Annotated in this window: 54 protein-coding genes and 2 tRNA genes (1 of these 56 running past the window's edge); 37 read left to right on the forward strand and 19 right to left on the reverse strand. The window is 61.9% G+C overall.

Features of this window, described 5'->3' with window-relative positions:
* Positions 1–121: 121 nt before the first annotated feature.
* A complete protein-coding gene (pssA, locus tag ACE3QM_RS15075; protein ID WP_374422991.1) occupies positions 122–1,462 on the reverse strand; it encodes a CDP-diacylglycerol--serine O-phosphatidyltransferase in 1,341 nt (446 codons plus the stop codon).
* 199 nt (positions 1,463–1,661) lie between these two features.
* Here pssA and ACE3QM_RS15080 point away from each other — a divergent pair, with 199 nt between their 5' ends.
* Together ACE3QM_RS15080 and parE are read left to right on the forward strand one after the other, a co-directional pair.
* Positions 1,662–2,189 (forward strand): RNA pyrophosphohydrolase, encoded by a 528-nt coding sequence (locus tag ACE3QM_RS15080; RefSeq protein WP_048409938.1) that lies wholly within the window; start codon positions 1,662–1,664, stop codon positions 2,187–2,189.
* A gap of 128 nt (positions 2,190–2,317) precedes the next feature.
* Positions 2,318–4,282, forward strand: a complete 1,965-nt coding sequence (gene parE / locus ACE3QM_RS15085; RefSeq protein ID WP_231461186.1) for a DNA topoisomerase IV subunit B — start codon at positions 2,318–2,320, stop codon at positions 4,280–4,282.
* Positions 4,283–4,378: 96 nt separating this feature from the next.
* Here the strand turns inward: parE and ACE3QM_RS15090 are convergent, their stop codons facing one another.
* Positions 4,379–4,978 carry a short chain dehydrogenase gene (locus tag ACE3QM_RS15090; protein ID WP_374422994.1) on the reverse strand — a complete coding sequence of 200 codons (600 nt, stop codon included), beginning with the start codon at positions 4,976–4,978 and terminating at the stop codon, positions 4,379–4,381.
* Between the two features lie 106 nt (positions 4,979–5,084).
* Between ACE3QM_RS15090 and ACE3QM_RS15095 the strand changes: the two genes are divergently transcribed.
* The 4 genes from ACE3QM_RS15095 (at position 5,085) to ACE3QM_RS15110 (ending at position 8,017) form a co-directional block, all read left to right on the forward strand.
* Positions 5,085–5,963: a LysR family transcriptional regulator gene (locus ACE3QM_RS15095; protein ID WP_374422996.1), complete on the forward strand. Its 879-nt coding sequence runs from the start codon at positions 5,085–5,087 to the stop codon at positions 5,961–5,963.
* 97 nt (positions 5,964–6,060) lie between these two features.
* Positions 6,061–6,618 (forward strand): chromate transporter, encoded by a 558-nt coding sequence (locus ACE3QM_RS15100; protein WP_231461189.1) that lies wholly within the window; start codon positions 6,061–6,063, stop codon positions 6,616–6,618.
* A complete protein-coding gene (locus tag ACE3QM_RS15105) occupies positions 6,615–7,130 on the forward strand; it encodes a chromate transporter (RefSeq protein ID WP_374422998.1) in 516 nt (171 codons plus the stop codon). Before ACE3QM_RS15100 ends, ACE3QM_RS15105 begins: the two co-directional genes overlap by 4 nt.
* Before the next feature lie 41 nt (positions 7,131–7,171).
* Positions 7,172–8,017 carry a substrate-binding periplasmic protein gene (locus ACE3QM_RS15110; RefSeq protein WP_374423000.1) on the forward strand — a complete coding sequence of 282 codons (846 nt, stop codon included), beginning with the start codon at positions 7,172–7,174 and terminating at the stop codon, positions 8,015–8,017.
* Here the strand turns inward: ACE3QM_RS15110 and ACE3QM_RS15115 are convergent.
* The gene (locus ACE3QM_RS15115; RefSeq protein WP_374423002.1) at positions 8,005–8,685 is read right to left on the reverse strand and encodes an ATP-binding protein; all 681 of its coding nucleotides are present in this window, start codon (positions 8,683–8,685) and stop codon (positions 8,005–8,007) included. The genes ACE3QM_RS15110 and ACE3QM_RS15115 overlap by 13 nt on opposite strands.
* Before the next feature lie 108 nt (positions 8,686–8,793).
* Here ACE3QM_RS15115 and hemE point away from each other — a divergent pair, with 108 nt between their 5' ends.
* The 7 genes from hemE to ACE3QM_RS15150 all read left to right on the forward strand — a co-directional run bounded on the left by hemE (position 8,794) and on the right by ACE3QM_RS15150 (position 16,404).
* Positions 8,794–9,861, forward strand: a complete 1,068-nt coding sequence (gene hemE / locus ACE3QM_RS15120; RefSeq protein ID WP_374423004.1) for a uroporphyrinogen decarboxylase — start codon at positions 8,794–8,796, stop codon at positions 9,859–9,861.
* 562 nt (positions 9,862–10,423) lie between these two features.
* Complete coding sequence (locus ACE3QM_RS15125) at positions 10,424–12,598, forward strand: primosomal protein N' (RefSeq protein WP_374423007.1); 2,175 nt, start codon at positions 10,424–10,426, stop codon at positions 12,596–12,598.
* Positions 12,599–12,605: 7 nt separating this feature from the next.
* Complete coding sequence (gene dacB / locus ACE3QM_RS15130; RefSeq protein ID WP_374423009.1) at positions 12,606–13,997, forward strand: D-alanyl-D-alanine carboxypeptidase/D-alanyl-D-alanine-endopeptidase; 1,392 nt, start codon at positions 12,606–12,608, stop codon at positions 13,995–13,997.
* Positions 13,998–14,092: 95 nt separating this feature from the next.
* On the forward strand, positions 14,093–14,350 hold the full coding sequence (gene grxC, locus ACE3QM_RS15135) for a glutaredoxin 3 (protein WP_048409928.1): 258 nt from the start codon (positions 14,093–14,095) through the stop codon (positions 14,348–14,350).
* A gap of 130 nt (positions 14,351–14,480) precedes the next feature.
* On the forward strand, positions 14,481–14,933 hold the full coding sequence (gene secB / locus ACE3QM_RS15140) for a protein-export chaperone SecB (RefSeq protein WP_374423012.1): 453 nt from the start codon (positions 14,481–14,483) through the stop codon (positions 14,931–14,933).
* Positions 14,934–14,946: 13 nt separating this feature from the next.
* A complete protein-coding gene (locus ACE3QM_RS15145; protein WP_374423014.1) occupies positions 14,947–15,390 on the forward strand; it encodes an SH3 domain-containing protein in 444 nt (147 codons plus the stop codon).
* A 9-nt stretch (positions 15,391–15,399) separates the two neighbouring features.
* Positions 15,400–16,404 (forward strand): NAD(P)H-dependent glycerol-3-phosphate dehydrogenase, encoded by a 1,005-nt coding sequence (locus tag ACE3QM_RS15150; protein WP_374423016.1) that lies wholly within the window; start codon positions 15,400–15,402, stop codon positions 16,402–16,404.
* 576 nt (positions 16,405–16,980) lie between these two features.
* On the opposite strand, the gene ACE3QM_RS15155 is transcribed toward ACE3QM_RS15150, so the two are convergent.
* The 11 genes from ACE3QM_RS15155 to ACE3QM_RS15205 all read right to left on the reverse strand — a co-directional run bounded on the left by ACE3QM_RS15155 (position 16,981) and on the right by ACE3QM_RS15205 (position 27,487).
* On the reverse strand, positions 16,981–17,889 hold the full coding sequence (locus ACE3QM_RS15155; protein ID WP_374423018.1) for a DMT family transporter: 909 nt from the start codon (positions 17,887–17,889) through the stop codon (positions 16,981–16,983).
* 97 nt (positions 17,890–17,986) lie between these two features.
* Positions 17,987–19,087, reverse strand: a complete 1,101-nt coding sequence (locus ACE3QM_RS15160; protein ID WP_053074373.1) for an NAD/NADP-dependent octopine/nopaline dehydrogenase family protein — start codon at positions 19,085–19,087, stop codon at positions 17,987–17,989.
* Positions 19,088–19,578: 491 nt separating this feature from the next.
* Positions 19,579–19,902, reverse strand: coding sequence for a hypothetical protein (locus ACE3QM_RS15165; RefSeq protein ID WP_156183848.1), 324 nt, complete (start codon positions 19,900–19,902; stop codon positions 19,579–19,581).
* A 115-nt stretch (positions 19,903–20,017) separates the two neighbouring features.
* A tRNA-Ser gene (locus ACE3QM_RS15170) sits at positions 20,018–20,107 on the reverse strand.
* A gap of 113 nt (positions 20,108–20,220) precedes the next feature.
* Positions 20,221–21,453, reverse strand: a complete 1,233-nt coding sequence (locus tag ACE3QM_RS15175; protein ID WP_048409920.1) for a dicarboxylate/amino acid:cation symporter — start codon at positions 21,451–21,453, stop codon at positions 20,221–20,223.
* A gap of 353 nt (positions 21,454–21,806) precedes the next feature.
* Complete coding sequence (locus ACE3QM_RS15180; RefSeq protein WP_048409919.1) at positions 21,807–22,085, reverse strand: barstar family protein; 279 nt, start codon at positions 22,083–22,085, stop codon at positions 21,807–21,809.
* Positions 22,076–22,528 (reverse strand): ribonuclease domain-containing protein, encoded by a 453-nt coding sequence (locus ACE3QM_RS15185; RefSeq protein ID WP_374423022.1) that lies wholly within the window; start codon positions 22,526–22,528, stop codon positions 22,076–22,078. The genes ACE3QM_RS15180 and ACE3QM_RS15185 overlap by 10 nt, the downstream gene beginning before the upstream one ends.
* Positions 22,529–22,534: 6 nt before the next feature.
* Positions 22,535–23,308, reverse strand: coding sequence for a glutamate racemase (gene murI, locus ACE3QM_RS15190; RefSeq protein WP_374423024.1), 774 nt, complete (start codon positions 23,306–23,308; stop codon positions 22,535–22,537).
* 10 nt (positions 23,309–23,318) lie between these two features.
* Positions 23,319–24,410 carry an iron-sulfur cluster carrier protein ApbC gene (apbC, locus tag ACE3QM_RS15195; protein WP_374423027.1) on the reverse strand — a complete coding sequence of 364 codons (1,092 nt, stop codon included), beginning with the start codon at positions 24,408–24,410 and terminating at the stop codon, positions 23,319–23,321.
* Between the two features lie 201 nt (positions 24,411–24,611).
* A complete protein-coding gene (locus tag ACE3QM_RS15200) occupies positions 24,612–25,949 on the reverse strand; it encodes a CoA-disulfide reductase (RefSeq protein WP_374423029.1) in 1,338 nt (445 codons plus the stop codon).
* A 143-nt stretch (positions 25,950–26,092) separates the two neighbouring features.
* Complete coding sequence (locus tag ACE3QM_RS15205; RefSeq protein ID WP_048409914.1) at positions 26,093–27,487, reverse strand: L-cystine transporter; 1,395 nt, start codon at positions 27,485–27,487, stop codon at positions 26,093–26,095.
* Between the two features lie 585 nt (positions 27,488–28,072).
* On the opposite strand from ACE3QM_RS15205, the gene ACE3QM_RS15210 reads away from it, so the two are divergent.
* The 5 genes from ACE3QM_RS15210 to ACE3QM_RS15230 all read left to right on the forward strand — a co-directional run bounded on the left by ACE3QM_RS15210 (position 28,073) and on the right by ACE3QM_RS15230 (position 33,291).
* Positions 28,073–29,335: an MFS transporter gene (locus tag ACE3QM_RS15210; protein WP_048409913.1), complete on the forward strand. Its 1,263-nt coding sequence runs from the start codon at positions 28,073–28,075 to the stop codon at positions 29,333–29,335.
* Between the two features lie 151 nt (positions 29,336–29,486).
* Positions 29,487–31,547: a methionine--tRNA ligase gene (gene metG / locus ACE3QM_RS15215; RefSeq protein WP_374423032.1), complete on the forward strand. Its 2,061-nt coding sequence runs from the start codon at positions 29,487–29,489 to the stop codon at positions 31,545–31,547.
* A gap of 254 nt (positions 31,548–31,801) precedes the next feature.
* Positions 31,802–31,987 (forward strand): hypothetical protein, encoded by a 186-nt coding sequence (locus ACE3QM_RS15220; RefSeq protein ID WP_019103612.1) that lies wholly within the window; start codon positions 31,802–31,804, stop codon positions 31,985–31,987.
* Positions 31,988–32,164: 177 nt separating this feature from the next.
* Positions 32,165–32,791, forward strand: a complete 627-nt coding sequence (locus tag ACE3QM_RS15225) for a VC0807 family protein (RefSeq protein WP_374423036.1) — start codon at positions 32,165–32,167, stop codon at positions 32,789–32,791.
* Between the two features lie 423 nt (positions 32,792–33,214).
* A tRNA-Met gene (locus tag ACE3QM_RS15230) sits at positions 33,215–33,291 on the forward strand.
* A 633-nt stretch (positions 33,292–33,924) separates the two neighbouring features.
* Here the strand turns inward: ACE3QM_RS15230 and ACE3QM_RS15235 are convergent.
* Together ACE3QM_RS15235 and ACE3QM_RS15240 are read right to left on the reverse strand one after the other, a co-directional pair.
* The gene (locus ACE3QM_RS15235) at positions 33,925–34,311 is read right to left on the reverse strand and encodes a hypothetical protein (protein WP_374423038.1); all 387 of its coding nucleotides are present in this window, start codon (positions 34,309–34,311) and stop codon (positions 33,925–33,927) included.
* A gap of 918 nt (positions 34,312–35,229) precedes the next feature.
* Positions 35,230–35,535 carry a hypothetical protein gene (locus tag ACE3QM_RS15240; protein WP_374423040.1) on the reverse strand — a complete coding sequence of 102 codons (306 nt, stop codon included), beginning with the start codon at positions 35,533–35,535 and terminating at the stop codon, positions 35,230–35,232.
* On the opposite strand from ACE3QM_RS15240, the gene ACE3QM_RS15245 reads away from it, so the two are divergent.
* Positions 35,534–36,529 (forward strand): 2-hydroxyacid dehydrogenase, encoded by a 996-nt coding sequence (locus ACE3QM_RS15245; RefSeq protein ID WP_231461207.1) that lies wholly within the window; start codon positions 35,534–35,536, stop codon positions 36,527–36,529. The two genes, ACE3QM_RS15240 and ACE3QM_RS15245, sit on opposite strands and share 2 nt — an antisense overlap.
* 7 nt (positions 36,530–36,536) lie before the next feature.
* On the opposite strand, the gene yaaA is transcribed toward ACE3QM_RS15245, so the two are convergent.
* Positions 36,537–37,310 carry a peroxide stress protein YaaA gene (yaaA, locus tag ACE3QM_RS15250; RefSeq protein WP_374423042.1) on the reverse strand — a complete coding sequence of 258 codons (774 nt, stop codon included), beginning with the start codon at positions 37,308–37,310 and terminating at the stop codon, positions 36,537–36,539.
* Positions 37,311–37,442: 132 nt separating this feature from the next.
* On the opposite strand from yaaA, the gene dtd reads away from it, so the two are divergent.
* Both dtd and ACE3QM_RS15260 read left to right on the forward strand, forming a co-directional pair.
* Positions 37,443–37,895, forward strand: coding sequence for a D-aminoacyl-tRNA deacylase (gene dtd / locus ACE3QM_RS15255; RefSeq protein ID WP_374423044.1), 453 nt, complete (start codon positions 37,443–37,445; stop codon positions 37,893–37,895).
* Between the two features lie 6 nt (positions 37,896–37,901).
* A complete protein-coding gene (locus tag ACE3QM_RS15260; protein WP_374423046.1) occupies positions 37,902–38,981 on the forward strand; it encodes an FUSC family protein in 1,080 nt (359 codons plus the stop codon).
* A 56-nt stretch (positions 38,982–39,037) separates the two neighbouring features.
* Here the strand turns inward: ACE3QM_RS15260 and ACE3QM_RS15265 are convergent, their stop codons facing one another.
* Complete coding sequence (locus ACE3QM_RS15265) at positions 39,038–40,786, reverse strand: LysM peptidoglycan-binding domain-containing protein (RefSeq protein ID WP_374423048.1); 1,749 nt, start codon at positions 40,784–40,786, stop codon at positions 39,038–39,040.
* A 199-nt stretch (positions 40,787–40,985) separates the two neighbouring features.
* The gene (gene gloB, locus ACE3QM_RS15270) at positions 40,986–41,750 is read right to left on the reverse strand and encodes a hydroxyacylglutathione hydrolase (protein ID WP_374423050.1); all 765 of its coding nucleotides are present in this window, start codon (positions 41,748–41,750) and stop codon (positions 40,986–40,988) included.
* 13 nt (positions 41,751–41,763) lie between these two features.
* On the opposite strand from gloB, the gene ACE3QM_RS15275 reads away from it, so the two are divergent.
* The 16 genes from ACE3QM_RS15275 to ACE3QM_RS15350 form a co-directional block, all read left to right on the forward strand.
* Entirely contained in the window at positions 41,764–42,525 is a 762-nt protein-coding gene (locus ACE3QM_RS15275) for a class I SAM-dependent methyltransferase (protein WP_231461212.1), read from the forward strand.
* A gap of 9 nt (positions 42,526–42,534) precedes the next feature.
* A complete protein-coding gene (gene rnhA / locus ACE3QM_RS15280; RefSeq protein WP_231461213.1) occupies positions 42,535–42,978 on the forward strand; it encodes a ribonuclease HI in 444 nt (147 codons plus the stop codon).
* 189 nt (positions 42,979–43,167) lie between these two features.
* Entirely contained in the window at positions 43,168–43,650 is a 483-nt protein-coding gene (locus tag ACE3QM_RS15285; RefSeq protein WP_231461214.1) for a hypothetical protein, read from the forward strand.
* A gap of 213 nt (positions 43,651–43,863) precedes the next feature.
* Positions 43,864–44,520, forward strand: a complete 657-nt coding sequence (locus tag ACE3QM_RS15290) for a response regulator transcription factor (RefSeq protein WP_048409901.1) — start codon at positions 43,864–43,866, stop codon at positions 44,518–44,520.
* On the forward strand, positions 44,517–47,543 hold the full coding sequence (locus ACE3QM_RS15295; RefSeq protein WP_374423054.1) for an ATP-binding protein: 3,027 nt from the start codon (positions 44,517–44,519) through the stop codon (positions 47,541–47,543). Before ACE3QM_RS15290 ends, ACE3QM_RS15295 begins: the two co-directional genes overlap by 4 nt.
* A gap of 58 nt (positions 47,544–47,601) precedes the next feature.
* On the forward strand, positions 47,602–48,375 hold the full coding sequence (gene dnaQ, locus ACE3QM_RS15300; protein ID WP_369799206.1) for a DNA polymerase III subunit epsilon: 774 nt from the start codon (positions 47,602–47,604) through the stop codon (positions 48,373–48,375).
* Positions 48,372–49,055, forward strand: coding sequence for a 2-C-methyl-D-erythritol 4-phosphate cytidylyltransferase (ispD, locus tag ACE3QM_RS15305; RefSeq protein ID WP_048409899.1), 684 nt, complete (start codon positions 48,372–48,374; stop codon positions 49,053–49,055). The genes dnaQ and ispD overlap by 4 nt, the downstream gene beginning before the upstream one ends.
* Positions 49,051–49,533 (forward strand): 2-C-methyl-D-erythritol 2,4-cyclodiphosphate synthase, encoded by a 483-nt coding sequence (gene ispF / locus ACE3QM_RS15310; protein WP_304413459.1) that lies wholly within the window; start codon positions 49,051–49,053, stop codon positions 49,531–49,533. Before ispD ends, ispF begins: the two co-directional genes overlap by 5 nt.
* Positions 49,534–49,799: 266 nt before the next feature.
* Positions 49,800–50,459 carry a ribose-5-phosphate isomerase RpiA gene (gene rpiA / locus ACE3QM_RS15315; RefSeq protein WP_048409897.1) on the forward strand — a complete coding sequence of 220 codons (660 nt, stop codon included), beginning with the start codon at positions 49,800–49,802 and terminating at the stop codon, positions 50,457–50,459.
* 113 nt (positions 50,460–50,572) lie between these two features.
* Positions 50,573–51,274: a phosphate signaling complex protein PhoU gene (gene phoU / locus ACE3QM_RS15320; RefSeq protein ID WP_048409896.1), complete on the forward strand. Its 702-nt coding sequence runs from the start codon at positions 50,573–50,575 to the stop codon at positions 51,272–51,274.
* Positions 51,275–51,596: 322 nt separating this feature from the next.
* Complete coding sequence (gene ppx, locus ACE3QM_RS15325) at positions 51,597–53,084, forward strand: exopolyphosphatase (protein WP_374423082.1); 1,488 nt, start codon at positions 51,597–51,599, stop codon at positions 53,082–53,084.
* A 7-nt stretch (positions 53,085–53,091) separates the two neighbouring features.
* Positions 53,092–54,171 (forward strand): magnesium/cobalt transporter CorA, encoded by a 1,080-nt coding sequence (corA, locus tag ACE3QM_RS15330; RefSeq protein ID WP_374423058.1) that lies wholly within the window; start codon positions 53,092–53,094, stop codon positions 54,169–54,171.
* A 175-nt stretch (positions 54,172–54,346) separates the two neighbouring features.
* Positions 54,347–54,670 carry a hypothetical protein gene (locus tag ACE3QM_RS15335; protein ID WP_374423060.1) on the forward strand — a complete coding sequence of 108 codons (324 nt, stop codon included), beginning with the start codon at positions 54,347–54,349 and terminating at the stop codon, positions 54,668–54,670.
* A gap of 12 nt (positions 54,671–54,682) precedes the next feature.
* Entirely contained in the window at positions 54,683–54,994 is a 312-nt protein-coding gene (locus tag ACE3QM_RS15340) for a DUF1484 family protein (RefSeq protein ID WP_374423062.1), read from the forward strand.
* Positions 54,995–55,335: 341 nt separating this feature from the next.
* Positions 55,336–55,929 carry a fimbrial protein gene (locus tag ACE3QM_RS15345; RefSeq protein ID WP_374423064.1) on the forward strand — a complete coding sequence of 198 codons (594 nt, stop codon included), beginning with the start codon at positions 55,336–55,338 and terminating at the stop codon, positions 55,927–55,929.
* A gap of 83 nt (positions 55,930–56,012) precedes the next feature.
* Positions 56,013–56,504 carry the 5' portion of a molecular chaperone gene (locus tag ACE3QM_RS15350; RefSeq protein WP_374423066.1) on the forward strand. Its footprint extends 234 nt past the window's final position, so only the first 492 of its 726 coding nucleotides appear in the window; it begins with the start codon at positions 56,013–56,015; its stop codon lies beyond the right edge, outside the window.

Genomic DNA, 56,504 nt, shown 5'->3' on the forward strand with positions numbered 1-56,504 from the left:
TGGCGCGGTGGAAACGCGACACGGAAGCCTCCCCTCGGGGAGGCTTTGTTGCGTTTGGGCATTGGACATGCCGGCAATAAAAAAGCGCCGCGAGCGGCACTTGGTCTTGGAACGCTGGAACTTACAACATCAGGTTCAACATGCGATCGATGCGCACGCGGCTCAAGCGCGTCAGCAGCTTCTTGATCTGATCCGGATAGGTGCGCACGTCTTCCAGCTCACGGTAATGCAGCAGTTGCCGGCTGTGGCGCAGGATATTGTCCTGTTCCTGTTGGTTCTGGTGCTTGAGTTCGGCGTGAGGGTCGTTGATCAGCAGCGCGTTTTCCATGTCCAGCCGGAAAGCTCGCGGGTTGAGGTTATTGCCGGTCAAGAGCATGTGGCGCTGGTCGCTGAACATGCCTTTCAGGTGGTAAGTGTTATCGCCGTCTTTCCACAAATGAACGCGCAGCTGATTGGTGCCGATGTAATGGCGTTGGCGCTTGGCGAAGCGGCGCAGATTCATTTCGTAGAGATAGGGCAAGGCGCCGATGACCCGAAAGGGCTCGCTGGGCGGGATGTAGAAGTCGTTGGCGGTTTTGTCGCCGACGACGATGTCGATCTGCACGCCGCGTCGCAAGGCCTTGTTGATGGCGAGCACCACCGAACGCGGGAAATTGAAATAGGGGGTGCAGATGAACAGCGTGCTCTGGGTGTTGGCGATCAGATCCAGGATCACCGGGTTGAGCGCGTTGCCTTTGCCGATGCCGACAATGGGACTGATGGACAGGCCATCATGCGCGTCGGCATCATGCGGGAAGCGGTATTGGCTATGACTCAGCTTGTCGCGGAAGACGCGGATTTCCTTGCGGATGCTGCGGGTGGCCGGCGCCGGCTTGTCGAGCCGGAACACCGCGGGGTCATTGAAGAACTGCTCGTGCATATAGCCGGCCATCGTATCCGCCAGTGCCTGGCTGCGGATCAGGTGGTAACGGTCGAAGCGGTATTTGTCCAGCTTGTGCAGGTAGACATTGTTGATGCTGGCGCCGCTGTACAGCACCTGCTCGTCAATAATCAGGCCTTTCAGGTGCAGCACGCCGAATAACTCGCGGGTTTGCACCGGGATGCCGTAGATCGGAACATCGACGCTGTGCAACAAGGCTTGGGCGCGGTACCAGGCGGCATTGCAGCTGTCCTGACTTTCGCCGATGCGCCCGCGCTGGGCGCGATGCCAATCCACCATGACTCGGATATCCAGCTGCGGTTGCCGCTGCTTGGCGGCAAACAGCGCATCCAGCACTTCCTGCCCCGCCTCGTCGTGCTCCAGATAGAGCGCGGCGATGTAGATGCGGTGCTGGGCCTGAGCGATGGCGGCCAGCAGGCTAAGGCGGAAGTCTGCGGTCTGATGCAGGGTGGTGATGGCGTCGGCTTGCAGACGCAGCTTGGGCAGCTGAGCGAGCAACGATCTTTTTAGCAGAAATGCCATGTAAGCGTTGGAGTTTGACGTTTAATCGTGGAATCGTAGCATCGTTTTCGCTTCTTGGGGGAGTTGGCGCCCTGGCAATCCTTGCGCCAGCGCAGTTCCGCGCCAAATCGGGTTGGAAAGCGGGATACGACAGAGTCCATGGCAAGGCGGGGAGAAATGTGCAAAAATTCGTTCAACTAGATGAATTGCAGGTTTTCCAATGCTGGACCGGGACGGATACCGCCCCAATGTCGGAATCATCCTCATCAATGGCAAGAATGAGGTGTTCTGGGGCAAGCGAGTGCGTGAGCATTCCTGGCAGTTTCCGCAAGGCGGAATCAAGCCAGGCGAAAGTCCGGAAGCCGCGATGTATCGCGAGCTGCTGGAGGAGGTGGGTTTGCTGCCGCAACATGTGAAAATACTGGGCCGCACCCGCGACTGGATGCGTTATGAAGTGCCGACCAACTGGGTGCGCCGCGAGTGGCGCGGCAGCTATAAGGGGCAGAAGCAGATCTGGTTCCTGCTGAAGCTGGTGGGCCGCGAGTGCGATGTCTGTCTGCGCGCCAGCAGCCACCCTGAGTTCGATGGTTGGCGCTGGAATGAATACTGGGCGCCAGTGGACGCTGTGATCGAGTTCAAGCGCGATGTCTATGAGCGCGCGCTGGCCGAGTTAGCGCGTTTTCTGCGCGGGGTGGAGAGCCGAGAAGCGTATTTAACGCGCATTGGCCGCCCTCAGGAGCAGCACTGAGATGTTGGCGGGCGCGTCGTCGGCGCAGCCTGGATGCGATACGGCGGGCCTGGCCCGCTGTCTTTTTTTTCGCCGTGGCAGACTGCCGCGGCGTTTGGCGTAATTTGCTGGGCAACAAGATTTAAGACATGACGCAACAATACGATGAATCGTCGGTACGGGTGCTCAAGGGCTTGGAGCCGGTCAAGGAGCGGCCGGGGATGTATACCCGCACCACCGACCCCACCCATATTTGCCAGGAAGTGATAGACAACGCCGCCGACGAGGCGCTTGGCGGCTATGCGCGCAAGATCGCGGTGACGGTGCATCAGGATGGTTCGCTGTCGGTGGATGACGATGGCCGCGGGATACCGGTGGGCCTGCATCCGCAGGAGGGCGTGCCGGTGGTGGAACTGGTGTTCACCCGGCTGCACGCTGGCGGCAAGTTCAATAAGAAGGATGGCGGCGCCTATGCGTTTTCCGGCGGTCTGCACGGCGTCGGCGTCTCGGTGACCAATGCGCTGTCCACGCGGCTGGAAGTGGAGGTCAAGCGCGAGGGCGGCGTGCACCGCCTGGTGTTCTCCGGCGGCGACGTCATCGAGCCGCTGGCCCGGGTTGGCGATTGCGGCCCGCGCACCAGCGGCACCCGGGTGCGGGTATGGCCGGACGGCAAGTATTTTGAAAGCCCGCGTTATTCGCTGCCGGAACTGGAGCGTCTGCTGCGCGCCAAGGCGGTGTTGCTGCCCGGCGTGGCGGTGACGCTGATAGTGGAGCGTCCCAGCGGCGACGAGGTCAAGGTCTGGCAATATCCGGAAGGGTTGAAGAGCTATCTGGCCGAGCTGTGCAATGGCGATGAGCCGGTGGCGCCTCTGTTCGCCGGTGAGGCTTATATCGGCGATGATCACGAGCAATTCGCCAAGGGCGAGGGCGCGCAGTGGGCAATGGCCTGGTTCGAGGATGGCGCCAGCGGCGAGAGCTACGTCAACCTGATCCCGACCCCGGTGGGTGGCACCCACGAAGCGGGCTTGCGCGCCGGTGTGTTCGACGCGGTGAAGAGCTTCATCGACCACCACAATCTGCTGCCGCGCGGCGTCAAGCTGATGGCCGAGGACGTGTGGAGCCGTGTGCGCTTCGTGCTGTCCGCCCGGGTGCTGGATCCGCAGTTCCAGGGCCAGACCAAGGACAAGCTGACCAGCCGCGACGCCTTGAAACTGATTTCCGGCCTGGCGCGCGATCCGGTGGAGCTGTGGCTGAACCAGAACGTGGAGTCCGGCAAGAAAATCGCCGAACTGGCGATACGTCAGGCGCAATCGCGTCTGAAGTCGGTGAAGAAGGTGGAGAAGAAGAAGGGCTCCGGCGTGGCGGTGCTGCCCGGTAAACTGACTGATTGCGAGAGCGAGGATATCGAGCGCAACGAGCTGTTCCTGGTGGAGGGCGACTCCGCTGGCGGCTCGGCCAAGCTGGCGCGCGACAAAGAGTACCAGGCCATCCTGCCTCTGCGCGGCAAGGTGCTCAATAGTTGGGAAACCGACAAGGACCAGCTGTTCTCCAATGCTGAGATCCACGACATCTCGGTGGCCATCGGCGTGGACCCGCATGGGCCCAGCGATCACCCGGACCTGTCCGGCCAGCGCTACGGCAAAATCGCCATCCTGTCCGATGCCGACGTTGACGGCTCCCACATCCAGGTGCTGCTGCTGACGCTGTTCTTCCGCCATTTCCCGCGCCTGATCGAAAACGGCAATATCTATGTGGCCCAGCCTCCGCTGTTCCGCGTGGATGTGCCGGGCCAGGGCAAGCACCGTCCGCCGCGCAAGCTGTACGCGCTGGACGAAGGCGAGATGACCGCCATTCTGGACCGGTTGCGCAGCGAAGGCGTGCGTGAGAACGCCTGGGGCATTTCCCGCTTCAAAGGCCTGGGCGAGATGAACCCGGAGCAGTTGAAGGACACCACGATGAATCCGGACACCCGTCGCTTGTCGCAGGTGCGCGTGCGCGCCGGCGAGCTGGAGCAGACGCTGTCCACCTTCGTCATGCTGATGGGCAAGGGCGAGGCATCCAGCCGCCGCAGCTGGATGGAGGCCAACGGCAACGCGGTCGAAGCCGATATCTGAGCGACGACACGCGTTCAACGCCCCCGCAAGCCTGGCTTGCGGGGGCGTTGTCATGTCTGCGGTATCGCCGCAGCGCAGCGGATTCCAAACAGGTTCTTACCAGACGCGCAGTGTCTGTCCTGTCTGCACGCCTTCCACGCTGCGCACATAGGCCAGCGCGGCGCGCGCCGCCGGCACCGCCTCGAAGCCTGGGAAGAAGTCCTGGTACTGGCCCCAGGATTCCCGCAGCACATTGGGACTGACCACATTGATGCGGCGGCCGCGGTCCAATTCCACCGCCGCGCCGCGCACAAAGCCCTCCAGCGCCGAATTCACCGCGCTGGCATTGCTGCCGAAGCGGATGGGCTGCTCGCTGACGATGCCGCTGGTCAGCGTGATGGAGCCGCCTTCGTTCAGATAATGCTGACCGATCAGCGCCAGTTCCACCTGGCCCATCAGCTTATCGTTGAGGCCGATGCGGAACTGCTCGGCGCTCATTTCCGCCAATGGACCGAAATGCAGCTTGCCGGTGGCGCTGATGATGGCGTCCACCTTGCCGATGTGCTCGAACATCGCGTGGATGCTGGCGCCGTCGGTCAGATCCACCAGCACCTCGCCGCGGCGGCTGCCGGCCTTGATCAGTTGATGGTGGGACAGCGCCTGGCTGATGGCCTGGCCCAAGGTGCCGTGGGCACCGACGATGAGGATCTTTTTCATGGGGAATCTCCCGGACAAGTACAAGACCCGATCATTTTGCGCCCGCGCGGCGCACGGATTAATCCGCTAAGATGAACAAGATTGAAAACCATGGGTTATGAATGGCATGGATCGCCTATTGAGCATGGAACTGTTCGTGACCGTGGTGGAGCGCGGCAGCTTCACCGCGGCCGCGGAGGCGCACGGCCTGTCCCAACCCATGGTGGGCAAGCATATCGCCAGCCTGGAGCAGCGGCTGGGCGGCCGCCTGCTGGCGCGCACCACGCGCCGGCAACAACTGACCGAACTGGGTCGGCACTATTTCCAGCGTTGCCAATCCATTCTGGCGGAAATTCGCGCGGCGGAAAGCGGCGCCGAGTTGATGAGCGGCGCGCCGCGCGGCGTGCTGCGGATCAACGCCTCGGTGACCTTCGGTTCGCTGCGCCTGGCCGGCCTGCTGGCCGAGTTCATGCAAGCGTATCCGGACATCACCGTGGACCTGAGCTTGTCCGACGAACTGGTCGACCTGGTGGCCGATGGCTACGATGCCGCTTTCCGCATCGGTCAACTACCGGACTCCGGTCTGGTGGCCCGGCCATTGCAGCCCTACCGGATGATGGTGGCGGCGGCGCCGGCCTATCTGGCGCGCAAAGGGGTGCCACGAGTGTCGGCGGATCTGGCCGCGCATGATTGTCTGGGCTTCTCGCTATGGCGCAAGGATGATGGCTGGGAGTTGCTGGGCGCGGGCGAGTGGGGGCGCGCCAGCCGCTTCCAGTCCAACCACGGGCAGGCGCTACGCATGGTGGCGCTGGCCGGCGGCGGCATCGTGCTGCAGGCCGAGGCGCTGCTCGGCGACGATGTGGCGGCTGGACGGCTGGTGGAGCTGCTGCCAGGCTGCCTGCCGCCGCCCAAGCCCATGCACCTGATCTATCTGCCGGACCGCCAGCCTTTGCCCAAGTTGAGGGTGTTCATAGACTTCATTCTGCAACGCCTGGGCGGGTTGTGAGTTTTATTGACAGGGCTTGTCAACGATTTTCGTTTGAGCGCGAGTGCGCATCGGCGTAGCTTGCATACATTAAAGCAATGGCGAGGGGGAAACGGGGATGGAGCCGGATTTGCGGACGCCCAGCCGGCGTGAATTGTTCGCGGGCTTTTTCTCTATCGGCCTGACCGGCTTCGGCGGCGTGCTGCCGCAGGCGCACCGGATGATGGTGTTGCGCCGCCGCTGGCTGAGCGAAGCGGACTTCGCCGTGATGCTGGGCTTGGGGCAAGTGTTGCCGGGGCCGAATATCGTCAATGTCGCGGTGGCGGTGGGCAGTCGTTTTCACGGCGTCGGCGGAGCCGCCGCCGCCATCGCCGGGCTATTGCTGGCGCCCATGGTCATTGTGCTGCTGCTGGCGTCCTTTTATGGCCATTACCGTCAGCTGCCGTTGGTGCAGAACGTGCTGCATGGCCTGGCTTCCGCCGCCGCTGGCCTGATAGCGGCGATGGGGCTGCGCTTGCTGGCGCGCATCGAGCGCAAGCTGTGGTGCGGGCTGGTGGCCGCCTTGACCTTCTGTGCGCTGGGAATATGGCAATTGCCCTTGCTGTGGGCGTTGCTCTTGTTGGCGCCGGTCGCCATAGGCTTGGCCTGGCGCGACCGGCCGAAGGAGGGCGCATGATATTGCTGACGCTGCTGTGGCAGTTTTCCATGCTGTCGCTGGTGGCGGTGGGCGGCGCCAATGTGCTGATACCCGAGCTGCAGCGTCTGGTGGTGGAGCAAGGCTGGATGAACGCGCGCGAATTCGCCGCGTTGTTCGCCATCGCCCAGGCCGCGCCCGGCCCCAATGTGCTGGTGGTTTGTCTGATTGGTTGGCATGTGGCCGGGGTATCCGGCGCCGTGGTCAGCATGCTGGGCATTTGCGGGCCATCGTCCATCTTGAGTTTCTACGTGGCGCGCTGGTGGCAGCGCTATCAGCGGGCGCCGCTGACGCTGGCGATACAGCGTGGTCTGGCGCCGCTGACCATAGGGCTGGTGGCGGCTAGCGCCCTGTTGTTGAGCCAGGCGGCCAACGCCAGCGTCGGCGCCTGGTTGTTGTGCGGCGCGGTGGCATTGGCGGCTTGGCGCACCGCGCTCAACCCTTTGTGGCTGTTGCTGGCCGGCGCCGTGCTGGGCGGGCTGGGGCTATTATGAAACGTGGCCGGAGGCGGCCCTTGTTCTGGGAACGGAGTGCGATGCGAGTCTTGATCTGGCTGCTATTGTGCTGCTTGGCGCCATGGGCGCAGGGGCAAGGGCTATCAATCCGCTACGCCTTGGTGTCCGGGGAGCAGGACCCGCATCTGCCCTATATGCAGGCCTTGTTGCAACTGGCCTGCGGCGAGGCCAAACTTAGTTGCGAGCTGAGCAGCGCGCTGGACATGAACCAGGGGCGGGCGCTGGAACAGATGGCGCACGGCGATGCCGGCGTGGATTTGTTCTGGGGCATGAGTAGCCGCGAGCGCGAACAGAAGGCCTTGCCGGTGCGCATCCCGCTCTATAAGGGCTTGATTGGCTGGCGGGTGCCGCTGGTGTCGCAAAAGCGCGCCCGGCTGTTTGAAAAGGTGTTCACGCTGGCGGATCTGAAGGCGCTGAGCGCAGGCCAGGGGCAGGATTGGCCGGATCCCCAGATTCTGCGCGGCGCAGGCTTGCCGGTGGTGGCCAGCCCCCTGTACTTGCCGCTGTTCGCCATGCTGCGCCAGGGACGTTTTGACTATTTCCCGCGCAGCGTGATCGAGGTGGGGCAGGAGCTGGAGTCCGACGCCGCCAAAGGCCTGGCGTTGGATTCTTACGTGGTGCTGCATTACCCGGCGGCGTTTTACTTCTTCGTGTCGCCGCGCCGGCCGGAGCTGGCGCGGGCCTTGACCCAGGGCCTGGAGGCCGCCATCAAGGACGGCAGCTTCGACAAGCTGTTCCTGCGTTTCAACGGTCCGCGCTTGCGCGCCTTGAACCTGGCGCAACGGCGCATCATCGAATTGTCCAACCCTCTGCTGCCCAAGGAAACCCCGTTGCAGCGCAAGGAACTGTGGTTTTATCCGCGCTGAGACTCCTGCGGCAGCAAGTCCGTGAACACAAATCCATCCCGTTCCACTGTTTCGCCCACGGTGTGCGCCACCGGGCGCTGGAACATCGGTCCATCCCAGGCGAAGGAGTGGAATTCCCCGTATTCGCCGCATGGGTCGGCGTCCGGCGGCAAGGCATCCAGCAAAGCCTGGCCAAAGTCGCGGCCAGCCAACTCGCGCGGCAGCTTGCGCGGGTCCAGGCAGGTCAGCCTGGCTTTCAGGCCGCCGCGCAACATGGTCTGCGCCAGCTCGGCGGTGGGCAGGCCCCACAGCGGAAAGAGCGGCTCAATGCCGCTGCCGGCCAGATTGCGCTCGCGGTAGGCGCGCACATCCTTCAGGAACAGGTCGCCAAACGCCATATGACTGACGCCGTCGGCGCGGCAGGCGCTGACGAATTCCGCCATCCGGCTGGCGTAATCCTCGTTGCTGCAAGGGTAGGGGATGGTCAGCTGGCGCAGCGGCAAGCCCAGCGCCGCCGCCTGTTCGCACAGCAGTTCGACGCGGACCGCGTGCATGGCCACGCGCTGGAAGGCCTGGTTGACGGTGGTGAACAGCCCGACCACTTCGACATCGGGGTCCTGGCGCAGCACATGCAGCGCCCAGGCGCTGTCCTTGCCGCTGCTCCAGGACAAGAGTACGGTTTTCTTCATGGCGCATAGCTTAGCCGTGCTGAGGCGCGCCGCCAAGCGGGGGGACTGGGCCGGGGGAGTCGGGTATAATGACGCTCTATTTTTTCGTCATTCAGGACTGATTGCCGCATGACCCAGCTCAAGAACGATACCTTCCTGCGCGCGCTGCTTGGCCAGCCCGTCGAATACACCCCGATCTGGATGATGCGCCAGGCGGGCCGCTATTTGCCGGAGTACCGCGCCACTCGCAGCCGGGCCGGCAGCTTCATGGGCCTGTGCACCAGTCCTGACTACGCCACTGAAGTCACCTTGCAGCCGCTGGAGCGCTTCCCGCTGGACGCAGCCATTCTGTTCTCCGACATCCTGACCGTGCCGGACGCCATGGGCCTGGGCTTGTATTTCGCCGAAGGCGAGGGCCCCAAGTTCGAGCGTCCGTTGCGCGACGAAGCCGCGGTTCACGCGCTGGCGGTGCCGGCGCTGGACAAGCTGAGCTATGTCTTCGACGCCGTGTCCAGCATCCGCAAGGCGCTGGATGGCCGCGTGCCGCTGATCGGCTTCTCCGGCAGCCCGTTCACCCTGGCCTGCTACATGATTGAAGGCGGCGGCTCCGATGACTTCCGCCACGTCAAGGCCATGCTTTACAGCCGTCCGGAACTGCTGCATCACATCTTGGATGTGAACGCCCGCACCGTGATCGACTACCTGAACGCCCAAATCGACGCCGGCGCGCAAGCGGTGCAGATCTTCGACACTTGGGGCGGCGCGCTGACCCAGGCGGCCTACCGTGAGTTCTCGCTGGCCTATATGCGCCAGATCGTCGCCGGCTTGAAACGCGAGGCCGACGGCCGCCGCGTGCCGGTGATCGTGTTCACCAAGGGCGGCGGGCAGTGGCTGGAAGAGATCGCGGCCATCGGCGCCGACTGCGTGGGCCTGGACTGGACCACGGACCTGGGCGCCGCGCGCGCGCGGGTGGGCGGCAAAGTGGCGCTGCAAGGCAATTTCGATCCCAATGCGCTGTTCGCCGAGCCCGCCGCCATCGAGCGCGAAGTGGCGCGCATCCTGGCCAGCTACGGCACCGGCAGCGGTCATGTCTTCAATCTAGGCCACGGTATCTCCCAGCACGTCAAGCCGGAGCACGCCGGCGCGTTGGTTGAAGCGGTGCATCGCTTGTCGCGGCCATATCACGCCGCCGGCTGAAACCGGCGCCAGTTCATTTGCATTTTTTTGCCGACCGGCGCGTTTCCCATGCGCCGCTGCACCAGGCTGGAGCATGGCGGCGGGCATTAAAGCCCGCCTTATCAGACTGTGAAGCCATCGCCAGCTGCTATTAGCGCCGCAAGTGGAAAAGGATTTGTTTTTTCAACAGAAAATTTAACTTTTCCCTCGCCGCCGCTTGGCGCGCGCCGGGGTATCGATGCTTGTCCGGCCGATGGTTCGCCTGCGGCCGGATTGCATTTTTGCACTTGGGTTAATAAGGATATTGACAAGAAGAACGGTAGTTGTTCTCGGAGTTATGCACATCTCCTAGTCAGAGTTCCAGTCCTTGTCAAGCCGATTGCTCATGTTTTTTTCTGCAATTTAAGTCTTTGAAAATAAAAGAAAAAATTATTGATTAATTTTTGTGCAATCTAATGGAAACGCTGTTCTAGCGCCATTTCGGCGGTAGACCGGCATCTTGTTCACAAAGTTATCCACAGCATCTGTGCACAGTGGCCGCAAAGCCTTGTCACAACAGCATTTGTCTTCGGGAGCGCTCCGGATGGGGCAACACAGCATTGTGCAAGTGGCCGTGGATGTGCCGCTGCCAGGTACGTTCAGCTACCTGACCCAGTTGTCTGTCATGATTGGGCAAAGAGTGGCGGTTTCCTTCGGACCGCGCCGGCTTTGTGGCGTGGTTGTCACGGATATACCTCAGCAGGGTATCGAGCCGGCCAAGCTCAAAAGCATAGACGCGGTGCTGAGCGGCCTGCCGCCGTTGCCGGAAGACTTCATGGCCCTGGTTCGCTTCGCCGCCGATTACTACCACCATCCACTGGGCCAGACCCTGTTCACCGCCTTGCCCACCGGCCTGCGCGAGCCACGGGATATCCAATTGCCGGACGAACGCCCCTACGCGTTGACGCCGCTGGGCGAGGCGGAAGCGCCGCCGGCGCGCCAGCGCGCCAGGCTGGGGCTATGGCAGGCGTTGCAGGATGGCCCGCTGACGCTTGCCGCCGCCAAGGCGGTGACGCCGCAGGCCGGCAAAGTGCTGGCGGACTGGCTGGCGGAAGACAAGGTCCGCCGCGTGGAACCGGAAGCGCAGCCCTTGCGGGTGGCGGACAGCCCCGAGCTGAACGAAGAACAACAGGCTGCGCTGGATGCCTTGCGTGGCCAGGCGGGCTATCAACCGTGGCTGCTGCACGGCATTACCGGCAGCGGCAAGACCGAAGTCTATCTACAACTGATCGCCGATCATCTGGCCGCCGGCCGCCAAGTGCTGGTGCTGGTGCCGGAAATCAATCTGACCCCGCAACTGATCACCCGCTTCACCCAGCGTTTTCCCGCCAGCCGCATCGCTGTGCAGCACAGCCACCTGGCCGATGGCGAGCGCCTGAAGGGTTGGCTCGATGGCTGGCAAGGCCGCGCCGATGTGGTGATAGGCACCCGCTTGTCCGTGTTCACTCCGCTGCCGCGCCTGGGGTTGATCGTGGTGGACGAGGAGCACGACGGCTCCTTCAAGCAGCAGGATGGCCTGCGCTACCATGCGCGCGATCTGGCGATCTGGCGCGCGCGCCGGGCCGCTGTGCCCATCCTGCTGGGCTCGGCCACGCCCAGCCTGGAAACCATGGCCAATGTCGAAGCCGGCCGTTATCGCCGGCTATTCCTGAGCCGGCGCGCGCATGGCGCGGCCAGGCTGCCGGATGTCCGCTTGGTCGACGTGCGGCGGCAAAAACTGGCCGAAGGCCTGTCCGAACCGGTGATCGAAGCATTGCGCCAGCGCCTGGCGCGCGGCGAAATGAGCTTGGTGTTCATCAACCGCCGCGGTTTCGCGCCGGTGGTGGCCTGCACCGATTGCGGCTGGACCAGCGGCTGCCCGCGCTGCTCCGCCAAGCTGGTGGTGCACCTGCTGGAGCGCAAGCTGCGTTGCCACCATTGCGGTTGGGAAGAAGCGGTGCCGCGCGCCTGCCCGGACTGCGGCAATCCCGACATCAAACCGCTGGGCGAGGGCACCCAGCGGCTGGAATCGGCGCTGACGCGCCTATTCCCCACTGCGCGCATTCTGCGCATAGACCGCGACACCACCAGCCGCAAGGAAGCCTGGGACGATATCTACCGCAAAGTGCACGCCGGCGAGGTCGACATGCTGGTGGGCACCCAGATGCTGGCCAAGGGCCACGACTTCGGCACCCTGTCGCTGGTGGTGGCGCTGGGAGCGGACGGCGGTCTGTACTCCGCGGATTTCCGCGCCTCCGAACGGCTGTTCGCGCAACTGATGCAAGTGGCCGGCCGCGCCGGCCGCGCCGATGCCCCCGGCGAAGTGCTGATCCAGACCCAATGGCCGGATCATGAGCTATACCAGGCGTTGGCGCGCCACGATTTCGACGGCTACGCCAACACCTTGTTGGACGAGCGTCGCATCGCCGGCTTCCCGCCCTGCGCCTATCAGGCCTTGCTGCGCGCCGACAGCCCCAGCCTGGAACAGGCCTCCGCCTTCTTGGCCGAGGCGCGCCGGCTGGCCGAGCCCTTGAGCGCGCAAGTGCTGATCTCCGGCCCGGCGCCGGCGCTGATGGTGAGGCTGGCCAATCGCGAGCGCGCCCAACTGGTGTTGGAAGCGCCGCAGCGGCAAGCGCTGCACGCCTTTTTGAATCAACTGCTGCCACAGCTGGACGCGGTGGCCAAGCGCCATGGCCGCGGCCTGCGCTGGTCGCTGGATGTAGACCCACAAGACATGTGATCGCCGAATGAACGCTACTCTCAAGAAAACCCTATTGGCCGGCTGCCTGCTGCTGGCTGCCTGGCCTGCTCTCGCCATGGACCTGCATGGCCTCAAGCCGGAAGAAGTGGCGGTTTGGGCCGCGCCGGTGGAAAGCGGCAAGACGCTGGCCGGCCACCGCGCCGACAGCGCGGTCAATCCCGCCTCCACCATGAAGCTGATCACCAGCTGGAGCGCGTTGAATCTGCTCAAGCCCGGCTATCACTGGCATACCGGCCTCTGGTCCGCCGCGCCGCTGCGCGACGGCGCCTTGCAAGGGGATCTTTACTGGCTGGGCGCTGGTGATCCGCGCTTCAACAACGACAGCCTGCTCAAGCTGCTGTATGAGCTGCGGCTGCGCGGCGTCAAACAGATAGATGGCCGCCTGCTGTTGGACAAGAGCGCCTTCAAGGGCATTTCCAGCGCCCATGACTTCGACGAAGACCTGGGCCGTGCGTTTACCGTGGAGCCGGACAGCCACCTGACCAATCTGAAAGTGGCCTGGCTCAACTTCTATGTCGACGCCGCCGGCGCGCGCGTGGCGCTGGACCCGCCGCTGGCCGGCGTCCGCGTCAATGCCAAGCTGCAGGCCGGCGGCCAGGGCGGCCCGAACGACTGCTCCGATGTGCGCCGCTACGCCACGATCAGCAACGACGCCAATTCCGTCACCGTCAGCGGCACCTTGCCCGCCAGCTGCGACGGCGCCAAGACCTTCGTCAACGTGCTGGACCACGATGCCTTCGCCAGCCAGGACTTCGCCGCGCTGTGGCAGGCGCTGGGCGGTGCCGGGCCCAAGGGCGCCGGACAGGGGCGGGTGCCGGCCGGCGCGCGGGAACTGGCGGGGCACGACTCCCAGCCGCTGACCGTGGCGATCAGCGACATTAATAAATACAGCAACAACACCATGGCGCGCACCTTGTTCCTGACCCTGGGCAAGGAGGGCGGCGGTGGCGAGGATACCCGCGCCAACGCCGAACACGCGGTGCGGCGGTTGCTGGCGGCCAACGGCATTTCCGACGAGACGCTGGTGTTGGAGAACGGCTCCGGTCTGTCGCGCCGCGAACGCGTGAGCGCGCGGCTAATGGGGCAGGTGTTGCTCAATGCCGCGCGCGGCCCCTACGCCAGCGAATTCCTGGCCAGCCTGCCCATCGCCGGTGAAGACGGCACCCTGAAAAAACGCTTCGCCGATCAAGGCCCGCGGCTGCGGATGAAGACCGGCACCCTCAAGGATGTCAAGGCGCTGGCCGGCTACTGGCTGGGCGCGGATGGCCGCCGGCTGGCGCTGGCGGTGATCGTCAACAGCCCGCGCGCGCCGGAAATGGGCAAGGCGATGGATCAGATCGTCGCCGATCTGATCGATCAGTTCGAAGCCGCCAAATAAGCTGGGGCGGATTGACGGTTTCGGCGCGCGCGGCGCGCGTATAATATCGGGTTTTGCGCTCCTCGCCGGAGCGCCCGAACCCGCGAGAGCCATTGATGAAACCCGTAACCATGTACACCACTGCGGTCTGCCCCTACTGCATCCGCGCCAAGCAAGTACTGTCCGCCAAGGGCGTGGCCGACATCAAGGAAATCCGCATCGACCTGGACCCGGTCGAGCGCGACAAAATGATGGATCTGACCGGCCGCCGCACCGTGCCGCAGATCTTCATCGGCGACACCCACGTCGGCGGCTGTGACGACCTGATCGCGCTGAACCAAGCCGGCAAGCTGGACCTGCTGCTGGCCGATTGAGCCCGCTTGCCCGCGATCAAGCCCCGGCTTGCGGGCGGTTGGCCCTGAACCGCTTTCGTGCGATGATGCAGGCCTGTTTACACCATTCCAAAACCGGCCGCTTGCGAGCGGCCTCCGTGTGAGAAAAGACATGAGCGAACAACAAGAGCTGCAACCGGCGTTCTCCATCGAGAAGATCTATGTGAAGGACATGTCCCTGGAAGTGCCGAACGCGCCGCAGGTGTTCCTGGAGCAAGAACAGCCGGAAATCGACATGCAGCTGGCCAGCGAAGGCAAGCAGCTGGACGATGGCTACTATGAAGTCACCCTGACCGTGACCGTGACCGCCAAGCTGCCGGAAAAAACCATGTTCCTGTGCGAAGTGGGCCAGTCCGGCATCTTCCAGATCCGCAACGTGCCGGCCGAAGACATCGACCCGATCCTGGGCGTGGCTTGCCCCAACATCCTGTTCCCCTACGCGCGCGAAGCCGTGTCCAGCGTAGTGAACCGCGCGGGCTTCCCGCCGGTGCTGCTGTCGCCGATCAACTTCGAAGCCCTGTACATGCAGCAGCGTGCGCAACTGGCCGAAGCCGGCAACGCCTGAGGCGAAACCAGTGATGAAACGCCTCGTATACCCGCTGGCGCTGAGCCTGGGCCTGCTGGCCCACAGCGCGGCCGCTCTTGAGTTTCGCTCGGTCAAGGAAACCGGCGTGGCGCTGTACGAGGCGCCGGCGCTCACCTCGAAGAAACTGTTCGTGGTGAGCCGCTACTATCCGGTGGAAGTGCTGAGCAGCCAGAAGGAATGGTCGCGCGTGCGCGACGCCACCGGCGGCATCGCCTGGATTCCGGCGGCCGCGCTATCCAAACAGCGTTGGCTGCTGATCACGGTCGACAAGGCCGAAGTGCGCGCCACTCCGGCCAACGACGGCCTGCTGGCCTATACCGTGCCCAAGGATGGCGTGGTGGAATTGCAAGAGCCGCCCAAGGGCGGCTGGGTCAAAGTGCGCCACCGCGACGGCAGCATCGGCTATGCTCGTATTACCGACCTCTGGGGCTTGTAAGGGCTACGCATGAAACTGGCCATCCTGGGCGCTGGCGCATGGGGCACCGCCCTGGCCATCGCCTTTGCCCGTCATCACCAAGTGACGCTGTGGGCGCGCGACGCCAACCAAGTGGCCGAACTGGCCGCCAACCGCGTCAATCGGCGCTATCTGCCCGACTGCCCGTTCCCGGACGCGCTCAAGCTATCCGCGGAACTGCCGCGCGCCATCCACGACGCCGAACTCATCCTCATCGTTACGCCGATGGCCGGGCTGCGGCCCACGCTGCGGGCGCTGACCGCCCTGTCCTCGCAACTGCCGCCGCTGCTATGGGCCTGCAAGGGCTTCGAAGCCGGCTCCAGCCTGCTGCCGCACCAAGTGGTGGCCGAGGAACTGCCGGCCAACCACCGCTGCGGCGTGCTGTCCGGCCCCAGCTTCGCGCGAGAAGTGGCTCAGGGCTTGCCGGCGGCGGCGGCCATCGCCTCCGACGACGACGCCTTCGCCCGCCAAGTGGCGCGCGATCTGCACAGCCCGCTGCTGCGCCTGTACGCCAATGCCGACCTGGTGGGGGTGGAAGTGGGCGGCGCGGTCAAGAACGTGATGGCCATCGCCACCGGTGTGGCCGACGGCCTGGAATACGGCATGAACGCCCGCGCCGCGCTGATCACTCGCGGCCTGGCCGAAATCACCCGCCTGGCCACCGCGCTGGGCGCCAGCCAGCACACCATGATGGGCCTGGCCGGCATGGGCGACTTGATCCTCACCTGCACCGGCGCGCTGTCGCGCAACCGCCAGGTGGGTCTGAAACTGGCCGAAGGCAAGCCGCTGGCGCAAGTGTTGCAGGAACTGGGCCATGTCGCCGAAGGCGTGGCCACCGCCCGTGAAGTGCTGACCATGGCCGAGCGGCTGGAAGTGGACATGCCCATCACCGCCGCGGTCTGCGGCCTGCTCTACCAGGGTCATGACCCGCAGCAAGTGGTGCAGGGCTTGCTGAGTCGATCGCCCAAGTCCGAGGATGGCGATCTGCTGCAGTGAGCCAGGCGCCGGCGCCATCGGCTGGATGCGAAAACGGACCGCTGCCCCAGGACCTCGGTCCGTTTTTCATTGCCGGCGTGGTGTAGCGGGAGGTAACACCGCCCCTGCCTGTGTCAGCCACCACTATCCGCTGCAGGAATGGCTCCGGCAATATGCGCAGTGACTTGCCGGCGAAGTGCTGCCCTCATGGCACAGCGGCGCGGTACCGGTACGATGTCAGGCTCCTTGGCGGGCTTCTGGCGCCGTGGTTTGACAACGGCATTCAGGGGGGCGGAGAGCGCTGGCGCATGCGGATCAGGGAAAAGCGGGTTTTGTGCCAGCCCGTCGTACTGCCAAATGGGTGCGGCAGGCGAATGACAGGGCTGACAGACCGGATACAGGCAACCGGTAGGTGCATAGCACCTCCCCGCCATCCGCCTGCCCTGTCGGGCTGGCAGAGACTCGTTGGTATTGGGCCGTCACCCCAATAGACGGTGGATGAGCTGACGCGCGGAGATTGTTACGGGTTGAGGCGGGAGGGTCAAGGCAGCGCATCGGATCATGCCGAAGTTATGCCTTGACCAGGAGGCGGAGAAGCTATCGCGGCAGGGTGGCGGTTTGTTCCGGGGTTTTCAGTTTGGCCAGCAGGCTGACGGAGAGCACGATCACCGCGGCGCCAACCCAGAAACGGCCGCTGGGAGCATTGCTCCAGACCAGCCAGTCAGATAGCGCGGACAGAATGACGCCAGTGAAGATGAAGGGCGTGATCTCGCTGATATCGGACAGCTTGAAGGCCTTGGTGATGAAGATCTGAAAGGCCAGGCCGAAAATCCCCACCATCAGCAAGGACAGCGTATCTGTCCAGGAGGGCCATACCCAGCCGTAGGCGGTGAATAGTGGAATGGCGATGCTGCTGCTGGCATAGAAATAGAAAATGATCTCTAGTGAAGAATGGTCCTTGCTCAGTTGCTTGATGCCGATATAGGCCAGCGCGGCAAAGGCGGCGCTCAATACTCCTATCGACAGATACAGGCTGCTGATTTCGGCTTGCGGCGTGTAAAAGATGATGCAGATGCCGGCAAAGCCCAGCACCGTGCACAAGATGGTGGACCAGGAGGCTCTGCTTTTGAAGATGAGCAGCATGAACAGCGGCACGAACAGCGTCGAGGTATTAGTCAGCAGGATGGCGGTGGACACCGGCAGGTATTTCAGGCTGTAGAACATGAGCAGCATGCTGAGTAGTCCGGCCGCGTTTCTCAGTAGACTGTATTTGAAGTTGTGCATCTTGAAATTGAACTGGGAGCTGTTGAACACGAAGGGCAAGATAAAGAGCAGGCCGATGAAAAACCGGAAAAACAAAATTTGGCTGGGAGGAATATTGCTGGAGGAGACTTTGACGAACACTCCCATGATGACAATGCTGGCGTAGGCGATCAGCATGAATAAAATGGATTTATGGAAGCGTTTGATTTTACCGCGAAAATGGCGCTGGGACGGGGTGTGCATGAGCAACAAGCCTGTGTGTGATGGCCCCGACACCTGCCGTGGCGGGGCCGATAGGTGTGGCGGGATGGCAGTCGGGTTGGTTTGGCCTGTTACGACATCAGGCGGCGAGGGGCAGTCTGCCGTTGCTTAAGTAATGCTTGATGTCGATTAGGTCCATTCCGTCGAAGAAGTCGCTGGCAATCGCCCGTCCTTGCGAAAAATAGCAAGTATCGTTCAATACCGAAGAGAAGTAGATCAATGACTTCATTACGTTGGATTCATATCCGGCATGCAGACCCAAGCTATACCAAGGCAGCATCACATAGGGAATGTCTTGAGAAAGATAGCGCTCTTGCATTGAGACCGGGCAAAGCTTGAGCGTGTTGTGAGCCGGGGATTGGGTGAAAAAATCGTAATAGGATGTATAGCTGTAAGCATAAAACCGATTCATCAGCTCCAGGTAACTGGGCATCCTGAAGCCATAAATCTCACCTATTTTCATCCGGTCAGCGTCCAGGGTAGCAATGATATTGGCGATGTCGCGGCTGATGCCCTCCTTGTAAAAATAGAAATCAGCTCCGCCTTTGCCTATCCGGCCGGCATTGGTCACCATTAGGGTAGGGTGGCTGATGGCACTCGTGATATTGAGCCCCATTTCCAGGATGTTGGTGCTGGCTTGCAATTGCGAAGGAAAGTGTCCAGCTATCTTATTTTTAATGTATGAAGTATTGCATGCGGGCATGGCGGCGATGTCAATTTTTTGCTTGATATCGATAATGTTGACCTCGCCGCCTTCTTGGGCGCGGCAGGCGTAAGGCAGTGAGGCGATGTCGGCAAGGTGGATGTCACGCTCCTTGCCGGCTTTGACCAGCTCTTGATGAAAATAAAGTGAGCTGAAGTTACCGGCCAAGGTAATCACGATCTGTCCTTTTTTCAGGAAAGGCAGCATTTTCCTGAATTGAGGCAGGTGAGCATGGGTGGGGAGCGATAAGTAGATCACCTCGGCGCCCAGTAAAGCCAGCTCGATATCGGTGGTCAGTAGTTCTAACCTGGCACTGGCTTTTAACTTGCCTTGTAGAGTGATGGTGTTATTGCGGATAGTGTGCAGATGCCCAGGATGGCTTTCATCCGCATGGAGCGTAACGGTATTGCCGAGCAAGGTCAGTTGGGCTGCAAGCGCTTGTCCACCGTGGCCACAACCAAGAATAGTTATGTTCATGTTGACTTTCCTTTAGCTGATCAATTACTAACCATGGAAGTAAATGCCTGTCGGCAGCTGATGTTTGACTTTCTTAAACCAACTTGCAGCAGGCTGTTTTATTGAAAACCCTACACCTGCTAAAGGGTCAATTATTGTTTTGTAAATATGTGGTAAATATTTTTGATTGTTTATTAAATTCTCGATTGGGTCTCGGCTTGTATGTGTTGACTGTTTTTAATGTGAATATATTTATTATGTTGAAATTGGCTTGCACCCTTGGTGAGTCTTGGAACGGTCCGGATAAGCCTGTTCCAGTGTGCTGTGAGTGTGCTGTCGGCTTGCATGTTGGCGAAGGCGGGCTGAGGTGGGGTGCGGGCTGTTGCCGCTATGGGGGTCTGTTTGGACTGGCTTGGCCGTAGCGGCAATGAATGAGTGGGGGGCTTGCCGGCGCGGTGATGGCGCCTGGATGGGGAGAATGCTGGTGTGAAGGGTGGTTGGGCTGGCGGCGTTCAGGATGCGAAGTAGCGCCGCCAATAGGCTTCCCTGCATGCACTGTTGAAGCTGACTTGAGTGGGATGGATGGGAGCGCCAGGAGCTTGGCGCGTCACTTCGTAGCGGATCCAACATTCGGTGCAGGCGGCCTCGCTCGGGAAATCGTCCTGTTCCGTCATTCGCGTGACGATGGCTCCATCGTCAAAAACATAGGCCTGCTGTTCCGAGACAACCGTGTGACCCTGGTCGGTCCAACTGTTCCGGCTGGAGCTTTGCAGTCGAGCGCGACGTGGAGAAGGCGATCCCTGGATGGCGTTGACGTAGTTGACCAGATGGCTCATGCGGGCGCGGCTTGGGTTAGGTGTGGAAGGTAATGGTAGGCGCAAAAGGGGAAGGGGTGAAGCGTAAGGACAAAACAAAAAAGCCCTGATTGCTCAGGGCTTCAATGTCTGGTTCTGGCGGAGAGGGAGGGATTCGAACCCTCGGTACGCTCGCACGTACGCCTGATTTCGAGTCAGGTACATTCGACCACTCTGCCACCTCTCCGACTCAGAGTGGGGCATTCTATTGGGAGCGGGTTTGCCTGTCAATAGCCTTGTCGCAGCTAGCCATAAAAAACGCCGCCCGGAGGGCGGCGCATGGAACGGAACAGGCTTTGCTCAGTGCTTTTTCAGCTCGCCTTCCCACTTGGCCACCACCGCGGTGGCGATGGAGTTGCCCACTACATTGGTGGCGGAGCGGCCCATGTCCAGGAAGTGGTCGATGCCCAGCAACAGCAGCAGGCCGGCTTCCGGAATGTTGAACTGGGCCAGGGTGGCTGCGATCACCACCAGCGAGGCGCGCGGCACGCCGGCCATGCCCTTGGAGGTGAGCATCAGGATCAGCAGCATGGAGATTTCCTGGGCCAGCGTCAGATCGATGCCGTAAGCCTGGGCAATGAAGATGACCGCGAAGGTGCAGTACATCATCGAGCCGTCCAGGTTGAAGGAGTAGCCCATAGGCAGCACGAAGCTGGCGATTTTGTTGGAGCAGCCGAAGCGCTCCAGCTGTTCCAGGGTCTTGGGGTAGGCGGCTTCGGAGCTGGCGGTGGTGAAGGACAGCAGCAGCGGTTCGCGCATCATGCCCATCAGCTTGAGTACGCGCGTGCCGATGAACAGGCCGCCAGCCAGGATCAGCAGGCCCCACAGGATGCCAATGGACAGGTAGAACTCGGCCATGAACTTGCCGTAGGTGGCGAGGATGCTCAGGCCTTCCTTGGCCACGGTGGCGGCGATGGCGCCGAATACCGCCAGTGGCGCGAACAGCATCACGTAGCTGGTCACTTTCAGCATCACGTGGGCCACCACGTCTATGGTGTCGATCAGCAGCTTGGCGCGGTCGCCCAAAGCAGCCATCGCGCAGCCGAAGAACACCGAGAACACCACGATCTGCAGAATCTCGTTGGTGGCCATCGCTTCAAACACGCTCTTGGGGATGGCGTGGGTGACGAAGTCCTTCACCGACAGCGCGCCGGCCTGGATGCCGCTGGTGGCGTGGCTGTCCGGCAGCGGCAGATTGAGCGCCATGCCCGGCTTGAGCAGGTTGACCATGATCAGGCCCAAGGTCAGCGACATCAAGGATGCGCTGATGAACCACAACATGGTTTTGCCGCCGATGCGACCCACGGTCTTGGCGTCGCCCATCTTGGCGATACCCACGATCAGGGTGGAGACCACCAAGGGCGCGATGATCATCTTGATCAGGCGCAGGAAGATGTCGGTCAGGATGGAGATGTTGCTGGCGAAGGCCTTGATGTCGGCTTCGCTGGCGGCGTTCTCGCGGTAGAGGTAGCCGGTGATGATGCCCAGCACCAGGCCGATCAGGATCAGCCCTGTGAGTTTTTTCGACTGCATTGAGAAGTTCCTACCTTTATTTAAGCGCGTTTTGATAACAACAAGACATGTTCGAAATGAAACAATGCCGGGGCCGGCCCGGGGGTGGAGGGCAGCCGCTTTGTGTGTCAAGCTTGCCGATGTAGTGATTAGCCTACATTCTTGTTTATTGATTTTATTGGCGTTACTGCCAGTTGTAGGACAGTTGTTGACCTATTTAGGGGTGGGATTATAGTGAATTAGCGAACGCTTGTCTTTGTCGTATTTCGAGTATTGAAATTCGTAGACGAGTGTGTATCGCGACGGGTGATGCCAATGCGCTTGCCGTCGGAATGCGAACCGCCGGCAGGGAGCCGGCGGCGATGGAGTGGTGCTTAGTGGTGGATGTCCAGCGTGACGTCGCCGCGCTCCTCGGCCACGGTCTCCAGTATCTCCAGGATGGTGGCGTAGAGGTCCACGCCCAGCGCTTTGCGCGCTTCCTCGGTTTCGCGCCAGACGATTTCGTAAGCGCCTTGCACGTCATTGGCCAGGCAGTCGTACAGCGCGTCCAAATTGCGGCCGAAGTGAGCCGGCAGCCTGAGCTGGCGGATCAGCTCATCGAACAATTGATCCAGGCTCTTGATGTGGTGCAATTCGCAAACTCTCACTGACATGACGGCACCTCGATGAAGCGGTTGTAATGGTCCACGCTGACGAAACGCTGGCCGCCGCGGGCGTAAACGATGCGGTAGGCGCCGCGCTTGCCTCCTTTATAGTTCAGGTCGGCTTCCTGCCATTGGCCTTTGGGCAGGCGTTTCTCGTAATTGCCGAAGCGGTCGCCGCCTATCGATTTTCCATTGAGGCCCGGCACGCTCCACAGACTGCGGCCGGGTTGCCAGCCGGCGTTCTTGGCTTGGCGCTTGGTGATGAACTGCGGCGGCAGTTGGCCGGTCTTGCCAAGCTGGCTCAAGACGGTGCTCAGTTCGTTCTGATTCAGCCGATTGCCGGCCTGCTGATTGACCTGGGCGGCCACCAGCGAGCATTGCGGCAGCGCCCAGGCGGCGGGCGCGGTGATCAGACAGGCCAGCGCCAACAGGCGCGAGAGATGTGGAAGCATAGAGTTTCACTCCAGGGGCAGGGATTCAACCGGGTAATCAGCGCCGATCAGCAAGGGCAGGATGCGGCGCATGCCGCTGGCGTCGGCGTCGGTGGTGATGAAGCGATAGGCCGGCGTGGCGGCGGGGGGCGTGCCCGGCAGCAGCGATACCACGCGCCGGGCGATGGCTTCGGCCGGATCGTACAAGGCGATGCCATTGCCGGTCAGTTCGCGGATCAGCGGTTCCAGGAAGGGATAATGGGTACAGCCCAGCGCGATGTGGTCGATATTCTCTTCCAGCAGTGGCCGCACGACCGCGGCCACCCGTTCGCGGGTGCGCGGGCTGTCCAGCTCTCCTGCTTCCACTTGTTCCACCCAGCCTTCACCAACGCGGCGTAGCACTTCAACATGGCCGGCGTGAGTATCCAGCAGCTTGCGCACCCGTTCGCTTTGCAGCGTGGCCTGGGTGGCCAGCACCGCGATGCGGCCGGTGCGGCTCATGGCCGCCGCCGGCTTGATCGCCGGTTCTATGCCCACCACGGGAATGCTGAGTTCGCGGCGCATGGCGGCGATGCCGGCGGTGGTGGCGGTGTTGCAGGCCACCACCAGCAAGGTGGCGCCCTGTTCTTGCAGGTAGCGGCCCATTCTGACGCTGCGCGCGGCGATGTCGCTGTGGCTGCGTTGGCCGTAGGGGCAGTAGGCCTGATCGGCCAGATAGGTGATGCCCCAGCCGGGCAGCGCGGCGCGCACGGCCTTCCATACCGAAAGGCCGCCGAGGCCGGAGTCGAACATCGCGATCATGATGCGTGGGTCAGTTGTTCTGGATGACGATCTTGGGGAATTTGCCGGAGAAGTCCTGGGCCTTTTCGCCCACCTTCACCGCCACTTTACGGGCGATGGCCTTGTACAGGTCCGCCACTTGGCCGTCGGGGTCGGCCGCCACCGTGGGCGTGCCGCTGTCCGCCGCCAGGCGGATGCCCATGTCCAGCGGCAGCGAGCCCAGCACATCGACGCCGAAGTCCGCCGCCATCCGCGCCGCGCCGCCTTCGCCGAAGATGTGTTCGGCGTGGCCGCAGTTGGAGCAGATGTGGATGGCCATGTTTTCCACCATGCCCAGGATGGGAATGCCCACTTTCTGGAACATGGTGACGCCCTTGCGCGCATCCAGCAGCGCGATGTCCTGCGGCGTGGTGACGATGACAGCGCCGGTGACCGGCACTTTTTGCGACAGCGTCAGCTGGATGTCGCCGGTGCCCGGCGGCATGTCGATCACCAGGTAATCCAGATTATCCCAGCGGGTGTCGTTGAGCAGCTGTTGCAGCGCCTGGCTGACCATGGGGCCGCGCCAGACCATGGCCTGGTCCGCGTCCACCAGATAACCGATGGACATGGTCTGCACGCCGTGGCTTTCCAGCGGCTTCAGGCTTTTGCCGTCCGGGGTTTCCGGGCGCTGACCCTGCAAGCCCATCATCAGCGGCTGCGATGGGCCATAGATGTCGGCGTCCAAAATGCCGACGCGCGCGCCTTCCGCGGACAGCGCCAGCGCCAGGTTGGCCGCCGTGGTGGATTTGCCGACGCCGCCTTTGCCGGAGGCGACGGCGATCACGTTCTTGACGCCGGAGAGCAGCGGCACGCCGCGTTGGGCGGAGTGGCTGGTGATCAGGCTGCCCACGCGCACGCTAAGCTTGCGTTGCTCGGCCAGCGGCGCCAGCGCGGCCTCGAAGCGCTGGCGGACGGATTCGTGCTGGCTGTTGGCCGGATAGGCCAACACCACGTCCAGCGACAGTTCTGCATCGCTGATCTTGATGTTTTTCACCGCCTTGGCGGCGACGAAGGGTTTGCCGGTGTTGTCGTCGATCAGGCTGGACACGGCTTCCAGCACTTGCGCATCGCTGAGTGACATACTGTTTTCGGTTCCCGTTGAGGACTGGAAAAGGCGGGTGAGTTTGGAGAGCATGGGGAGGACATCCGTTGAATCTTTGGCTGTCCGGCAGTTTACCCCAACTTGCCCGCGCTGGCATCGGCGCGGGCGGGAAGGGCAGGCGTGGTCGGGAGGGAAAAACGCTCGAGACCACCAGGTTTCGAGCATTTTTGCCGGTAGCGTTTATTTGACCACGTTGCCGGCGACGTTGAGTACATCCCAGGTGCGGGCGAACGGCGGCGCGTAGCAGAAGTCCATCATGCCCAGCTCGCGCGCGCTGACGCCCTTGGCGATGGCCACCGCCAGCGCGTCCAGCCTATGCACCACATCGCCGTTGCGGCCTATCATCTGCGCGCCCAGCAAGCGCTGGCTGCCGGTTTCGTAGCAGAGCTTGACGTGGACTTCCGCTTGGCCCGGCACGTAGTTGGTGTGGTTCTTGTCCTTGACCAGCACGCTCTGGCAATCGAAGCCAGCGGCGCGCGCCTGCGCTTCGGACAAGCCGGTGCGCGCGGCGTCCAGCGACAACACCCGCACCGCGGCGGAGCCCAGGGTGCCCGGGTAGGCCTGGCGGCCGCCGGCCAGGTTCTCGCCCACCAGCCGGCCCAGCTTGTTGGCTCCGGTGGCCAGCGCCACATAGACCGGCTCGCCGGTCAACTGATGCGGCGCGGCGGCGCAGTCGCCGGCGGCGTAGATGTCCGGCAGGCTGGTTTCGCCATAGGCATTGACCACGATGGCGCCGTTGCCCAGCCGCTGCAGGCCGGCGTCGGCGGCGAAGGCGGTGTTGGGGCGGATGCCTATGCTCAGCACCACCAGATCGGCCGGGTATTCGCCGCGCTCGGTGAGCACGCTTTGCACCGCGCCGTCGCCGCGCAGCGCGGTGACGGCCTCGGACAGGTGCAAGGCCACGCCGTGTTCGCGCAGCTCTTGCTCCATCAGGCTGGTGATTTCGGCGTCGAAGGCGTCCGGCATCACCCGTTCCGCCAGCTGGATCAGCCGCACGCGCTTGCCCAGGCGGACCATGGCTTCGGCCAATTCCAGGCCGATGAAGCCGGCGCCGATGATGGCGACCTCGCGTACCTCGTCGCGGGCCGCGGCCGCGCGCAGCGCCAGGCCGTCCTCCATCACCCGCAGCGTGTGCACGCCCGGCAAGTCCAGGCCCGGCAGCGGCGGGCGGATTTCGCTGGCGCCGGTGGCGATCATCAGTTTGTCGTAAGCGGCGTCGAAGGCTTTGCCGTCCGCCAGCCGACGCACACGCACCCGCTTGGCCGCGGTATCTATGCTCAGTGCCTGATGTCCGGTGTGCACGCGGATATTGCGCTTGGCGAAGTCTTCAACGCTGAGTTCGGCCATATGGCCGGGATCGTCGAACTCGCCGCCGACGAAGTAGGGCAGGCCGCAAGCGCCGAAGGAAATGACCTCCGACATCTCGTAGACGTCGATTTCGGCTTGGGGCGCGCTGCGGCGCGCCTTGGCCGCTGCGCTCATGCCGGCGGCTTCGCCGCCGATGATGACGATTTTCATAGTGTGTTCCCGTCCGGTTTGTTGCTGTGCCGCAGTGTGGGGCAGTTGGCGGCTCTAATGGAAAAACCGCCTAGTATGCTGGATTTACAGGCTGTAAATAGGCATTCCCAGGCGGTTTTCAAGGCGAAGTCTCGCGCAGCTGGTTAAGCCATCTCTTCGTCCAGGTTGATTTCGCGGTCGCTATTGAACACCTGCATATCGGTCTGGCCCAGCAGGCGGCTGGTCACGGTGCCGGCGGTGATGGAGCCGCTGACATTGAGCGCGGTGCGGCCCATGTCGATCAAGGGCTCGATCGAGATCAGCAGGCCGGCCAGCGCCACCGGGAAGTCCAGCGCGGACAGCACGATCAGCGCGGCGAAGGTGGCGCCGCCGCCAACGCCGGCCACGCCGAAGGAACTGATGGTGATGATGGCGATCAAGGGTACGATGAAGTGCAGGTCCATTGGATTGACGCCCACGGTGGGGGCGATCATCACCGCCAGCATGGCCGGGTAGATGCCGGCGCAGCCATTCTGGCCGATGGTGGCGCCGAAGGAGGCGGCGAAGTTGGCGATGCCGTCCGGAATGCCCAGCAGCTTGTTCTGGGTGGCCACGTTCATCGGAATGGAGCCGGCGCTGGTGCGCGAGGTGAAGGCGAAGGTCAGCACCGGGATCACTTTCTTGGTCCAGCGCAGCGGATTGACGCCGGCCAGGCCCACCAGCAGCAGGTGCACGGCGAACATCAGCAGCATCGCGCCATAGGAAGCCAGCACAAAGTTGATCAGGTTGACGATGTCGGCCCAGCTGGAACCGGACACCACCTTGGTCATCAGCGCGAACACGCCATAGGGTGTCAGGCGCAGCACCAGGGTCACCATGCGCATCACGATGGCCTGGGCCACGGCGATGAAGTGGCTGAAGCTGGCGAACAGCTCGGGCTTTTTGCGGGCGATGCCGGTGGCGGACAGGCCGATCAGCACCGAGAAGATCACCACCGCGATGGTGGAGGTCTTGCGCGCGCCGGTCATGTCCAGGAAGGGGTTGGCCGGCAGGAAGTCCAGCACCAGCTTGCTAAAGGACAAGTCCTCCACCGTGCTCAGATTCTTCACCAGCGATTCGCCGCGCGCCATTTCGGCGGCGCCGGCGGTCAGGCCCTCGGCGCTGAGGCCGAACAGATTGGCCATCAGAATGCCGGCGCCAGCGGCGAGCATGGTGGTGAACAGCAGCACGCCCAGCGTGGCGGCGCTGATTTTGCCCAGCGAGGAGCCGCCTTCCAGCTTCAGGAGCGCGGCGATGATGGACACCATGATCAGCGGGATCACGATCATCTGCAGCAGCTTCACATAGCCGGAGCCGATGATTTCGCACAGCTCCAGGCAGGCGGCCAGCGCCGGCGAGCCGGGTTGGGCCAGCCATTGCAGCGCTGCGCCGAAGGCGACGCCCAGCGCCAGGCCGGTGAAGACCCGCTTGGTGAAGGAAACGTGAGTGCGTTGCTGCTGCCACAGCAGCGCCAACAAGGCCAGCGTGACGGCTAGCGTGGCGATGACGGTCAAGGTCATGGAGAACCCCTTAATCTATTTGGTTTTGTCGTCAGGTTTCACTGGCCGCCCGGGCCGGCTTGGCATCAAAGCTGAGGAACGGGTTTGGGGGAGGGGCGGCGAGCTGGGCTCAGCGTAGCGACGGCATGGCGCCGGCAGTTTGAGCGAGGTCAGACGAGCTTGGAATCCTGATAAAAAAAGCTTCACCCAGGCCGGACGATGCTCTTGGGGTTCAAGCGCGACCAAGCTGGGGAATACGGCGAAAAGCGGCGATTTTACCGAGATTCCCTGATCTTTACTCATATTAATAAGAATAAGCTTATTGATTGTTTTTCTATCAGCCGCGCCTGCTTCAGGCTGGGGCTGCTTGGCGGAAGGGCGCATTGAGGTGACGCGCGTCTGCGCCGCCTAGCAGGCCTTGTCGGATGAATTGAAGTGATTGGCTTGCAAATCGCTGTTTTTATTGCGTTTGTGGCAAAAATTGCTTTGCGTGCCCGGCGTTCTGCGGGTACAATTGCGCCCCTTTTCGCTTTATTTGGCCCTTGTCCGTCCGGCCGCATGGGCAAGCGCGCCGCTTGCCGGTCTCAGAAAGGCTGCATCTCCCTAATGTCCGCTCCACACGTAAAACTTAGCCGTTCCAATCTATTGTTTCCGCTGGCCCTGGTCTTGTTCGAATTCGCCGTCTACATCTGCAACGACATGGTGCAGCCGGCGATGCTGGCGGTGACCCAGGAATTCATGGTCGACGCCTCCTGGGTACCGGCATCGATGACCGCCTTCCTGCTGGGCGGCGCGCTGCTGTCCTGGCTGACCGGACCCCTGTCCGACCGCATCGGCCGCCGGCCGGTGCTGTTGTTTGGCGTCGCTTACTTCACCGTGTCCTGCCTGGCCACCTACCTGGTCAGCTCCATCGAGGCCTTCATCGCGTTGCGCCTGCTGCAGGGCATAGGCTTGTGCTTCATCAATGCCGTCGGCTACGCCGCGGTGCAGGAAGCGTTTGAAGAAAAAGCCGCAGTCAAGGTTACCGCGCTGATGGCCAATGTGGCGCTGATCGCGCCGCTGGCCGGCCCGCTGGCCGGCGCCGCGCTGATGGAGCTGGCTCCGTGGCGCACCAGCTTCCTGCTGATCGCCGTGCTGTCCTTCCTGGCGCTGTTGGGCCTGCTGTGGAAAATGCCGGAAACCACCCAGCCCAGCCACGAGAAGCTGCCGCTGGCGCGGATGGGCCGCGATTATCTGAAAGTGTTCGGCAACGGCCGCTTTGTGCTGTCCGCGTTGTGCATCCCGTTGCTGGCGTTGCCGTTGATGGGCTGGATCGCCATGTCGCCGGTCTTGCTGGTGCATGATCTGCACATGAGCGCGCTGGAGTATGGCCTGATGCAGCTGCCGGTATTCGGCGGCCTGATCGCCGGCAATCTGGCGCTGGTGCTGGTGGCGGGGCGCTGGCCGCTGGGCCGTTCCGCGCTGATCGGCATGTGGCCCATCGTGCTTGGCCTGAGTCTGATGCTGTCCGGCGTGCTGTGGTCCGCGCACCCGCAGTACTTCATGGTGGCCGGCATGACGCTGATGGCTTTCGGCGAAGGCCTGGCCTTCGGCGTGCTGTACCGCTTCGCGCTGATGTCCTGCGACTCCGCCGGCAAGGGCACGGTATCGGCCAGCATGAGCATGTTGTCCATGGCCGGCTACGCGCTGGGCGTGGAGATGTTCCGCATCGCTTACCAGCAGGCTGGCATGCTCGGCTTCGCCTGCCTGTCGCTGGCCTTCTCTCTGGCCTATGTGCAAGTGGCGCGCCGCACCGTGCGCTGGGCGATGCTGGAGCGCGCGCAGCAGGCGGAAACCAAGCAAGCGGAGCTGGCCGGCCAGGGTTCTTGATCTCGGAGCCCGCTGTGCGGACAAAGCCCGGCCCGCGGATGCGGCCGGGCTTTGTCATGATGGTCGTCGTTTCCCGGAGATCCGCCGTGACCGCCGGGGGCGACTGCCTCTATAATCGATCGTTTCAGATCGCACCTTTGGAACAATCCTAATGAGCAAACGCAAGATTCTGGTGACCAGCGCACTGCCTTACGCCAACGCGGGGCTGCATCTGGGTCACATGCTGGAACAGATTCAGACCGATATCTGGGTGCGCTTCCAGAAGATGCGCGGCCACGAATGCTATTACGTCTGCGCCGACGACACCCACGGCGCCCCCATCATGCTGGCGGCGGAAAAACAGGGCATCACCCCGGAACAGCTGGTGGACAGCGTGCGCGAACTGCACCTGGCGGATTCCCAGGGCTTCCTGATCGGCCACGACAACTACTACAGCACCAACAGCCCGGAAAACAAGGCGCTGGCGGAGCAGGTGTATCTGGCGCTGAAAGCCGACGACAAGATTGCCTGCCGCACCATCGAGCAGCTGTTTGACCCGGAAAAGCAGATGTTCCTGCCGGACCGCTTCGTCAAGGGCGAATGCCCCAAGTGCAGTGCCAAGGATCAATACGGCGACAACTGTGAAGTCTGTGGCGCCACTTACAACCCCACCGAACTGAAGAACCCGTACTCGGCGGTGTCCGGCGCCAAGCCGGTACTGAAAACCTCCGAGCACTACTTCTTCCGCCTGGGCGAATGCGCCGATTTCCTCAAGCAGTGGACCGGCGGCAGCAGCGTGCGCGCCGATGGCGTGACCCAGCCGCACTTGCAGCCGGAATCGCTGAACAAAATGAACGAATGGATCTCCGGCGGCCTGCAGGACTGGGATATCAGCCGCGACGCGCCGTACTTCGGTTTCGAGATTCCGGGCGCTCCTGGCAAGTATTTCTATGTGTGGCTGGATGCGCCCATCGGCTACATGGCCAGCTTCAAGAACCTGTGCGAGCGCAGCGGCCTGAATTTCGACGAGTGGTTCGGCAAGGGTAGCCAGGCCGAGATGTACCACTTCATCGGCAAGGATATCCTGTACTTCCACGCATTGTTCTGGCCGGCGATGCTGAACTACTCCGGTCTGCGCGCGCCCACCGGCGTGTTCGCCCACGGCTTCCTCACCGTGGATGGACAGAAGATGTCCAAGTCGCGCGGCACCTTCATCCAGGCCAAGAGCTATCTGGATTGCGGCCTGAATCCGGAATGGATGCGCTATTACATCGCCGCCAAGCTCAACGGCCGCATCGAAGACATCGACCTCAACCTGAACGACTTCGTTGCACGGGTGAATTCCGACCTGGTGGGCAAGTTCGTCAACATCGCCAGCCGCTCCGCCGGCTTCATCGCCAAGCGTTTTGACGGCATGCTGGCCAGCCAGGTCAGCGACGGCGACATCCTTGCCAAGCTGCAAGCCGCCGCCGATGAACTGGCCGCCGCCTTCGAGGCGCGTGAATACGCCAAGGCGCTGCGCGACATCATGGCGCTGGCCGACGTGGTCAACGCCTACGTGGACGCCAACAAGCCGTGGGAACTGGCCAAGCAGGAAGGACAGGACGCGCGTCTGCAGGAAGTCTGCACCGTGTTGATCAACGCCTTCCGCCTGCTCACCATCTACCTGAAGCCGGTGCTGCCCAAGCTGGCCGAGGGCGTGGAAGCCTTCCTCGACGTAGCGCCGCTGGGTTGGAGCGATGCCAGCAGCTTGCTGCTGGGCAAGAAGATCAACGCTTACCAGCACCTGATGCAACGCATCGACCCGGCCCTGATAGACAAACTGATAGAAGCGAACAAACAGAATATGCAAGCCACCGCAGACACTCCGGCCGCGGCTCAATACGAGCCGCTGGCCGAAACCATCAAGATCGACGACTTCGCCAAGCTGGACCTGCGCATCGGCAAGGTGCTGGAGTGCAACTTCGTCGAAGGCTCGGACAAACTGCTGCAGTTCACCGTGGACCTGGGCTTTGAGAAGCGCAACATCTTCTCCGGCATCCGCAAGGCCTACCAAGAGCCGGAAAAACTGGTGGGTCGCAATGTGGTGGTGGTGGCCAATCTGGCCGAGCGCAAGATGCGCTTCGGCGTGTCGCAGGGCATGATTGTTTGCGCCTCTGGCCAGGACGACAGCGAAGGCTTGTTCCTGCTGGACGCGGACCAGGGCGCCAAGCCCGGCATGCGCATAGGTTGAGCCTTAGTTCCTAATCCCGACTGTTCTTTTTGCTAGTTGGGTCCCACGGCCCCTGCTGTCATATTGGCATGCAGGGGCCGCGTCATTTCGCGGCCCCGAAACCTTCACCGGGCTGTCATCTGCGACTGTTACAGTCATCGCAAGTCAAATGCGACACATTCTCGGGCAGCTGGCGGAACTTCTGAAAATATGGTATGTCTCTAGATGAAATGAATTTTAAACAACCCAAAAACAAGAAAAAGGAATGAACCATCATGAAAATTTCTCAACTGAAACCCGGCTACAAAATCCTTGAGCACAAGGACAGTGGTTCCACCATGCATTACGAAGTAGTCAGCATCCGACAGGTGGGCAAGATGTTCGAAGTCACCTTCAAGTCCGCCTTGGGCCTTGCCAGCGCGCTTTATCCAGCCAATGCCTTCATCCAGGCTGCCGCCTGATGCCATCCCCCTGCGTTTGTCCATTCCATTGCGCAGATTACAGATGAAGCCCCGCAAAATGCGGGGCTTTGTTTTTGCGCCCAGCCTCGATTGATCCTTGCAAAAAACTCAAATCACACCAGTTGACGTTTCAATGCAAATTGTTCATGCTGTTCGCATTTGATGGCGAGAGCAAACGTGCCGCAACGAGCAAAACTGATACTGGAAGTCATCATCAATTTCCTGCTGCCCTGGCTATGCTACCGCTATGGCGAGCCGCGCTGGGGTGAAGCCGGCGCGCTGATGTTTTCGGCGTTGCCGCCGATATTATGGAGCATGGCCGAGTTGCTGCGCTTCCGGCGCGTGGACGCGCTGAGCTTGCTGGTGTTGTTGGGCATAGCGTTGTCCTTGCTGGCGATGCTGTTAGGTGGCGATGCGCGCTTGCTGTTGCTGCGCGAGTCCCTGGTCACCGGTCTGATAGGCTGCGCCTTCCTGGCGTCTTTGCTGATTGGACGGCCGCTGGTGTTTTATCTGGCGCGCGCGACCCTGGCTCGGGAATCGGCGCAGGGGCGTGAACGTTTCGAGCGTTTGTGGGGCTTGGATGGCTTCCGCGGAGCCATACGGCAGATGACCTTGTGGTGGGGGCTGGGCCTGAGCCTGGAGGCGGGCGCTCGCGTTTACATGGCCTGGACCTGGAAAGTGGAGCGAGTGCTGTTGGTGGCGCCCTTCATCAGCTATGGCGTGATGGGCGCCTTGTGCTTGATGACCTTGCTGTACCGGCGCCGGATGCGCCGTGCCGCCGAAGCGGCCTTGGCCGCTTCTTGAACTCGTTTGGCTTTGGATAAAAAAAAGGGGCCGCATAAGCGGCCCGAAGTTCCGTGATGAACACTTAGGAGGAAAGACACGGCTGCTTGGTGTGCGGCTTCGCTGGCAGTCGAAGCCACAGCGGCAATGTCTTCCAAAATGCACAAGATCGCGCCCGCATCGGCAGAGCCTGTTGGCAGACAGGCGGCTGACTTCTCGGGCCGCAGTTGCTCGGGGAGAACAACTGCGCTGACCTTGAGTTCACTTTAGACGGTCTTTGTTGATCAGGTATGTGGCGGCTCGGATCAACTGTTAATAAATATGAATCATCTTTGTTCGAACAGTATTTTCGAGGCAGAGTGGTTTTTTCTAAAACGGCTTGACGGCATGAATCCCACAGGGTATAGTTCACTCCTCTGCACGAAACACGGCAGACAGATCAGACGCGGGGTGGAGCAGTCTGGTAGCTCGTCGGGCTCATAACCCGAAGGTCGTAGGTTCAAATCCTGCCCCCGCAACCATAAGCAAGCGCTAAGGCCAACTTTAAAAAGTTGGCCTTTTTGCTTTCAGATCATGCCCACGTTGATCCTTGGGGCGGTCCCTGTCCTGCCGAAATCCTTCTTAGAACCTGTTCAAAGTCTGCTGAGCTCCAGCGATACGGCGTTGAAACCGCGCTCAAAATGCTCATGTACCATTTGTACACTCCACTTTCTCAGCCGTTTTCGCCTTGTCTCGCTCTTGTTCGCGAGACTTTGAACTGGCTCTTAGTGATTGTGTGGGGTTTGGTCATTGTTTTGCTGGGCTTGTGGATGTTCTTGCATGGGGATAACTAATGTACGGAATAAGGCTTAGTAAAACATTTCATTGCGAGAGGAGGGCTCTCTATGCGCTGGGCCAATCCTGCGATGTCACGGTGCTAATGCCATATCAAAGAAGAGCCTGCGCGCAGATTGCCAACGCGCAGGCCGCTGGGATTGCATGAGCCGACATGGTGCATCACGCTGCGCCTAGCCGTTGCGCGGCGCTGAGCCAGCAGAGTACAACAATCCGCTGTCTACATGACTTTGCTTCCCATAACAAAAACCATTCCAGCAGAAAACACGAATAAAGAGTTACGCTGCTGTGATTGATGGGCTTACGCCTTATCATTGTGTCTAGTCACGACAAAATCCTGGGTGCTGACTGCACCACCATTGCAGCCATTCATCGTGAGACATGGTTTTTCTTGGCATGGGTGAGATGGCTTCATATTCTTCGTCGTTGTGAGATTCAATCGGCGAAGAAATGAGCTCACCTTCCATTGTCTGAGCCCCCGCATTGTCATCATTGTTTGCATATACGGTAGGAGTACGTATTGCTAAAAAAATGACTATATAGATACTCGCTTTGGTCATGGCTTTTGCCTTTGAATTTAAGTTTGATAAATTAAATTTTAGTTTCGTTTTTAAGTTTTTCAGAACTGAAATACACCTCCTCTCGTCTGTTTGCAATGGGGCACTGCATGGATTTTTATGAGAAAAAAAAGTTGTATGTCTATGCATGTGGCTCGACCCCCGATAGAGCTGATGAACGCGGGTCGGTCTACGTTCAAAGTGCATGTTTATTAGCATCTAAATTCAAGAGTAAGTTTGTTTTTAATTACTTATGTTGTTTTTGACTTCTGCGTGGGTTTTGGGATTGCCCAGAAGAATAAATCTTATCTGCGATTTTTGACTTTACCGCCTGCGCTCAGGGGTTGTGGCTCCGCCTTTTTGATGCCGCATTAAAATAAGGGCGACGATAATTTTGATTAATGTTTGAACATTACTGCTGGCCGGCTACGGCTTGTAACTGTCTATTAGTGCAGTTTTTTTCTGAATTCCGGTGTAAAGTTTTTTGGCTATATATCGACTGAATTTATGTTTTCATTTAATTATTTATTTTTTTAATTTATTCTTTTCGCATTTTTTGGTTCGCTGTATATAAATCCCTGCACTTGATTCCTATCCTTTTCTAAGCTGGAATCAATGATTTCCGCCAAGTAAAATCCTATCGTATCCCCTGGGTGTGGCTTGTCTGAGTAGTGATTTTTGTCACTTAAAATGGAAGGCTTAAGCCTGTGTGCGGAGCAATGGTCCAACGACTAAGTCTCTAAATGACAATGGGATTTTAAGGCTATGCTTAATGCTTCGGGCCTTTCTATGGTGGGGATCAATAACTGGAGCTATTCATCCAGCTGCGAGGCGCTGCTGGTGAAAGGTCAAGGTGAGAGCGGTGGCGGAGATAATGGCAAAAGCGGTGGAAATCGTTTGAAGCGCTGTAGGTAGGGCATTCCATTTGATTTAGCTACGCTTATTTGCAGTTTCCGAAATCGCAAGCTTCAGAAGCGGGGAGGGTAACGGTGGGAATGGTGATCGGAGGTTGGGTCGCGGCAGTGGCGGGGTGAGCTTGGGTTGGAAATGTCATTAGCAAGTTAATTCTTATTTGATAGTATGAACATTTTCATACATTTGTATTTTGGGTCCGGATGATGAAAATTCAACGACCCGTTTTATGTCTATGGAATAATTTTTCCGATTGCGTTGCTCTGAATTGAGACGCATCAGTTGGTGAAAGTGTGCATTTACCGCTAAACCCGTGGGTTTGCCGCAACATCGAGCAAGGCGATGACTGGCTGAGCTGAGGCCGCCGCCAGGTTTAATGGTCCGGATTGCATGTTCCGCTTCTGGGTCGGTGCCGCGCTGACTTATAGTGGTTTCATCCATCGCATTCAGGAGCCGCAGCATGCGTATTGCCGTTTTTGACACCAAGAATTACGACCGTCACGCGCTGCAGGCAGCCAATGGCAAGCATGGTCATCAGTTGCAGTTCTTCGAGCCGCGCTTGAACCTGGACACCGTGGGTCTGGCCCAGGGGTTCGACGCGGTGTGCCCCTTCGTCAACGACAGATTGGACGCCACAGTGGTGGCGAAGCTGGCTGCTGAGGGTGTGAAGCTGGTGACGCTGCGCTGCGCCGGCTACAACGGCGTGGATCTGGCGGCTTGCCGCCAGCACGGCATCGCGGTGACCCGGGTGCCAGCCTATTCTCCGCACGCGGTGGCTGAACATGCCTTTGCTTTACTGTTGGCGGTGGTGCGCCGTATTCACAAGTCCTACACCCGGGTGCGGGAGATGGATTTTTCTCTGGATGGACTGGTGGGCTTCGATCTTCACGGCAAGACCATGGGGGTGTTGGGCGCCGGCCGCATCGGCCAGGCCACGATGGCCATCGCCCGCGGCTTTGGCATGCGGGTGCTGGCCTATGATCTGTATCCCAATGCCGGGTTGGCGGCGAGCCTGGGCTGCGAGTTCGTGTCCTTGGACGAAATCTGGAGCCAGGCGGACGTGATCAGCCTGCATCTGCCGCTTACGGCGGACAGCCGGCACCTGGTCAATCGCGATACGCTGGCGCGGATGAAACCGGGCGCGGTGTTGATCAATACCAGCCGCGGCGGCCTGGTCGATACCGCGGCGCTGCTGGAGGCCTTGAAGGCTGGTCGCTTGTCCGGCGTGGGCCTGGACGTGTACGAGATGGAAGAGGGCGTGTTTTTCGAGAATCTGTCGGAAAGCGGGCTGCAGGACGATCAGTTGGCGCGGCTGCTGACCTTTCCCAATGTGTTGGTGACTTCGCACCAGGGTTTTCTGACGCGCGAGGCGCTGATGAATATCGCCGACACCACCTTGGGCAATGCCGGCGCTTTTGAGCGGGGAGAGGCGTTGGTCCACGCCATCTCCGCCTAGTTCAAGTTCAGGGCAGATCGCGGCGGAACACCCAGCTGAGCTCATTGGAGGCCGCCGCATCGAAGGCATAGCCGGCGCTGTCGAAGTGCTTGAGCTGTTCCGGTTGGCTGACCTGATGCAGCGCGGCCCAGCGCGCCATCATGCCGCGCGCGCGCTTGGCGTAGAAGCTGATGATTTTGTACTGACCGTTCTTGCGGTCCTGGAATACCGGGGTGATCAGGCTGGCGTTGAGCTTGGCCGGCTTCACCGCCTTGAAGTACTCCTCCGAGGCCAGGTTCACCAGCACCGGGTCTTTTCTTTGCTCCAGCACCGCGTTCAGCGCGTGAGTCACGGTGTCGCCCCAGAACTCATACAGGTTTTTGCCGCGAGGCGTGCTCAGCCGGGTGCCCATCTCCAGCCGGTAGGGCTGCATCAGGTCCAGCGGCCGCAGCGTGCCGTAGAGGCCGGACAAGATGCGCAAATGGCTTTGCAAATAGCTCAACTGGCCCGGCTCCAGGCTGGCGGCGTTCAGGCCTTCGTAGACATCGCCCTTGAACGCCAGCACCGCCTGCTTGGCGTTGGCCGGGCTGAACGGCGCTTGCCAGTCATGGTAGCGGCCCACGTTCAACTGTGCCAGCGCGTCGCTGATGCTCATCAGCTTGCCGATTTCCAGCGGGCTCTTGGCGCGCAGCGTCTGGATCAGCTCGGCGCTGTGAGCCAGAAAATCCGGTTGAGTGTATTGATCAGTGGCGGCGGGGGTGTCGAAGTCCAGCGTCTTGGCTGGCGAGATGACCATCAGCATGAGGCGAATCCTTATTGAGCAAGCTCCATTGTACTGGACTGAGCCCGGCTTGGCCCGCCTCGTGACCAGCGGCGGGCTTGGCCCTAGAATGCAAGTCTGGATTTGAATTCATTTTTCCGGCAAGGAGACGGCATGAGGGTATTGGTGCAAAGGGTGCGGCAGGCATCGGTCACGGTGGAGGGGGCAGTGCGCGGCGAGATCGGCGCGGGCTTGCTGTTGCTGGTGGGCGTGGGAGAAGCGGACGGGCCGGAGGATATCGTCTGGTTGACGCGCAAGCTCAGCCAACTGCGTATTTTCAATGACGAGGCCGGGGTGATGAACCGTTCGGTGCTGGATTGCGGCGGCGAGGTGCTGGCGGTCAGCCAGTTCACCCTGTTCGCCAGCACCAAGAAGGGGAACCGGCCGTCGTACTCGCGGGCCGCGCGGCCGGAGCAGTCCAAACCGCTGTTCGATCAATTCGTCGCCGCGATGGCGCAAACCCTGGGCAAGCCAGTGCCAACCGGGGTGTTCGGCGCCGATATGCAGGTGGCGCTGGTCAATGACGGCCCGGTGACAATCTGGCTGGACAGCAAGTCCATGGAGTAGACGCGGATGAATGCGAGCCGGCTGACATCGTGGCGGATATTGCTGACGCCTTATTACCTGAACCTGTACGCGCGGCAGGCGCATGTGCTGCGCGTGGCCGCGGCGTTCTGGGTCGGACTGGCGCTGAACCTGTTGTTCACCATCCCGCACGGCAGCTGGATGCTGGTGACCATTCTGATCGTACTGGGCAGTGTGCCGCATTGGGGCGGAGTGAGGCGCAAGGCCTTGCAGCGCATGGGCGGCTCCTTGCTGGGGGCGGCCGCGGGCCTGGTGGCGATGGCCCTGTATCGCCATTCGCCGTTGTCCTGCTATGCATGGATGACGGCGCTGGTGATGCTCAGCGCCTGGTTCGCATTGGGCAAGGGCGAATACCTGGCCTTGCTGGTGGGCCTGACCATGGTGATCGTGGCCGGCCTGGGCAATGAACCGGTGGAAGCGGCGCTGTGGCGCGGCTTCAATGTGCTGGCCGGTTCGTTGCTGGGGCTGGCCGCCGCCGGCCTGTTTCCGCTGCGGGCAATAGACAGCTGGCGTTTCCTGCTGGCGGACAATCTGCGCGAAGCGGCGGCGCTGTACAGCAAGATCGCGCGGCGCCGCGAGGTGGACGCCGGCGTGGCGCTGGAACGCTTCAACGGCAGGCTGATACGCATGCGCGCGCTGGTGGCGGCTGCGGTGCAGGAATCCGGCCTGCCGGCCGCGCGTTTCGACGCGATCCAACGGCGCCAGCGCTCCTTGTGCAGCTTGCTGGACCGGATGGGCGAGGTGGCGCAGGCCACGCCGGCGCTCAGCGATGGCGCGGAACAGCGCCGCGACATCGTCCGGGTCTTGATGCGGGCGGCGCATGGCATGCGCTTTAATCAGCCGGCGCTGCTGGCGGAGCCGCTGGACGCGGCGCTGAGTCCGCTGGCGCTGGACAAGCCATCGTATTGCCATTGGCTGGCGGCGGAGTTCAACCTCGCCAGCGAGCATCTGCGCGCGGATCTGGCGGAACTGCTGCCCCTGCTGATGCAAGTGCCGCCGCCCAGCCGTGGCATTTTGCTGCTGGTTTGGCACTGGCTGAGCAGCGCCAGCCAGGGGCGCAGCCGCTAGCGGCGGACAAGAAAAAAGCCAGGGCGAGCCCTGGCTTTTTCTGTGTGCCGATGCGTTTATAGGCCCTGGATGCGCACTTTCTGCCCCGGTTGCAAGCGGGTCAGCTGGCGGGAGTCGTTCCAGCGCTGGATATCGTTGTGGTTGACGCCGAAGCGGCGGGCGATGCTGAACAGCGTGTCGCCGCGCTGCACCACGTATTCCGCCGGCACGCTGCCGGTGGCGCGTTGGCTGGTCTGCAGGCCGCTGACCTTCAGCAAGGCGTCCTGCTGCGCGTTGGCGCGGCTGTTGTCGGCCAGCAGCGTTACGCTGACGCCTTTGTCTATGGGCTTGTTGATGTTGAGCACCTGGCCCACTTTGACGATGTTGGAGTCCATGCCGTTGACGGTTTTCAAGTCGTCCAGGCCAATATCGAAGCGGCGGGCGATGCTGTACAGCGTATCGCCGGCGGTCACGGTGTAGTTGCCGTCGGCATCGGCGCTGATTGCGGCCGGGGCCGCGGCCACGGTTTCCGCCGGCTTGATGTCCTGACGCGGCGCGGCGGCCGGAGCCGGGCTGGCCAGGGCCACCTGCACGGGTTTGGCTTCGGCGGGTTGGACGCTGGGCACCGGTATCGCTTTCGGGCTGTCCGCCTGCGCCAGCAGGGTGGCGCCGTTGCCGCTCTCAGGCAGCGAGGTATCGGTGGCGTCCAGCGGGCGGATGTCGCGCTGGTCCTTGCTCATCGCCACCAACACGGGCTGGCCGGCTTTCAGCGAGCCGCTGGACAGATTGTTGGCGGCCAGCAGCTGGCCCGCGCTCATGCCGTGCTCGCTGGCGATCTGGCTGGCGCTGGTGTCGGCCGGCGGGGTGTAAACCTCCCAGGTCAGCAGCGGCTTGTCCCACTTGGCCAGATTGGCCTCGAACTTGTCGGCCTTGGCCGCCGGGATCAGCATCTGCCGGCCGTTCTTGTGCGCGTACACCGGCAGATTGAACGCCGGGTTCAGCTCCTTGAATTCATTGATGGACATGCCGGCCAGTTTGGCGGCGATGTCGATATTCATATGCTTGCCGGTGGATACTGTGACGAAATAGGGCTTGTTGGGGAATTTGTCCAGGCGCACGCCGAACTTGGCCGGATCATTGAGAATATTGCGTACCGCCAGCAACTTGGGCGCGTAGTTGCGCGTCTCGTTGGGCATGCGGATATTCTCGTAAGTCACTTCCTGCCCGCTGGCCTGCAGGCGGGCGATGGCGCGGGAAACATTGCCTTCGCCCCAGTTATAGGCGGCCAGCGCGATATTCCAGTCGCCGAATTGCGCGTACAGGTTTTCCAGATAATCCAGCGCGGCGCGGGTGGCTTCGGTCACATCGCGGCGACCGTCGTACCACCAGGTTTGCTCCAGGCCATACTGGCGGCCGGTGGCCGGCATGAACTGCCACAGGCCGGCGGCGCCGACATGGGACTTGGCGGTGGGCACGAAGGCGCTTTCCACCAGTGGCAGCAGAGCCAGTTCGGTGGGCATGCCGCGGCGCTCCACCTCGTTCATGATGTGAAACAGATATTTTCTGCTGCGGTCCAGCGTGCGGCGGAAATATTCCGGCTTGCTGGCATAAAAGCGTTCCTGGCGCCGCACGATGTCGGCATTCACTTCCGGCAGTTGGAAACCTTCGCGAGCGCGTTCCCAAACATTATCGCCATTGCGTAGCAGGCTGGAGTTCAGCAGCATCATGTCCAGGCCCGCGGCCAGGCCCTCGTCCACGCCGACGGATTGGCGAAACGCCCCATTCTCCGCATGCGCGGCAGAGGCAAACACAACAGCAAATGACAACGATAGTGCCAATGGGGTGAAGCGATTCATTTGGCGGGCCCGGAATTCTGATTTCGGCTGATGCTAAACAGCCAACATAGGGGTGTCAACCAAAAAGCCAAATTAATTCATGCGCTTTGCTGACATATAGGCCATGCAGACTGTCATGTGCCAGTTATTTTTTACAGTGGCGATCACGATTCAGCTTATTGTCATGGTTTTAAAAGCGGTTTTTCCATTCCCGCAGCGCAGCAAACACCTCGACAACGTCATGCAGCGGCTGCCCGCTCCAATGCGCCGCGGCTTGCCGCACCGCCGGCGCGTCCGCGCGCAGGAACGGGTTGCTGGCGCGTTCCAGGCTCATGGTGGACGGCAGCGTGGGCAGATTCTGCTCGCGCAGTTTCTGGTCCCGGCTCATGCGGATGGCCAGCACCGGGTTGCCGGGGTCCACCGTCAGCGCGAAGTGCAGATTGGACAAGGTGTATTCATGCGCCGGATACACCTTGGTGGCGTCCGGCAGCGCGGCCAGCTTGCTCAGCGAATCGTGCATCTGCCGCGGCGTGCCTTCGAATAGCCGGCCACAGCCGGCGCCGAACAGGGTGTCGCCGCAGAACAGCGCGCCGGCTATCAGGTAGGCCAGATGGTTCAGCGTGTGCCCCGGAACCTCCAGCACCGTGGCCGTGCCGAAGGAAAGCTCGACGCTGGCGCCCTCCATCACCGGATGGTTGACGGCGGCGATGTCGGCCGGACCGTAGACCGCGGCCTGCGGCCAGCGTGTCAGCAGCTCGGCCACGCCGCCGATGTGGTCGGCATGATGGTGAGTAATCAGGATGGCTTCCAGCTGCAGGCCTTCGCGCTGCAGGAAGGCGATGGCCGGCGCGGCTTCGCCCGGGTCAACCACGACAGCGTGGCCGCCATGATGTAAAACCCAGATATAATTGTCACTGAAGGCCCCTACCGGGCTGACGGTGAATTTGGCTGGCATAAGGCTTCTCTTGATGAAGAATTCGTTTAGCGACTGGCTGACCTCCAGCGAATTGGGTCGCTATCTGCTGGAGCGCGAGCAGGCTTATTTCGACCGCGCCGTCGCCGACGTGTTCGGATTCCACGCGGTGCAGCTGGGTTTGCCGGAAGTGGATTTCCTGCGCGCCAACCGCATCCCATGGCAGTGCCGCGTCGCCGCCTCCGGGCCGGCGCACATCGCCTGCAATCCCGAGCAACTGCCGTTTGAAAGCCGCAGCCTGGACCTGCTGGTGATGCCGCATGTGCTGGATTTTACCACCGTGCCGCACCAGGTACTGCGTGAAGCCGAGCGCGTGTTGATGCCGGAAGGGCGTTTGATCCTCACCGGCTTCAATCCGGTATCGCTATGGGGCGTGCGCAGGCTGATCCAGGGCCGCGCCGCGGTGCCGTGGAGCGGCCATTTCCTGTCGCTGGTGCGCATCAAGGACTGGCTGACACTGCTGGAGCTGGAGCCCGCCGCCGGCGGCTTCATGGCTTACGCGCCGCCGTTTTCCCGTTGCGACTGGGTGCAGCGCTTCGGTTTCATGGAGCGCGCCGGCGATCGCTGGTGGCCGCTGGCCGCCGGGGTGTACGGCATCGAGGCCGTCAAGCGTCAGCGCGGCATGCGGCTGATTCTGCCCAGTTGGAAACAGGCCAAGGCCAAGGCCGGCCTGGCGGTGGCCGCCGGCAATGAGCGCCATCACAGCCATCGCGGCTACGACACAACAGACCAAGCGGGGCAGGAACCCCGTCAATAACGAGACAGCATGACGACAGAAGACAAAGTAGAGATGTATACCGACGGCGCCTGCAAGGGCAATCCGGGGCCGGGCGGCTGGGGCGCGCTATTGCGCTTCAAGGGCAAGGAAAAGGAATTGTGCGGCGGCGAGGCCAATACCACCAATAACCGCATGGAACTGCTGGCGGTGATCAAGGGCCTGGCCACCTTGAACCGGCCGTGTAAAGTGGTGGTGTATACCGACTCCCAATACGTGCAAAAAGGCATTTCCGAATGGATACACGGCTGGAAGGCGCGCGGCTGGAAAACCGCGGCCAAGGAGCCAGTGAAAAACGCCGATCTGTGGCAGCAGCTGGACGCGGAACGCAACCGCCATCTGCATGTGGAATGGCGCTGGGTCAAAGGCCACGCCGGCCATGAATACAATGAAAGGGCGGACCAACTAGCCAACCGCGGCGTAGAGCTGGCTTGATCCTGCGGCGGCGAAGCCTGGCGCCGCAGGCCTGGTTTGCGTGTTGCGGAACCGGGCCGGTGCACCGGGTTTTTTAACCTTTTTTTAGATTGTTATCGGCTTTTTCCGCTCTCCATTAACCTGAGTCCGCCAATGAGAACGCTTAATTACTTTGGCAAACTTAACTCATTAATTTATGGAGAACAAAACATGAAGCCATTCCTTCTTGCGGTCGCCGGCGCGCTGACCATGTGCAGCGTTCAGGCCATGGCCGCCGAGACTTATACTCTGGATTTGATTAACAATAACACTCGCTGTGACCTCGAGTATAAGTTGCCAAGCAACCCGGATAAGAAAAAAGTCGCCCCAGGCGGCAAGGCCAATCTGGTCATCTCTGATGATCAAGTGGTGATTTATCCGGCCACCACGTTCGGCGGTAACTGTTATCTCGATCAAACCCTGGAGTTAACAATGACAGGGCAGGGCTCCGCTGAACTACTCAGCTCCAACTGGACTGGCGCAGGCAGGCCCGTGGTGATCAAGGGCAATCTTGGCGTTGCCTCCTTTATTTTCGACAAAACCGTGAAGGGGGGGCACAGCAGCGCGATTGGGGTGATCAATCGCAGCTTCAATAACCTGGATGGCAATACGCGCGTGATCAAGATTGAGGCCAACGACCCCGCGGCTAGCTGACGGCGCGTCCTCTATTCGTCGCCCTTGGCGGGAAACCCCGCGGGCTTGAGCGGCGGAAGAGCAAAATAAAATCCGGCCCGGACGCGGCGCGTTAGCGCAGCGGTCCGGGCCGCTTCGATATTGGGCTGCGGGAGTGGATTTATGGGCTTAAGGCTGAAGCCGGACCTAATATTCAAGAGGCGGTGGGCCGTGCCCGGCACCTCAAAGGACATCATGAAAACGCATCACATCATAGTGGCGGACGACCACCCGATGGTGGTCAATGGCTTGATTCATATTTTAAGGGATAAGGCCGGGCTGGAGATCTCCGCGACGGCCTCCAGCACCGACGAATTGTTCGCCGCGCTGGAATCCAAGCCCTGCGACATTCTGGTTTGCGATTTCTCCATGCCTTCGGGCGAACTCAGCGACGGGGTGCTGATGTTCAGCCGCATCCGCCGCCAGTTTCCCGGCCTTGGCATCGTGATTCTGACCATGGTGGATCAACTGTCGGCGATACGGGCCTTGCTGGACCTGGGCATCCATTGCATCGTCAGCAAGCGGGATGCCGAGGAGCACCTGTCCCGAGCGCTGCTCTGTGCAATGCAGGCGCGCAAGTTCTTTTCCCCGGCGATGGCCGAGATCGTCGACAAGATCGAACTGGAGCGCCGCACCGCCGGCAAGCAGGAGTTGACCACGCGCGAGGCGGAAGTGGTGCGCTTGTTCGCTGCCGGCATGACCGTTACGGAAATCGCCGCCAAACTGAAACGCAGTAAAAAAACCATCAGCACCCAGAAAATGAGCGCCATGCGGAAAATGGGCGTGCAGCGGGATTCGGACTTGGTGATGCAGTTTCTGGGCCTGATGGACGCGCGCGAGTCATCCACTTGAAATCAAAATCCAAAGCCGCCGCCGGAGGCCGCGCCAATGCGCTGCGCGCGTTTTTTGCCGAGGTGGCCTACCAACTGCCGCGCAGTCAGGAACTGCATGGGCTGCAGCGGGTGATGAGAGCGGTTTTTCTTTTGGCCGGCATCGTGATCTCCATTGCGTTGCTGATTATTTCCGGCCTGGTGGTGCACGGTGTATTCAAGGATGAACTGGACGATATCGTCAAAAATTTTAGTCTGGTGAACAAAGCGCTGGACAATGATATGGCCAACTACAATATCAATAACTTTTACTTGGCCGAAAAGTATCAGCAAGCCTGGGAAAAGCGCGAACACGCGCCGGCGCCCATGGTGCGGCAATTCCTCGCCAACAAGGGCTATCTGGAATTGCACCAGCGCGGCGACCCTTTCCTGACCTTTGCCTTGGGCGATCCGACGGCCTTGAGCACAGACACCTTGAGCCATTATCTGGAACTGAGCCGGCAAGTGGCCAGACAACTGGCGCAAGAAACCTTCCAGTTCCAGATCATCGGCATCAACTACACCTTTCCGGCCAAAGGCGCTTATCTGCTGATTGATTTCAATCGCAAGATCGAACTGCCTCAAGCGGTGGGCGCGCCGGTTGCGCCCTTGCTTGCCCGTCTGACCCAGGGCCTGCCGGATTTCCAGTCCGAGCACATGGCGGCGTATATCCGCCAGCACCCCAAAAAACCGTGGATAGATATCTTCGTCGATCCGCTCACCGGGCGGCCGGCCATCCGGCTGACCAAGGTGGTGCAGGCCCATGGCCGGCCGGTGATTTTTTGGGTGAAGAGCCTGGACATCAAGATCCTGCAACAATTAAGCCCCTACCTGGGCAAGTACTCGGCGGAGCTGTTCATCGACAATCGCGGCAAGCTCATTTACGGCTCGCTGGACGCGAGCCCGGCCATCGCCGCCTTTGCCCGCCAGGCGGCGCAAACGCAAAGCAAGGAAGCGGTCAGCGTCAGCTATCACGCCGGGAATATCTTCATCGTCGAGCACCTGCCGTTCCTGGGCTGGAGCCATGTGCAAGTGGTGTCCTGGAAAAGCTTCGCCCATAGCAGCTGGCGGCTGGCGGCCCTCACCGTGGCGCTGCTGGCGCTGGCCTTGCTGTTTCTGTGGCTGAGCCTGTGGCTGCTGGAACGCCAACTGATCGCGCCGGCTTTTTCCCGCTCCCAGCGCACCCTGGAGAGCGAGGACCTGAACCGCACCATGGTGCGCACCGCGCCGGCCGGCCTGGCCTTGTACGCCATCGAGGACGCCCGCATCATCCTGCAAAACCGCGTGATGGACGACTGGGAGCGCCAATCCAAGCATGGAGCCACCTTTCAGAGCCTGCTGCGGGCGCAGCCCATCTCGCCTGGCGAGTACGGCAACGATGCGCTGGACCGGCTGATCCAGTTGGAACTCGACGACGGCGCCACGCTGGACTTGCATGTCCACGCGGTGCACAGCAAATACCTGGGCGTAGACGTGCTGCTTTGCCATGTCGTCGACGTCACCGCGATCAAGACCACCGAGCGCAAGCTGGACGAAGCGCGCAAGAAGGCGGAAGAGGCCAACCGGGCCAAATCCCAGTTCCTGGCGGTGATGAGCCATGAAATCCGCACCCCGCTCAATGCGGTGCTGAGCAGCCTGGAACTGCTGGCGCGCTCGCCGCTGGCGGCGGCGCAGCGGCAAAGGCTGCGCGTGGCGGAAAACTCCTCGCAGGCGCTGCGCGAAATCGTCAACGACATCCTGGACCTGTCCAAGGTGGAAGCCGGCCAGATGACGCTGGAGCGCATCCCCTTCAACCTGCGGACACTCAGCCAGGAGGTGGCGCAGGGCATGGCGCCGCTGGCGCAGGCCAAGGGCCTGGCCTTCACCGCGGTGATCGACGAGGACCTGGCGCCGGCCTATCTGGGCGATCCGGCGCGCATCCGCCAAATCATGTTCAATCTGTTGAGCAATGCCATCAAATTCACCGATCGTGGCGAAGTCATCTTCGAAGTCTACCCCCAGCAAGAAGAAGCGGCGGATTCTCCCATCGTGATCGGCGTCATCGATAGCGGCATCGGCATCGCCGAAGAGGATCAGGGGAAAATATTCGCCGAATTCACCCAGGCCGATACCTCGATTTCACGGCGCTTCGGCGGCACCGGCCTGGGCCTGTCGCTATGCAAAAAGTTGAGCGAGCTGATGCAGGGCAGCCTGGAATTCAGCTCGGAACTGGGGCTGGGCAGCGCTTTCAGCGTGACGCTGCCCTTGCCGGCATGCGAGCAGGTGGCGCAGGCCGTGGCAGCGCCGCGGGACGCCGAGCCGCCCGCCGGTGGCGAACGGCACGGCCGCATCCTGGTGGTGGACGACTACCAAGTGAACGGCGAACTGATCCGGGACCAACTGATCGAACTGGGCTACGATGCCGACGTGGCGAACAGCGGCGCCGACGCGCTGCGCCTGGCCGGCCAGCGCCGCTACCAACTGATCGCCACCGATCTCAATATGCCCGGCATGGACGGCTACGCGCTGGCGCGCGCCTTGCGGGAACACGCGGTGGCCGCGCCCATCATCGCCATCACCGCCCATGCCGGCGAAGAAGAAAACCGGAACTGCGCCGAGGCGGGAATCAGCGGCATCCTGCTCAAGCCGGTGTCCCTGGCCATGCTGGACCAGGCGATGCGCGCGCATCTGCCCGCGGCGCGTCCGCCGGCGGAGACTAGCGACAGCGGCGCGCGCCCGGCCTTGACCGCCGAGCGCTTGCAACTGCTGCTGGACAGCCTGGAATCATCGCTGCACAGCCTGGACGCGGCCGCCCAGGCGCGGGATGAGCGGGGGATGCAAGATCAACTGCATGCGATAAAAGGCGTATTCGCGATGCTGCGTATCGATCCGGTGGTGCAAATGTGCCAAACTCTCGAAGATTTTGCGCGGACCGGCGCCGCCGACGCCGTCGCGCAGCAATTGAGCGGCCTGCGGCAACTGGCGCACCGGCAACTGCGGGAGCAGGGCTTGTGGCGGCAGGCGTAGCGCGGCAAGACGCGGGCGCGGTAATGTAAAAACGATTCAGGATGCAGGACAGAAGTGTATGAGCAATAGCAGTGACGCTAAAGAAATGAGTGGATCGCGCAGCGACGGCGTGCCGCGCTATGTGATTCTGGATACCGAAACCACCGGTCTCGAACACGCCCAGGGCCATCGCATCATCGAATTCGCCGGCCTGGAGATGATCAACCGCAAGCTCACCGGCAAGCACCTGCATCTCTACATCCACCCGGAGCGCGAGATCGACCCGGACGCCCAGCGCGTGCACGGCATCTCGCTGGAATTCCTGGAAGGCAAGCCCAAGTTCCGCGAAGTGGCCGAACAAATGGCCGACTTCCTGCGCGGCGCGGAACTGATCATCCACAACGCGCCGTTTGACGTCGGCTTCCTCAACGCCGAATTCGACAGAGTGGGCCTGCCGCCGATCAACAAGCTGTGCGCCAATGTGATCGACACCCTGCGCGAAGCGCGCGACCAGTTCCCCGGCAAGCGCAACAGCCTGGACGCCTTGTGCGACCGCTTCGAGATCGACCGCTCCAACCGCACGCTGCACGGCGCGCTGGTGGACTGCGAACTGCTGTCCGAAGTGTATCTGTGGATGACCCGCGGCCAGGAAAGCCTGGTGATGGACATCGACATGGACCTGCCCGGCGGCCAGGACGGCTCGATGAACTTCGAGCGCAAGCCGCTGCTGGTCAAGCGCGCCAGCGAACAAGAACAGGCCGACCACCAAAGCTATCTGAACGAACTGGACAAATCGGTCAAAGGCACTTGCTTGTGGCGCAGCCTGGAAGCGCCGGCCGGAGACGGCGCGTGAGCCGTTACCTGGCGCTGGTGCCGGCCGCCGGCCACGGCAGCCGCTTCGGCGCGCCCAGCCCCAAGCAATACCTGCAACTGAATGGCAAGCCGTTGATGTGGCACACGCTGCGGGCGCTGGCGGCGGTGGCCGCCATCGACACCGTCGCGGTGGTGATCTCGCCCAACGACGAATGGTTCGACGACTTCGACTGGGACCTGCCCAAGCTGCAAGTGCTGCGCGTGGGCGGCGCCAGCCGCGCCGAAAGCGTGCGCAACGGCCTGGACGCGCTGGACTGCGCCGCCGACGACTGGGTGCTGGTGCACGACGCCGCGCGCTGCTGCCTGTCCGCGGACGCGGTGGAACGGCTGCTGGCCGAAGTGGGCGACGACCCGGTGGGCGGCCTGCTGGCGCTGCCGGTGCCGGACACCGTCAAGCGCGCCGACGCCGAACGACGCGTGGCGGTCACCGTCTCGCGCGCCGACCTGTGGCTGGCGCAGACCCCGCAGATGTTCCGCCACGGCCCGCTGCGGCAGGCGCTGCAAGGCGCGGGCCTGGACGCCATCACCGACGAAGCCTCCGCGATAGAACGCAGCGGCGGCAAGCCGCTGCTGGTGGAAGGCGATGCCCAGAACTTTAAAGTGACCTACCCGCGCGACCTGGCCCTGGCGCGCGCGGTGCTGGCGGCAAGAAAGGATTGAGATGTTTCGAATCGGACAAGGTTACGACGTGCACCGCCTGGTGGAAGGGCGGCCGCTGATTCTCGGCGGCGTCGTCATTCCCCACGACAAAGGCCTGCTCGGCCACTCCGACGCCGACGCGCTGCTGCACGCCGTCACCGACGCGCTGCTGGGCGCGGCCGCGCTGGGCGACATCGGCCGCCACTTCCCGGACACCGCCGCCGAATTCAGGGGCGCCGACAGCCGCGCGCTGCTGCGCGAAGCCGCCAAGCGCGTGCGCGCCGCCGGCTGGCGGCCGCTGAACGTGGACAGCACCCTGATCGCGCAGCAGCCCAAGCTCGCGCCGCACATCGACGCGATGCGCGCGGTGATCGCCGCCGACCTCGGCCTGGACCTCGGCGCGGTCAACGTCAAGGGCAAGACCAATGAAACCCTGGGCTACCTGGGGCGCGGCGAAGCGATAGAAGCGCAAGCCGTCTGCCTGCTGGTGCCAGTGTAAGAACCTGTTCAAAGTCTGCTGCGCGTCGTGGAGCGTTACACGGTGAGTGCGCCTTCGAAATGCTCATGTACCACGAGTACATTCCGCTTTCTCAGCCGCAACGCCTTGTCTCGCAGACCTTGAGCAGGTTCTAAGAATGAACGCGGTTTCGCCTGCGTCAAACCGACGCAAGCCCCGCCGCGCTACGATAGATGACAGGTGTCTGGCGGCTCGCCCCGTGCCATAATCCGCCCGGCGCAACCCATCCCAACACAGGAGGCATTACCATGTTGACCCAGGACCAGCTGAAGCTTGCCGTAGCCAAGAAAGCCATCGAATTCGTGCCGGACGACTGCATCGTCGGTGTCGGCACCGGCAGCACCGTCAACCTGTTCATCGAAGAACTGGCCGCCATCAAGGGCCGCATCCGCGGCGCGGTATCCAGCTCCGACGCCTCCACCGCCCGCCTCAAGGCCCACCACATCCCGGTCTACGACCTCAACGAAGTGGACGCGCTGCAGGTTTACATCGACGGCGCCGACGAAATCAACCACCACCTGCACATGATCAAGGGCGGCGGCGCGGCGCTGACCCGCGAGAAGATCGTCGCCAGCGTGGCGGACCAATTCATCTGCATCGCCGACGAAAGCAAATACGTCGCCATGCTGGGCGCCTTCCCGCTGCCCATCGAAGTGATCCCGATGGCGCGCAGCTACGTGGCGCGCGAACTGGTCAAGCTGGGCGGCCACCCGGAACTGCGCCAAGGCGTGACCACCGACAACGGCAATGTGATCCTGGACGTGCACGGCCTGAAAATCCAGAAGCCGGTGGAACTGGAAGAAATCATCAACCACCTGGCCGGCGTGGTCACCTGCGGCCTGTTCGCGCGCCGTCGCGCCGACGTGCTGGTGTTGGGACGGCAAAGCGGCGTCGAAGAAATCCGCTAACAAGCTAGGCCAAGCCTGGCCGCCGCGCGCAAACGGGCAGATGAATTGTCACATCGGCGTCATCTGCCCGCATTAACATAGCGTTTTTTGACTGGTTTTGGTTTGAGGCAGACATGGCAGAACATATTTCCAAGCAGTTCGATATGGAGCTGGAAACCATCCGCACCCGCGTCCTGCAAATGGGCGGATTGGTGGAGCAGCAGATCTTGTCCGCGGTGGACGCGCTGCTGGCCGGCGATATTGAAAAGCTGGACAAGGTGATCGCCGAAGACGCGCTGGTCAACGCGATGGAAGTCACCATCGACGACGACTGCCTGCACATCATCGCCCGCCGCCAGCCGGCCGCCAGCGATCTGCGCATCGTGTTCACCGTGATCAAGGTGATCACCGACCTGGAACGCATCGGCGACGAAGCCAAGAAAATCGCGCGCATGGGCAAGACCATCTACCAGTCCGAGCGCTACCAGATGCCGCGTTTCCGCGAAATCGAAAAAATGGCCGACGTAGCGCTGGGCATGCTGCGCCGCGCGCTGGACGCCTTCGCCCGCCTCGACACCAGCGCCGCGCTGGAACTGGCCGAAGCGGACCAGGAACTGGACGAAGACTTCGCCGCGGAACTGCGCCAGCTGATCACCTTCATGATGGAAGACCCGCGCACCATCAGCATGTCCATCGACACCCTGTTCATCTCCAAGGCGATAGAGCGCATTGGCGACCACGCCACCAATATTTCCGAATACGTGGTCTACCTGGTCAAGGGCAAGGACATCCGCCACACCACCTTGGAAACCAAGAAGCGCGAAACCCTGGGTTGAACCCGGCCGCGCCGACCATGGCGACTTGACATGACGGTTTGACTAAAATGGCGGTAACATTCGGTGTTGCCGCCATTGTTGCGTCTGGCGTCCGTGCCCGCCTTGGCGTTAGAACCTGTTTACGATCTGCTGCGCGTCGGCGATACGGCGTTGAAACCAAGCTCAAAATGCTCATGTACCACGAGTACATTCCGCTTTCTCGCTCGTTTTCGCCTTGTCTCGCCTTAGCTCGCGAGATCGTAAACAGGTTCTTACAACCCATGACGAATCCACCCCGCGCTCGGCGCGGGCCTAGATAAAGAGAGAAGGGGTGTCTTTGACACTGACCACGCCCCCCAATAACGTGCTCGCCACCATAGACATGGGCTCCAACAGCTTCCGCCTGCAAGTGTCGCGGGTGGTGGACGACCAACTATACGCGCTGGACGTGATGAAAGAGACCGTGCGCCTGGGCGCCGGCCTGACCGCGGACAAATACCTGGACCAGGAAACCCAGGACAAGGCGCTGGCCTGCCTGGCCCGCTTTGGCGAACGCCTGCGCGGCTTCACCCCGGCGCAAGTGCGCGCCGTGGGCACCAACACCCTGCGCGTGGCCAAGAACGCCGCCGACTTCATCGCCAAGGCCGAGCCGCTGCTGGGCTTCCCGATAGAAGTGATCGCCGGCCGCGAAGAAGCGCGGCTGATCTACCTGGGCGCCGCCCACTCCCTGCCGGACACCAAGGAACGGCGCATGGTGGTGGACATCGGCGGCGGCTCCACCGAATTCATCATCGGCAGCCACTACAAGGCGTTGGTCACCGAAAGCCTGCCGCTGGGCTGCGTCAGCTTCACACTGCGCTACTTTGGCGACGGCAAGCTGACCCAGGCCAATTTCCGGGACGCCATCCTGGCCGCGCGCAATGAAATCCAACGCATCGCCCACCAATACCAGCGCGAAGAATGGCAACTGGCGGTGGGCACCTCCGGCACCGCGCGCTCGCTGCGCGACGTGCTGGAAATCAATGACTGGAGCAGCGCCGACATCACCCTGGCCGGCATGGAAAAGCTCAAGACGCTGCTGATCCGCCAGGGCGACATCAAATCCATCGACGTCAACGGCCTCAAGGCCGACCGCGCGCCGGTGCTGGCCGGTGGCCTCGCCATCATGATCGCGGTGTTCCAGGAACTGGCCATCGACAAAATGACGGTGGCCGAAGGCGCATTGCGCGACGGCGTGCTATACGATCTACTGGGCCGCCAACGCGAAAAGGACATGCGCGACACCACCGTCACCCAGTTCAAGCGCCGCTACCACGTGGACACCGCCCAGGCCGAGCGCGTCACCACGCTGGCCGAGCGCCTGTACCGCATGGTGGCCGGCGAAGACGTCGACCAATCCATGCTCAAGCGCCTGCTGTGGGCGGCCAAGCTGCACGAAATCGGCCTCACCATCTCCCACACCGCCTACCACAAGCACTCCTCCTACATCCTGCAGCACGCCGACATGCCCGGCTTCTCCAAGCGCGAACAAGCCACCTTGGCCGCCATCGTGCTGGGCCACCGTGGCGACATGGGCAAGATGCGCCAATACATGGAAGACGCCAGCCTGTGGCAGGCCGTGGTGGCGCTGCGCCTGGCGGTGCTGTTCCACCGCAGCCGCAACAGCATCGCGCTGCCGGACCGGCTGGACCTGCGCCAGCACGCCACCGGCTTCGCGCTGACGCTGAACAAAGCCTGGCTGAAAGGCAGCCCGCTCACCGCCAGCGGCTTCAAGCAGGAAATCGGCCAATGGAAAAACGTCGGCTTCGTGCTCGACATCGAGCAAGTGTGAACCGCCGATGCGCCACGCCACGCTGAAAAAACGCATCCCCACGCTGGGCGAAGCCCCCGGCACCCTGCTGTCGGTGGGCGAGGCCAAGCTGCCGGAAGCCTCGATCTCCCTGTTTGAATACGGCCCGGAGCAACTGCAGGAAACCGTGTTCCAGACCGTGGCCGAAGGCCTGGCCCACCAGCCCGCCGGCGGCGTGCTCTGGCTCAACGTCTACGGCCTGCACCAGCCGGAAGTGATGCGGGCGATAGGCCAGCGCTTCGGCCTGCACGCGCTGGTGCTGGAAGACATCATGAACGCGCGGCAGCGGCCCAAGGTGGAAGACTACGGCGACTACCTGTTCATCGCCAGCCGCGTGTTCGACTACCACCAGCACGGCGAGGGCGGGGCCGGGCGGCTGCTGTCCGACCAGATCTACCTGGTCATCGGCCGCCGCTTCGTGCTCACCTTCCAGGAACGCCCCACCGGCGTGTTCGAAGAAGTGCGCGAACGGCTGCGCCGCGGCCGCGGCCTGCTGCGCCACAAGGACGCCGACTACCTGGGCTACTCCTTGCTGGACGCGATGATAGACGACTACTTCGGCGTGCTCACCGAGTTCAACGAAAGAGTGGAACGCATGGACAGCACGCTGCTGCGCGGCCGCGACCAAGGCGTGCTGCTGCAGATTCAGCGCCTGAAGCGCGACTGCCTGAAACTGCGCCGCGCGCTGATGCCGCTGCGCGAAATGCTGATCTCGCTCAACCGCGGCGAACACGGCTTCTTCAAGCCGGAAACCCTGGTCTATCTGCGCGACGCCTACGACCACACCATGCACGTGATCGAATCGCTGGAAATGTCGCGGGAAATGGTGGGCGACATGCTGGACCTCTACCTGTCCACCCAATCCCACCGCCTCAACCTGCAAATGCGCGTGCTCACCGTCTTGACCATGATCTTCATGCCGCTGACGCTGATCGCCGGCATCTACGGCATGAATTTCGAATACATGCCGGAGCTAAAATGGCATTACGGCTACCACCTGGTGCTGGTGGCGATGCTGGGTATTGCCGGCGGCTTGAGCTGGTTGTTCTGGAAGCGGCGCTGGTTGTAAACCCTGCCCCCTGTTGTGGAATCCACGCCGGCGGCGCGCTGCGCCGGCGCTTGCCTTGACCCTCTGTGCCCAATCGGTAACAATCGCCGCGTACCGCAGACATTCGCGGCACTCGGGTTTGACAGCCCGAAATCGCCAGACTCGCCACAGAATCTGCTATCTGAGGAGTCTACCGATGACGCATCCACACCGCCGGCGCTACCGCGCCTTATTCTCCCCCTCACTCCCGCTCAATCTCGTTCTCAAAAAACTACGCCGCATGCCCGGCATCGCCGCTGATCGCCTGCGCGCGCTGGAACGCCAATTGCAGATCCGCGAACACCATCTGCACCGCGCGATGCAAGACCTGCGCCAGGCCCACCACAGCCTGCGCGCGGTCCAAGCCCTGCTGCGCCAGGCCGGCGGCGAAGCCTGCCCCTGCGATGTGCTGCACATCACGCTGGAACCGGCGCAGCACTGGCTGCAACGCGGCATGGCCACGCTGACCACGCGGCATTGACAGGAGACGACGATGAAAACCGCTATCCCGATACCCGGCCGCCACGCCTTGCGGCAACTGGAGCAAGCCTTGCACGCCCTCGCGGCGGACCCGCGCGCCCAAGCGCCGCTGGCGCAGGCGCAGCAAGCGCGCCAGCAACTGGAACAAGCGCTGAGCGACCATCTGGCGGTGCTGCGCGAAGCCGAGCTGGCCCTGAGCTGCGTGCTGACCCTGCTGCTGCGGCACGATGAAGAAATGTTCGCCGGCAAACAGCTGCGCGTATTGCTGGAACCGTTCCAGCAGCAGATGGAAGTGGCCTTGCATGGGCTGGAGGGCCTGCGTTAAGCCCGGTTGAGACCTTGACCCATCCACAACGGACCGCTGCTCCCGGGGCGCGGTCCGTTTTTGCATTTGCGTGGCTTCATGGGTGAACACGGGATCTGCGCTGAGCGAGGCGGAGAGGGTTTAATGGGCAGGAATTGGCAATAAAAATCAATGAAATCTCGATAAAAGCAACTAAATACCGGGATTTAGGGTTCTCCTGGAAAGTTAGGATAAATCCTATATCTGTAACAAATTGTAAACCATATGATGGCCTCGGAGTTTCCAGTGAGTTCAACGGCGCTTGCGCCGTGAGATGCCGCCGGCGATATCGGCGGCTTTTTCTATCCGTGGGAGAGTGTGGTATGAAAACCTTGAACAGCAAGAAAGGCCAAATCGTATTGGCGGCGCTGGCCGCCTTGGCCATGAGCCCGGCGTTTGCCGTTGGGACCGACGTATCCGGCCAGATCGACTTCACCGGCAAAGTGGTGGCGGACTCCTGCCGCCTCAGCTCGCCCAATGGCGACGCCACCAGCATCAAGGTGGACATGGGTACGGTGTCGGTGGACGACATTGGCACGGTGACCAGCCCCAAGTTCACCGGCAGCGGCAGCAAGCAGGTGGATTTCAACATCATCTGCAAAACCGCCGTCAAAGTGTCGATGGCATTGACCGGCACGTCGCCGGAAGTAGTCACTGGCAACAAAATCCTGCGTGTCAACAACGGCACCTCCTTGGCTGGTTTTGCCCAGGGTGTCGGCATTGCATTGTTTGACAGCGCCGCCAGCGCCAGCCCCACGGCTTACGACCTGACCAAGGGGGAACTGTTGAAGGAAGCCGCCGCAGGAAAGGTCAATGAAGTCCGCCGCGTCAGCTTTGCCGCCGCCTATGTCACCAACGGCACGCCGACAGCGGGTATCGCCAATGCCAGCCTGCCGTTTACGCTGACTTACGAGTAAACGCCATGCTTGGCGCCCGCTGGGCGCCAAGCATGGCCGCGTATCCGCTTTGAACCCCTCTTGATTTCCCTACGGCGTTTCCGATGAAAACCATTCTGCTTCCTCTGCTGTTGGTGCTTGCCTTGCAACCGGCCTGGGCCGGCATTGCGCTGAACGGCACCCGTTTGATCTTTGATGGCAGCGATAAAGAAGCGCCTATCATCGTCAGCAATCAGGGCGAGGACATCCTGGTCCAGTCCTGGCTGGAGCCGGCGGAAGGGCAGCCGGAAGAGCTGCCGTTCGCGGTGACGCCGCCGCTGGCACGGCTGCCGGCCAAGCAGCAACAACTGCTGCGCGTGCTCTATGCTGGCGCTGGCGCGGCCGAGGATCAGGAAACCGTGTTCTGGCTGAATGTGCAGGAAATTCCGCAGGCGGCCAGCGGCGACAATGTGCTGCAGCTGGCGGTGCGCCAGCGCATCAAGGTGTTTTTCCGCCCTAAATCCTTGGGCAGCGGCGGTGCGCTGCAAGCGCCGGCGGGTCTGCGCTGGAGCGTTCGCCAGCAGGATGGCAAGCCGCAGCTGCGCGTGGACAATCCC

The sequence above is a fragment of the Chromobacterium sp. genome (assembly GCF_041912965.1).
Lineage (GTDB): Bacteria > Pseudomonadota > Gammaproteobacteria > Burkholderiales > Chromobacteriaceae > Chromobacterium > Chromobacterium aquaticum.

Coding starts and splice junctions, on each gene's coding strand:
- rnhA (WP_231461213.1), top strand. CDS start 42,535: ATGACGACAGAAGACAAAGTAGAGATGTATACCGACGGCGCCTGCAAG.
- ACE3QM_RS15095 (WP_374422996.1), top strand. CDS start 5,085: ATGGATCGCCTATTGAGCATGGAACTGTTCGTGACCGTGGTGGAGCGC.
- ACE3QM_RS15080 (WP_048409938.1), top strand. CDS start 1,662: ATGCTGGACCGGGACGGATACCGCCCCAATGTCGGAATCATCCTCATC.
- hemE (WP_374423004.1), top strand. CDS start 8,794: ATGACCCAGCTCAAGAACGATACCTTCCTGCGCGCGCTGCTTGGCCAG.
- dnaQ (WP_369799206.1), top strand. CDS start 47,602: ATGAGCAATAGCAGTGACGCTAAAGAAATGAGTGGATCGCGCAGCGAC.
- ACE3QM_RS15115 (WP_374423002.1), bottom strand. CDS start 8,685: ATGAAGAAAACCGTACTCTTGTCCTGGAGCAGCGGCAAGGACAGCGCC.
- corA (WP_374423058.1), top strand. CDS start 53,092: ATGCGCCACGCCACGCTGAAAAAACGCATCCCCACGCTGGGCGAAGCC.
- ACE3QM_RS15285 (WP_231461214.1), top strand. CDS start 43,168: ATGAAGCCATTCCTTCTTGCGGTCGCCGGCGCGCTGACCATGTGCAGC.
- ACE3QM_RS15200 (WP_374423029.1), bottom strand. CDS start 25,949: ATGAAAATCGTCATCATCGGCGGCGAAGCCGCCGGCATGAGCGCAGCG.
- ACE3QM_RS15180 (WP_048409919.1), bottom strand. CDS start 22,085: ATGTCAGTGAGAGTTTGCGAATTGCACCACATCAAGAGCCTGGATCAA.
- apbC (WP_374423027.1), bottom strand. CDS start 24,410: ATGTCACTCAGCGATGCGCAAGTGCTGGAAGCCGTGTCCAGCCTGATC.
- ACE3QM_RS15260 (WP_374423046.1), top strand. CDS start 37,902: ATGAATGCGAGCCGGCTGACATCGTGGCGGATATTGCTGACGCCTTAT.
- ACE3QM_RS15125 (WP_374423007.1), top strand. CDS start 10,424: ATGGGGCAACACAGCATTGTGCAAGTGGCCGTGGATGTGCCGCTGCCA.
- ACE3QM_RS15165 (WP_156183848.1), bottom strand. CDS start 19,902: ATGAGCCATCTGGTCAACTACGTCAACGCCATCCAGGGATCGCCTTCT.
- ACE3QM_RS15100 (WP_231461189.1), top strand. CDS start 6,061: ATGGAGCCGGATTTGCGGACGCCCAGCCGGCGTGAATTGTTCGCGGGC.
- ACE3QM_RS15090 (WP_374422994.1), bottom strand. CDS start 4,978: ATGAAAAAGATCCTCATCGTCGGTGCCCACGGCACCTTGGGCCAGGCC.
- ACE3QM_RS15110 (WP_374423000.1), top strand. CDS start 7,172: ATGCGAGTCTTGATCTGGCTGCTATTGTGCTGCTTGGCGCCATGGGCG.
- ACE3QM_RS15235 (WP_374423038.1), bottom strand. CDS start 34,311: ATGCATAGACATACAACTTTTTTTTCTCATAAAAATCCATGCAGTGCC.
- ACE3QM_RS15160 (WP_053074373.1), bottom strand. CDS start 19,087: ATGAACATAACTATTCTTGGTTGTGGCCACGGTGGACAAGCGCTTGCA.
- ACE3QM_RS15155 (WP_374423018.1), bottom strand. CDS start 17,889: ATGCACACCCCGTCCCAGCGCCATTTTCGCGGTAAAATCAAACGCTTC.
- ACE3QM_RS15145 (WP_374423014.1), top strand. CDS start 14,947: ATGAAACGCCTCGTATACCCGCTGGCGCTGAGCCTGGGCCTGCTGGCC.
- ACE3QM_RS15240 (WP_374423040.1), bottom strand. CDS start 35,535: ATGCTGCGGCTCCTGAATGCGATGGATGAAACCACTATAAGTCAGCGC.
- metG (WP_374423032.1), top strand. CDS start 29,487: ATGAGCAAACGCAAGATTCTGGTGACCAGCGCACTGCCTTACGCCAAC.
- murI (WP_374423024.1), bottom strand. CDS start 23,308: ATGATCGCGATGTTCGACTCCGGCCTCGGCGGCCTTTCGGTATGGAAG.
- ACE3QM_RS15340 (WP_374423062.1), top strand. CDS start 54,683: ATGAAAACCGCTATCCCGATACCCGGCCGCCACGCCTTGCGGCAACTG.
- ACE3QM_RS15185 (WP_374423022.1), bottom strand. CDS start 22,528: ATGCTTCCACATCTCTCGCGCCTGTTGGCGCTGGCCTGTCTGATCACC.
- ACE3QM_RS15105 (WP_374422998.1), top strand. CDS start 6,615: ATGATATTGCTGACGCTGCTGTGGCAGTTTTCCATGCTGTCGCTGGTG.
- grxC (WP_048409928.1), top strand. CDS start 14,093: ATGAAACCCGTAACCATGTACACCACTGCGGTCTGCCCCTACTGCATC.
- dacB (WP_374423009.1), top strand. CDS start 12,606: ATGAACGCTACTCTCAAGAAAACCCTATTGGCCGGCTGCCTGCTGCTG.
- ACE3QM_RS15220 (WP_019103612.1), top strand. CDS start 31,802: ATGAAAATTTCTCAACTGAAACCCGGCTACAAAATCCTTGAGCACAAG.
- dtd (WP_374423044.1), top strand. CDS start 37,443: ATGAGGGTATTGGTGCAAAGGGTGCGGCAGGCATCGGTCACGGTGGAG.
- ACE3QM_RS15335 (WP_374423060.1), top strand. CDS start 54,347: ATGACGCATCCACACCGCCGGCGCTACCGCGCCTTATTCTCCCCCTCA.
- ACE3QM_RS15345 (WP_374423064.1), top strand. CDS start 55,336: ATGAAAACCTTGAACAGCAAGAAAGGCCAAATCGTATTGGCGGCGCTG.
- ACE3QM_RS15290 (WP_048409901.1), top strand. CDS start 43,864: ATGAAAACGCATCACATCATAGTGGCGGACGACCACCCGATGGTGGTC.
- yaaA (WP_374423042.1), bottom strand. CDS start 37,310: ATGCTGATGGTCATCTCGCCAGCCAAGACGCTGGACTTCGACACCCCC.
- ACE3QM_RS15205 (WP_048409914.1), bottom strand. CDS start 27,487: ATGACCTTGACCGTCATCGCCACGCTAGCCGTCACGCTGGCCTTGTTG.
- gloB (WP_374423050.1), bottom strand. CDS start 41,750: ATGCCAGCCAAATTCACCGTCAGCCCGGTAGGGGCCTTCAGTGACAAT.
- ACE3QM_RS15150 (WP_374423016.1), top strand. CDS start 15,400: ATGAAACTGGCCATCCTGGGCGCTGGCGCATGGGGCACCGCCCTGGCC.
- ACE3QM_RS15275 (WP_231461212.1), top strand. CDS start 41,764: ATGAAGAATTCGTTTAGCGACTGGCTGACCTCCAGCGAATTGGGTCGC.
- pssA (WP_374422991.1), bottom strand. CDS start 1,462: ATGGCATTTCTGCTAAAAAGATCGTTGCTCGCTCAGCTGCCCAAGCTG.
- parE (WP_231461186.1), top strand. CDS start 2,318: ATGACGCAACAATACGATGAATCGTCGGTACGGGTGCTCAAGGGCTTG.
- ACE3QM_RS15210 (WP_048409913.1), top strand. CDS start 28,073: ATGTCCGCTCCACACGTAAAACTTAGCCGTTCCAATCTATTGTTTCCG.
- ACE3QM_RS15245 (WP_231461207.1), top strand. CDS start 35,534: ATGCGTATTGCCGTTTTTGACACCAAGAATTACGACCGTCACGCGCTG.
- rpiA (WP_048409897.1), top strand. CDS start 49,800: ATGTTGACCCAGGACCAGCTGAAGCTTGCCGTAGCCAAGAAAGCCATC.
- phoU (WP_048409896.1), top strand. CDS start 50,573: ATGGCAGAACATATTTCCAAGCAGTTCGATATGGAGCTGGAAACCATC.
- secB (WP_374423012.1), top strand. CDS start 14,481: ATGAGCGAACAACAAGAGCTGCAACCGGCGTTCTCCATCGAGAAGATC.
- ACE3QM_RS15175 (WP_048409920.1), bottom strand. CDS start 21,453: ATGCAGTCGAAAAAACTCACAGGGCTGATCCTGATCGGCCTGGTGCTG.